The sequence below is a fragment of the Pseudomonas sp. JL3 genome, from assembly GCF_031570575.1.
GTDB lineage: Bacteria > Pseudomonadota > Gammaproteobacteria > Pseudomonadales > Pseudomonadaceae > Aquipseudomonas > Aquipseudomonas cucumis.
Genome location: NZ_JAKWJK010000004.1, coordinates 1 through 57484, shown reverse-complemented (window position 1 = coordinate 57484; position 57484 = coordinate 1). Strand labels below are relative to the sequence as shown.

Below are 57484 nucleotides of genomic sequence, written 5' to 3'. Positions count from 1 at the left end.
GAACAGATCACGCGCTTCCCGCTGCTGCTCGACGAACTGCTCAACGAAGGCCGGCTGTTCAAGCCACCGCTGGCGCCGGAACTGGCGGCCGAGTTGCGCGAGCGTCTGACGCGGATTCCCGAAGACGATCTCGAACAACAAATGGAAGCCCTGCGGCATTTCAAACTGGCGCACCGCTTGCGCGTCGCCGCCTCGGAAATCGCCGGCAGCCTGCCCTTGATGAAGGTCAGTGATTACCTGACCTGGCTTGCCGAAGCGATCCTCGAACAAGTGTTGGCCCTGGCTTGGCGCCAGACCGTGGCCAAGTACGGTACACCGCTGCGCACTGATGGAACCTTATGCGACCCTGGTTTCATCATTGTCGGTTACGGGAAAGTCGGTGGCCTGGAATTGGGGCACAGTTCGGACCTGGATCTGGTGTTCATCCACGACGGCGATCCACAGGCCGAAACCGACGGGCCGAAGCCTATCGACGGCGCACAGTTTTTTACCCGGCTCGGGCAGCGCATCATTCATTTGCTGACGGCGCAGACCAACTCCGGCCAGCTGTATGAAGTGGACATGCGTCTGCGGCCCTCCGGTGCCTCCGGTTTGCTGGTGAGTTCTTTGGGGGCGTTTGCCCGGTATCAGGAAAACGAAGCCTGGACCTGGGAACACCAGGCACTGGTGCGGGCGCGGGTGCTGGTGGGCAGTCAGGATGTCGGCCAAGCGTTCGAGAAGGTTCGCGCGGCGGTATTGGCCAAGCGGCGGGACCTGCCGACCTTGCGCCAGGAGGTCAGCGAGATGCGCGCCAAGATGCGCGATAACCTCGGCAGCAAGAGCACGGCGGCGGGCACGGCGGCAAATGCCTTCGAGGCCACGGCGCCATTCGATCTCAAGCAGGATGCCGGAGGTATCGTCGATATTGAATTTATGGTGCAATACGCGGCTCTGGCATGGTCTGAGGCGCATCCGTCATTGCTGCGCTACACCGACAATATCCGCATTCTGGAAGGGTTGGAGGAGGTCGGGCTGATGCCCGCCGAAGACGCCAGCCTGTTGCGTGAAGCCTATAAGGCCTACCGCTCCGCCGCTCACCGGGAAGCCTTGCAGAAGGACGCCGGCGTGATACCGGGCGACCAGTTTGTGGATGAACGACGGCAGGTAATGCGTATCTGGCGTGAGCTGGGGTTAAGCTGAGCAGGCTAAATTGGAACACCCAATACCCAATGTGGGAGCGGTGTTTGATAGATTGGGACAGCTAAGCTGCATCGCATGGATGTGCACAAAAACTGATCTGATGAGCTGGTACAGGCTCGTCCAAATGACCTGACGGTTCACCCCGAAGGTGCTGGATTCTCGAGGCGGGGAGGCATATGCCTCCCCGGCTCGTTTTTGGAAACCACATGAAAATTCTGATCGTTGGGCCCAGTTGGGTCGGTGACATGGTGATGGCGCAGACACTTTTTCAGTGTCTCAAGCAGCGCCACCCGCAGTGCGAAATCGACGTGCTGGCCCCCGAGTGGAGCCGGCCGATCCTCGAGCGCATGCCCGAAGTGCGCCAGGCCTTGAGCTTCCCGCTCGGCCACGGTGTGCTGGAGCTGGCGACGCGGCGGCGCATCGGTAAATCCCTGGCCGGTCAATATGACCAGGCCATCCTGCTGCCCAATTCCCTGAAGTCGGCACTGGTACCGTTTTTTGCCAGTATCCCGAAACGCACCGGCTGGCGTGGCGAATTCCGCTACGGCCTGCTCAATGACGTGCGCACGCTCGACAAAGAGCGTTATCCGCTGATGATCGAGCGCTTCATGGCCCTGGCCTTTGAGCCTGGCGCCGAGCTGCCGAAACCGTATCCACGGCCGAGCCTGCAGATCGACCCGGTGACCCGCGACGGCGCACTGGCCAAGTTCGGTCTGGCTCTCGACCGTCCGGTGTTGGCGCTGTGCCCCGGCGCCGAGTTCGGCGAGTCCAAGCGCTGGCCGTCCGAGCACTACGCCAAGGTCGCCGAAGCGAAGATTCGTGAAGGCTGGCAGGTCTGGCTGTTCGGCTCGAAAAACGATCACGCGGTGGGCGAAGACATTCGCGCGCGGCTGATTCCCGGTCTGCGTGAAGAGTCGGTGAACCTCAGTGGCGACACTTCCCTGGCCGAGGCCATCGATCTGCTGTCTTGCGCTGACGCCGTGGTCTCCAACGACTCCGGCCTGATGCACGTGGCTGCCGCGCTGAACCGCCCATTGGTGGCGGTATACGGCTCGACGTCGCCGGGTTTCACGCCACCATTGGCCGAGCACGTCGAAATCGTGCGCCTGGGCATTGAATGCAGCCCATGCTTCGATCGCACTTGCCGTTTCGGTCATTACAATTGCTTGCGCCAGCTCATGCCGAAAGCAGTGAACGAAGCCTTGCAGCGGTTGCTGGGCACTGTGGTCGAGGTCAAATAGTTTGCGGGTACTGTTGATCAAGACTTCTTCGCTGGGCGACGTGATTCATGCGTTGCCAGCGTTGACCGACGCGGCGCGGGCGATCCCCGGCATCACGTTCGACTGGGTGGTGGAAGAAGGCTTCGCCGAGATTCCGACCTGGCACCCGGCCGTGGGCAAGGTGATTCCGGTGGCGATCCGTCGCTGGCGCAAGAACATCTGGCAGACCATCAAGAGTGGCGAGTGGAAACGCTTCAAACAAAGCATTCGCGCGACCAAATATGACTTGGTGATCGATGCCCAGGGCCTGCTGAAAAGCGCGTTGCTGACCCGCTACGCCAAAGCCCCGGTGGCGGGGCTGGACAAAAACTCGGCCCGCGAACCAATCGCCGCGCGATTCTATTCCCGACGTCTGGCCGTGGCCCGTGGGCAGCACGCGGTAGAGCGAGTGCGTCAGCTGTTCGCAGTGGCCCTGGGTTACGACCTGCCCAAAGGCTTGGGCGACTATGGCCTGAACGTTGAACGGTTGGTGGAGTTGCCGCGCAAGAATCCGTACGTGGTGTTTCTCCATGGCACCACTTGGGACACCAAGCACTGGCCCGAAGCCTATTGGCGCGAGCTGGCCGAGCGGGTGGGTTATCTCGGCGTGGCGGTGAAGCTGCCGTGGGGTAATGCCGTCGAAAAGGCCCGCGCCGAGCGCATCGCCAAAGACATGAAGCACGTCGAAGTGCTGCCCAAACTGAACCTGGCGGGGGTCGGCAAAGTCCTGGCCGGAGCGCAAGCCTGCGTAGCGGTGGACACCGGGCTCGGTCACCTCGCTGCGGCGCTGGACGTACCGACCCTGTCGCTGTTCGGCCCGACTAACCCGGGCCTGACCGGCGCGTACGGCAAGTCGCAGATTCACATGGCCAGCGACTTTCCCTGCGCCCCGTGCCTGCAAAAGAAATGCACCTATCAACCGACGGCCGACGATGCCCGTCGGTTCGACCTGAAACGCGAGTGGCCCCTGTGCTTCACGCGTCTGAATCCCGAGCGTGTCGCGAGCCGACTGAGCACGTTGTTACTGGCTGAGGAGCTGCGCTGATGCAATTGGCATTTGTCCTGTACAAGTACTTTCCATTCGGGGGCTTGCAGCGCGATTTCATGCGCATCGCCCTGGAGTGTCAGCAGCGCGGCCATCAGATTCGCGTCTACACACTGATCTGGGAAGGCGATATTCCACCGGGTTTCGAAGTGCTGGTGGCACCAGTCAAGGCGTTCTTCAATCATCGACGCAACGAGAAGCTCACCGAGTGGATGGAGGCTGATCTGGCCAAGCGTCCGGTGGACCGCCTGATCGGTTTCAACAAGATGCCGGGTCTGGACGTTTACTACGCCGCCGACGGCTGCTTCGAAGACAAAGCGCAGAATCTGCGCAACTCGCTGTACCGTCGTTGGGGCCGCTACCGGCACTTCGCCGAGTACGAGCGCGCGGTGTTCGCCAAGGATGCCAAGACCGAAGTGTTGATGATTTCCGAAGTCCAGCAGCCGCTGTTCATCAAGCATTACGACACGCCGCTTGCGCGCTTCCATCTGCTGCCGCCGGGCATCTCTCAGGACCGTCGCGCGCCGGCCAATGCCGCCGAGGTCCGTGCCGGGTTTCGTCGCGAGTTCAACCTGAAAGATGATGAACTGCTGCTGGTGCAAATCGGCTCCGGGTTCAAGACCAAAGGTGTGGACCGCAGCCTCAAGGCGCTGGCCGCCTTGCCTGCCGAGCTGAAAAAACGTACCCGACTGTTTGTAATTGGCCAGGACGACCCCAAAGTATTCCAGTTGCAGAGCGCCACATTAGGGCTCGGCGACAACGTGCAGTTCCTCAAGGGCCGTAGCGATATCCCGCGTTTCCTGCTCGGTGCCGATCTGTTGATCCACCCGGCGTATAACGAAAATACCGGGACGGTGCTGCTTGAAGCCGTGGTGGCCGGCTTGCCGGTGCTGGTGAGCGCGGTGTGCGGGTACGCCCATTACATTGCCGAGGCCGACGCCGGTCTGGTGCTGGACGAACCCTTCGATCAGACGCAACTGACTCAGTACCTGACCGGCATGTTGAATGACGCAAATGCACGGGCGGCCTGGAGCCGCAATGGTCTGGCCTTCGCCGAGACGGCCGACCTCTACAGCATGCCGCAGCACGCGGCTGATGTGATTCTGGCGGAGCACGCTTAATGAAGTTGATGCTGGCTGAACCGTTCAAGAGCCTCTGGGCCGGACGGGATCCGTTCGCCGAAGTCGAGGGCCTCAAGGGCGAGGTGTACCGCGAACTTGAAGCGCGCCGGACGCTGCGTACTGAAGTAAATGGCCACGGGTTCTTTGTGAAAATCCACCGGGGCATCGGCTGGGGCGAGATCTTCAAGAACCTGCTGACCGCCAAGCTGCCGGTGCTGGGCGCGGGCCAGGAGTGGAAGGCCATTCAGCGCCTGCAAGAAGTCGGCGTGCCGACTATGACCGCCGTCGCTTACGGCGAAAAGGGCAGCAACCCGGCGGACCAGCATTCGTTCATCGTCACTGAAGAGCTGGCGCCCACCGTCAGCCTCGAAGATTTCAGCATCGACTGGGTCAAGCAGCCGCCCGAACCAAAACTCAAGCGCGCCTTGATCGCCGAAGTCGCGCGCATGACCGGCATGATGCACCGCGCCGGGGTCAACCACCGCGACTGCTACATCTGCCACTTCCTGCTGCACACCGACAAACCGGTAACAGCCGACGATTTCAAGCTGTCGGTGATCGATCTGCACCGTGCCCAGACCCGTCCGACGATTACCCAACGCTGGCGCAACAAGGACCTGGCGGCGCTGTATTTTTCGGCGCTGGACATTGGCCTGACCCGTCGCGACAAACTGCGTTTCCTCAAGGGTTACTTCCAGCAGCCGCTGCGCCAGATTCTGGCAGAAGAAGCGGGATTGCTGGCATGGCTCGAAGGCAAGGCCAACAAGCTCTACGAGCGTAAACAGCGATATGGGGATGCGCTCTGATGTCGGGTTGGACACTGGAACCTGCTTACAGCGATCTGGCAGAAGACTTCGGCAGCCTTGACGCGGTGTTCGCGCTCAAGGGCGAGCGACTGACCCGCGATCCACTGTCCGAGGTCATTCGCGTCCAGCGCAATGGCGTCAACTATTACGTCAAGCGCTACGTCGGCGCCGGCAAAGGCCTGCGCCGTTACCTGGGCAAGCCGCGAGTGAAAGCCGAATGGCAGAACCTCAAGCGTTTCGCCAAGTGGGGCATTCCCACCGCCGAAGTAGTGGCCTGGGGGCTGGAACGACGCGGCGTGGCTTACGACCGTGGGGCGATGATCACACGCGAACTGCCCCATACCGAAGACTTGTCCGTCCTGGCTGACCGGCATGATCCGAAGCTGGCGGACCGCGCCTGGGTCGACAACATCAGTCGACAGCTGGCGGGCTATACCCGGACCATGCACGACCACCGGTTTACCCATAATGATTTGAAGTGGCGCAATCTGCTGATTGACGATGAGGCGCGGCTGTTTCTGATCGACTGCCCCAACGGTGATTTCTGGCGCGGCTTCTGGCTCAAGTACCGGATCACCAAGGACCTGGCTTGTCTGGACAAAGTTGCCAAATATCACCTGTCGGCCACCCAGCGCCTGCGCTTCTACCTGCAGTACCGCCAACGCAATCGGCTCGATGCCGCGGACAAGAAACGGATTCGACACGTGGTGAGATTTTTCGAGGGGCGCGAATGACTGATTTTCTGGCTGCTGAAGACCGTGCGCTGCTTGAGCGTCATGGCCTCGGTACCTTCGATGCACTTTGGGCCAAACAGCTCGAAGCCGTGGATGAACCCAACACCGGTCGGGGTGGCTGGAGCAGTGTGTTTCGGTTGGAGCTGGAAGGTCATGGCTACTACCTCAAGCGCCAGAGCAACTACCTGATGCATACATGGCATTCGCCCTTTGGCGAGCCAAGTTTTGCCCGTGAGTTTCGCAACATCACTCGTTATCGGAAACTGGGTGTTCCGGCGCTGCAGGCGGCGTTCTTCGGTGAGCGCAAGGTCGACGGCGAAGTCCGGGCGATTCTGCTGACCCGCGCGCTGGACGGTTGGGATGATCTGGATTCACTGTTGCAGCGCTGGTCCGACCTGAGCGCGGCGCAGCACTCGGCAATTCTGAAAGCTTGTGGGCAGCTCGCGCGACGCCTGCACGAGGTGCGTCAACTGCACGGTTGCTTCTATCCCAAGCATATTTTTCTCCAGGCCACTGGTGACGGTTATCAGGCTCAGTTGATCGATCTGGAAAAAACCCGCCCACTGTTGTTCGGCCAGCGCGATCGGGTCAAGGACCTGGAGCCGTTGCTGCGTCGGGCGCCAGAATGGAGCGCAAGTCAGCTGCGCGAGTTGTTGGCGGTTTATCTGGATCAGCCATTGAACAGCTCGCTGGTGGACAGTTGGGTATCGCGCCTGAGTGCGCGGCGCAGTCACAAGGAGGCGCGCTGATGCGTTTGTCCGAGCTGAAAAACGCGGGCCGCAGCCCGAGCCTGCCTCTAAGCATTCCACTGGCCGATGCCGCGGGGGCTGCAGAGTTGCAATTGCTGAGCCTGTTGCGGGTATTGCCGGGGCAACGTTATGTGGGCGCCGGCGTCTGGCGCGGTCGGCCGGTGCTGGCCAAGCTGCTGGTCGGCAGTAAAGCGGCGCGGCATTTTCAGCGTGAGCTGGACGGCGTGCGTTTGCTTGCCGCTCAGGGGCTGACCACACCGTTGCTATTGGCTGATGGCCTGAAGGACGGCGAGGGCGGCTGGCTGATGTTCGATTTCCTCGAGGGGGCCGAGAGCCTGGGGGATGCCTGGCAACAGGTCGAGCACTTGCCGGTGTTGGCGGATGAACAATCAGCGGTGCTGGCCGAGGCCTTGGGCGCGATCGGCCATCTGCATAGCAAGGGCCTGTGGCAGGAAGACCTGCACCTGGACAACCTGCTGCGCCATGGCGGTCAGTTGTATTTGATCGATGGCGCCGGGATCTGTGCCGAGACGGCTGGCAAGCCACTGTCACAGCAGAAAGTCCTGGAAAACCTCGGAGTGTTTTTCGCCCAGTTGCCCAAATCCCTGGAACCCTTCACCGAAGAATTACTGGTGTATTACCTGCTGGAAAACGGCGAGCATGCCTTGCCCATGGAAGCGTTGCAGAAGCAGATCGACAAGGTCCGTCGCTGGCGTTTGAAGGATTTCCTGATCAAGGTCGGCCGCGAATGCACGTTGTTCAGCGTCCAGCGCGGCGCATTCGGCTTGCGGGCGATTCGCCGTGAGGAAGAGGCGGCGATGTTGCCGGTGCTGGAGCAGGCCGATGCCTTGCTCGATCAAGGCCATCTGTACAAGACCGGCGGCGCGGCGAGCGTCGGCAAGGTCGAGGTGGCGGGTCGCACATTGGTGGTCAAGCGCTACAACATCAAAGGCTTTGCCCATTGGCTCAAACGTTTCTGGCGCCCGAGCCGCGCCTGGCACTCATGGCGTGAAGGTAATCGCCTGGCGTTCCTGGGCATCGCCACACCCAAGCCGTTGGCGTTACTGGAGAAGCGTTTTCTCTGGCTGCGCAGCCGGGCGTACCTGGTGACCGAGTATTTGCCGGGACCGGACATTATCGAGCGGTTTGCGCCGTACGTTGAAAGTGGCGAGGCACCGGAAGCCGAATTGCAGGCTCTGGATCACCTGTTCGCCGAGCTGATTCGCGAGCGGATCAGCCATGGAGATTTCAAGGGTCATAACCTGTTTTGGCAGCAGGATGGTTGGGCGCTGATCGATCTGGATTCGATGTGTCAGCATGGCTCGCTCAGCAGCTTTGCCCCGGCCTATGCGCGGGATCGGGCGCGGTTCATGCGCAACTGGCCCGAGAGCAGTGCGCTGTACCAAGTGATTGATCAGCGTCTGCCCAAAGATATCTCTGGCGCTGCCTGAATCGGGTCTTCGTCCCTATCGCGGGCAAGACCGCTCCCACATAACTGACTGGCATGAGGGTCATTCCCGCGACGTTTACGCTATAATCCCGCCCTTTAGCTGTCTCTCGCCCCTTGCGAGGGCACATTAATTTTTGAGGCGCGTTGCGCCTGCATGCAGACTAAAGAGGCTAGACCCCTGTGGCATTGACGATTCTTGGCCTGTCCGGCGCCCTTAGCCATGATCCTTCCGCAGCCCTGTATATCGACGGCAAGCTGGTCGCGGCGGCTGAAGAAGAGCGCTTCGTGCGCGATAAACATGCAAAGAACCGCATGCCTTACGAATCCGCGAAGTTCTGCCTCGAGCAGGCGGGCATCAAGCCGTCCGACGTTGATGTGGTAGCGATTCCGTTCGCGCCGATCAGCCTGTTCGGCAAGGCTCGCTGGCACTACGCCAAGCGTTACTGGTATGCCCCGGACCGCGCCCTCGACGCGATCCTGATGGGCAACCGTCGCTACAAGCGCTATCGCAACAAGATTGTCTGGTGCCTCGAGCAACTGGGCTTCGATCCGAAGAAAATCAAGATCGAGCCGGTCGAGCACCACCTGGCCCACGCCTCCAGTGCTTATCACTGCTCTGGTTTCAAAGAGAAAACCGCGATCCTGGGGATCGACGGCAAGGGCGAGTACGCCACGACCTTCTTCGGTTATGGCGAAAACGGCAAGATCCACAAGATCAAGGAATTCTTCGATCCGGACTCCCTCGGCGGTCTGTACGGCGCAATCACCGAGTTCCTCGGTTTCGAGATGCTCGACGGTGAATTCAAGGTCATGGGCATGGCGCCGTACGGCGACGCCAGCAAATACGATTTCTCGCGCCTGGCCTCGTTCGAGAACGGCGAGCTGGTGATCAACACCGACTACGCCAACGTCATCGGCCTGCGTCGCTATAAAGAGAAGGGCAAAGGTTTCTACTTCTCGCCGAAGCTGATCGAGTGGCTGGGGCCAAAGCGTGAAGGCGACATCGCCGACGAGCCGTACATTCATTACGCCGCGAGCATGCAAGCGCTGTTCGAGAAACTGGCGTTGCAGATGATCGACCATTACCTGGGCGATGTGCTCAAGGAAACCGGCAAACTGGCCTTCGCCGGTGGCTGTGCGTTGAACGTCAAGCTGAACCAGAAAATCATCGCCCGCGACGACATCAAAGAGCTGTTCGTTCAGCCTGCGTCCGGCGATGCCGGAACCGCGGTTGGCGCTGCGGCTTACGTGTCCCACGCCCGTGGTGTACCGGTCGAGAAGATGGAACACGTCTACCTCGGCCCGTCCTACAGCAACGAAGACGTGATCGCAGCCTGCGCCCGTCACGCCGACAAGCCAAAGTGGCGCAAGCTCGACAACATGCCGGAGCAAATCGCCAAAATCATGGTCGATGGCAACCCGGTGGCCTGGTTCCAGGGCCGCATGGAATTCGGTCCGCGCGCCTTGGGCGGTCGCTCGATCATTGGCTGCCCGAGCGTGGCCGGTGTGGCGGATCGCATCAATCATCAAATCAAGTTCCGCGAGCGCTGGAGGCCTTTCTGCCCGTCGATGCTCGACACCGTTGCACCGCAGATGATCAAGATCGATCACCCGGCACCGTTCATGACTTTCACCTTCGAAGTGGCTGAAGAGTGGAAAACCCGCGTGCCGGAAGTTGTCCATGAAGACGGCACGTCCCGGGCCCAGGTGCTCAAGCGCGAATACAACCCGCGCTACTACGACATGATGAAGGCGCTGGAAGTGCTGACCGGTAACGGCGTGTCGCTGAACACCTCGCTCAACCGTCGTGGCGAGCCGATGATCTGCTCGCCGACCGACGCCTTGAATATGTTCTTCGGCTCCGACCTGCAGTATCTGATCATGGAAGACATTCTGGTGGTCAAAGAAGGTGCGGACGCTTATGACACGCTCGGCTGAACGCCATGTGCTGCAGTTCTGTCACGGCTATGACGGGCCGTTTCTGGACTGCGCGCGGCAGTACGCCAGTCTGTTCGCGGGGACAGGTTATCGAGTGACCACGGTGTTTCTGACCGGGGTCGCCGATGCCGAAGTCGCCGCGAGCTGCGCTTCCGATGAAGTGCTGTTCATGGAATATAGCTCCAAGGCCATTCGTGGCTTGAAGCTGGGCGCCATCGGCGATCTGCGCAAGATCGCCGCCTCGCGTAATTTCAGTTTCTGCATTGCTCACCGTTTCAAACCGATCTACATCGCCTTGCTCGGCACTTCGTTGCCGGTCATTGGCGTGCATCACGCATTTGGCGATTACCAGCGCGCCACCCGCAAACTGTTCGCGCATATTTTCCGCAAGCGTCTTAGCCTGCTCGGAGTCTCCGATGCGGTGCGTGACGACATGCGCCGTTGTTTGCCGAAATGGCCGGTCGAGCGGATTCAGACGCTTTATAACCGTATTGATGTGCAGGCCTTGCAGACCAGTCAGGTATCGGTTCGCGAGGCCCGGGAAACCCTCGGTCTGTCGATGGATGCCTGGATCGTCGGCAACGTCGGGCGCCTGCATCCGGACAAGGATCAGGTCACGCTGCTACACGGTTTTGCCGCGGCATTGCCGGGGTTGCCGGCCAACAGTCAGTTGGTGATCCTTGGCAGCGGTCGGCTGGAACAGGACCTCAAGGCCCTGGCGCGCGAACTGGGTATCGGCGATCGCGTGCTGTTCCTCGGCCAGGTGCCCGAGGCGCGTCGTTACTTCCGCGCTTTCGATGTGTTTGCCCTGAGTTCCGATCACGAACCGTTCGGCATGGTATTGCTGGAGGCCATGGCCGCCGGCGTGCCGTTGCTCGCGACCGCGTGCGGTGGGGCCAGGGAAGTGGTCGAAGGCGTGGGTATTCTGTTTCCATTGGGCGATGCCGAGCATCTGGCTCAAGGGTTGCAACATCTGGCCGCGATGGACGAACAGCAACGTCGCCAGTGTGCCGAACTGATGTTCGACCGCTTGCGTGAGCGCTTCTCCGATCGCGCGGTACGCGATGCTTTCTGGCATTTGCCGCATGTCACCGAACTGGCACCGAGGGGCTGATGCTCAACCGATTTCAAGGCTGGCGCGAACGTGGCTGGGCGCAGGTCGACGCCTCGACTTATGCACAAGCCTGGCAACGTTTTGGCGGTAGCGTCGCGACTCATCCTCTAGTGGTCGAGCGTCTGGCACAGTTGGCGGACATTCCGGTGCGCTATCTGGCCTGGGAACAGAACGGCGAAGTGAAAGCCGCCATCCCGACCTGGGGGCGCGACCTGGCGCTGTCCAAGGACGTGCTCAAGCGCAGTGGTAAAAAGGGTCTGTTCGACCTCGGCAACGCCGAGTTGATCCTGCCGGCCGCCGCGGATGCCCAGGCACCATTGCGCCATCGCGGCCGTTACTTGTCGGCCTTGAATGAAGGTCGTTTCACCGGAATGAAGCTGCAGGTCGAACAGCTGGCTATGGCGCGAACGCCTGAAGAGCTGTCGAAGAAGTTTCGCTACAACCAGCGCCGTGAGTTGCGCTTGCTGGAAGAGGCGGGCGGTTTGGCGCGGCCGGTTACCGAGTTCTCCAGCCGCGAGCTGGCGGCTATCTATTGCGACCTGTTCCAGCGTCGCTGGGGTTTCCCGGCCACTGGTGCCGAGCGCATGGGCGAGGTGATCGAGCTGTTGCGCGAGCTGCTCATTGGCTCGGTGATTTTCCTCAACGACGCACCGATTGCGATTCAATTGGTGTACCGCGTCGAGGCGCCGGAGTGGATCAGCGTCGAGTACGTCAACGGCGGTGTCGATCCCCAGACCCGGGAATTCAGCCCTGGTAGCGTGCTGAGTTTTCTCAACACCCAAAGTGCCTGGGAACATGCACGCGCGCTGAATAAGCCCCTGCGGTTTTCCTTTGGTCGGACCGACCGTGAGTACAAGGATCGTTGGTGCAACTCTGTGCCGGTCTTCACCGTATGAGCCAACCCATGAGTCGCAAACAGCAACTGCTCAAGCGCCATCGGCGCAACAAACGCATTGGCCTGTTGATCGCGCTGATACTGTTGACCGCTATTGGCGTGCTGGTCGCCTGGTGGCTACCGCTGGTGCTAGCAGTGCTGGGCTGGATTGCCCATGAGGCGTGGTTCGCCGATCATCTGTTTTATTCGCCCAAAGACGATTATCAATACAGCTTCCCGCCGTACACCCCGCAGCCAAAAATTCATCTCGACGGTGAGCGACTGCGGCTGGACGAGGGTGTCATGCTGGTCGATGACGCTACGCTGGTGCTGGCGTTGCGGGTGAAAAGCACGTGGCTGGGGCGCTTTATCGATCCCGTCGTCGAGTTGGCGGGTGGCGATAATCCCGACCGACAAACCTTTGAGCGCGGTGTAAATGGCCTGCGTTATCTGAATCTCACGGGGCAGGCGCGGGTGCTGTCGCAAGGTGAGCTGCGTTTGCGCGGGCGTTTCTGCCAATTGCTCGGCGAGCCCGTGCTCTGGGCGCTCGAGCATCCGGACTACCGCCGTCAGCGGGTGATGGTGATCGCACCTCACGCCGACGATGCCGAGCTGGCTGCATTCGGGTTGTACAGCGGTGCGAGTGAAAGCTGGATCGTGACCCTGACCGCTGGTGAAATCGAGGCGGGGCACTATCGACAGATGGGGCTCGATGGCGTCGAAGCATCCCGGTTGAAAGGCTCGTTGCGTGCCTGGGACAGTATCAGCGTGCCGTTGTGGGGAGGCGTGCCTCAGGAACGCTGTATTCAGCTGGGTTATTTCTGTCTGCAGTTGCCGGCCATGCAGAGCGCACCGGCCGAGGCCGTAACGTCCCGTGAGGCACAGCTAGGCGATATCCGATATTTCCGACGGTTCAATCCGTTTGCCCTGGGCAGTGACGTCGATGGCCTGCCGTCCTGGAACAATCTGCTGGCAGATCTGCGCGAGTTGATCGAGCGTATCGAGCCCCAGGTCATTGTCTTGCCGCATCCGCGTTTCGACCCGCACCCAGACCATCTATGCTCGCAGCAGGCAGTGATGCAGGCACTGGGCGGCACAACCTGGCAGCCCGACACTTTATTGCATTACGCCAATCATTTGCACGACAACGATCGCTGGCCAATGGGCGACGCTGGCACAGGCGTGGCACTGCCGCCACAGATGGATACGCATGAACCATTGCGTCCCTGGGCGCTTTGTCTGTCGACCGAAAATCAGTGGCACAAGGCAATGTCGTTGGGCATGATGCACGACCTTCAGCCCCGGCTTCCCTTCAAGCGTTTGCTTCGCCGGGTGCTGCAGCGTTGCTTGGTGGCTCGGCGCTGGCCGGTATTCGGTGAGAACGAATTTTTCCGTAAAACGGTGCGACGTCACGAGTTGTTCTGGGTCCAAGAGCTGTCTGGAAAGAGAGAGGCCAATTGAAAGTTCTGTTTCTGGTGCAGAAAGAGCAACGAGCGATCCTCGATCGCCTGTATGACGGTATCGCCGAGCAATGCGATTGCGACAAGCGTGAATTGACCAGTGCGGAGCAGGACGACTTGCGTGGGTATTTTCGCAAGCACGTCGATGTGACCCTCTATGACCGGATCGTATTGTTCCTGCGCTTCAAAAAAGAAATCAGACAGGTGAGGTTCATACAGACCCTGCCCAACCTGGTTATTCTCGAACACGACGCGTATCAAAACTATATCCCGTGCAAATACACCGGCAAGTTCAGCGCCCATTACCGCAAGCTGCCCTGGGCACGTGTGATCAGTTCGGGTTTCATGGTCAGTGAGCGCTTGCGTGATGAAGGTTTTGACGCGCATTTCGTACCCAAGGGCTACGACCAGGCGCTGTTGCAAAACTGCCAGCGCGAACGGGATATCGAGTTGGGGTTCGTCGGCAGTCTCAACAGTGTGGCGTATGCCGGTCGCAAGGCCATGCTCGAGTCGGTGGCCGAGGTCGAAAACCTGTTGATCACGCGCACCAAGTCGGGTGAGGAATACTGCGAGACGTTGAGCCGGATCCGTTATTTCGTGAGTGCCGATGTCGGCATGGGCGAATACATGATCAAGAATTTCGAGGCCATGGCCTGTGGTTGCGTGCTGTTTGCTTACGATCAAGGGGAAGCAGAGAATCGCGCGCTGGGTTTTGTCGATATGCAAAATATTGTGCTCTATCGAACGCGCGATGAACTCAAAGAGAAACTCGCCGTGTTGCGCGCGTCCCCGCAGCTGACCGAGGCCATTTCGTTGGCCGGGCAGGCTCTGGTAGAGCAGCGCTACACCTTCCGGGCGGTGGGGCATGCAATTGTCGATGCCATGCGGGCACCGCTACGCAGGCATGTCCCGCTGAGCTGGAAAGAAAAACTACGCTTGTCGCTGGGGCTGTAAAGCCGGGCGATTAAACAATCAATGGTGCGGTGCAAATAAATGCTGTTCAGTGAGACTAGCGACATTTCGATCGTCATCACCAGTTGCGGTCGCTTCGATTTGTTGAAGCGGACTCTGGAGACACTTGACCGGTTCAACACGGCCCCCATCCGTAAAGTGTTCATTACCGAGGACTCCGGCGACAGTGCCGTAGAGGCCTGTATTCCGGAACACTGGAGGGCACACACCCAGTTCTTCATCAACAATCCGCGTCTGGGTCAGTTGCGATCCATCGATGCCGCCTACGCTCAGGTGCAGACGTCGTGGATTTTCCATTGCGAAGACGACTGGGATTTCTATCGCGAAGGGTTTATCGAAGAATCCCAACGCCTGTTGGAGGAAGATCCGCAGGCGCTTCAGGTATGGTTGCGTAGCTTCAATCATGACCTGATGGTTCACAGTCCTTATGTGTTCCTGGGCGAACGAAAAGTCAGCCATGGCATTCCTTTCTACGTGCTGGGCTCGCACAAAGCCGACTGGCAGGGTTTTTCCTTTAACCCGGGGCTACGCCGTCGCGCGGATTACCTGTTGCATGCACCGTATTCCGGGTTTTCCGGAGAGAAAGACCTGTCGCGTCTATATGCCGGGGAAAACCGCTACGCGTTGATTCTGGAAAACGACGCGGTATTGCATACCGGTTTCGGTGAGCATGTGGTGGTTCCACAGGAGCGTGTGAACAAGTTGAAGCGCAAACGTCTCGATCGGCTCAAGCTGATAGCGGTCCTTATTATCGGCTTGGCAACGGGTTGGGTGCTTCATGGAATCTAACGGTATGAAACCTGGAAAGATCACCATTGCGTCGTATTTTGGAGCGGCACTCTGCCTGTTTCTTCTGAGTTTTGTGGTCGGTTGGTCGTCCAAGTGGACTAACAATCTGTTTTACAGCCTGATGGTATTGCCGGGCCTGGTGTTCCTGATCAAGCAACGAGGCTCTGGCCTGTTCAAGCAGCCGTTGGTATGGGCCTGGACGGCGTTCATTCTGTGGTTTCTGGTGCCTGCGACGATTGCCGGGCAGTTTCAGTTCTTCAAACACGTCTTCTATGTGTGGATGTTCGTCATGGTGATCGGCGCATTCACCGATCCGCAGTTTTTCCGCAGCCCTGCGTTTGTTCGTGGGCAATTCTGGATTCTGGCGTTGTACATTTTCGGCTGCGCACTCTACAGCTGGGTAACGGGTGAATACGCTGTCGGCAGCCGTGTAGCCCTGCTTCCGGCACGTTTGCAGAATGTTATCTACGCCGGCATCTGGCTGCTTTGTGCGCTAGCGTTGGCGTTGCCAACCTGGCTCAGGGAGCGAAAGTGGATCGAAGGGGCGCTGGCCGTCGTCTTCTCGATATTTGCGGTGGTCTTCATCCTCCAGGCGCGCACAGCGTTGGTGGGGGTTGTATTCCTGTTGGGCGTCTGGTTGCTTTACGGCCTTTACCACAAGCCGCGGTTGGTGGGGAGTGTCGTGGCGCTGGGGGTTGTGGTCCTGGGTCTGCTGTTTCTGATGGTGCACAACGAAGCGTGGTATCAGTCGCTCTGGTCTCGAGGCGATTCATACCGTATCGAAATCTTTAATATCATGGTCGGCGAATGGCGAAACTGCGGCTGGATGTTGGGCTGTGGCATCAACTTTCACACCCCCCGGCTGCTTGATGGCTGGATGCCGATTCAGCATCCGCACAACATCTACGTGGCGCTTGGGCTGTACAGTGGCGCGGTGGCGCTGGCGTTGTTTGTCGTGTTGATGGCGAGCACTATTTGGCAGGCTTGGCGTTTGCGTGATGTGTGGGGCGTCTATCTGGCGTGTGCGCTGGTGATGCTGAACTTCGATGGCAGCCTGTTGATCGGCAACCCGGACGAGTTGTGGCCGCTGGTCCTGTTGCCGGCGGCGATGATCCTCGGGCGAGCGTTGCAAGCGCAGCGCCAGGCGCTGGCGTAATACCGGATCTTCGTCCCCGCGCCGGGGGACGAAGGTGTCTGGATCATTTTTTCAGGGCGATGCTCAGTTCCTCCGGGGAACAGATGCTCTGGGTCTGACTGTAATTGTTTATGAAGACTTCGCCGCGACCGTCGAGCAACCATTGGCGGTCTTGCGGATAGCGCACCATATGTTTGAAGTTGCGCAGCCGCAGGGTCTTGCGCAGCGGACGGCGATAAACCCGCATGTCCGCAATGTCGATCAGCCCCAGCTGATGCTCAGGCGTGAGCACGATATTGCCCAGGTGCGCAGAGCGGAAGTAGATCCCGCGCTCATGCAAAGTGGCCATGAAGGCCCCAAGCTGACCGCGCAATGGATCGGCATCGTCTTGGGTATCCAGCAGTTGGCGCAGAGTCTGGCCCGGTAACGGGTCGTAATGCACAGCATCGCGCTCGATACTCGGGATGCGGTAGACCTGGCGAATCGACGGGCAGGGAATCTGCCGTTCACGCAACGCATCGCAGTTGTCGGCAAAGCGTTTGGCGTATGGATACCAGGCAGCCGATGTAAGCAGGCGCTTGCGGCGAAACAGCTTGAGGATCGAGCCGTCCGTCAATCGCAGAACCTTATCCCCCGAACCATCCGCTTCAAGGACTTGTGCATCCTCGCGCAGGGCGAGATATCGGGTATGGTCAAGCGCTTGCATCAATACTCCAGTGGTCGACGCTGTGAGGCATGGATAGCCGGCCATGTTACCGCAGCTCAGTGACTAAAATGGCCTGTGTTACACTCGCGGGCTCTTTTCTCATACAACGGGTTCTCATGACTAGCCCTGATTCGCCTGCGCCGTCGAGCTTGAAGATTTACCTGCGCCTGCTGTCGTATGTGCGCCCGTACATGGGCATGTTCGCCATCAGTATCGTCGGCTTCGTGATTTTTGCTTCGACGCAGCCTATGTTGGCCGGGATTCTCAAATATTTCGTCGATGGCCTGAGCAACCCGGAAGCGGTGCTCTTTCCCAATGTGCCTTATCTGAAAGACTTGCAGCTATTAATGGCTGTGCCAATGCTGATCATTCTGATCGCCGCATGGCAAGGTCTGGGGTCGTTTCTTGGCAACTACTACCTGGCGAAGGTTTCGCTGGGGCTGGTGCACGACCTGCGTGTGGAGCTGTTCAACAAGTTGCTGGTACTGCCCAACCGTTATTTCGACACCCATAACTCCGGGCACCTGATTTCACGCATCACCTTCAACGTGACCATGGTCACCGGCGCCGCCACCGACGCCATCAAGGTAGTGATCCGCGAAGGCCTGACTGTGGTGTTCCTGTTTGCCTACCTGTTGTGGATGAACTGGAAACTGACCTTGGTAATGCTGGCGATCCTGCCGCTCATCGCGATCATGGTAAGCAGCACCAGCAAAAAATTCCGCAAGCAGAGCAAGAAGATTCAGGTGGCCATGGGCGACGTGACCCACGTCGCGTCCGAGACTATCCAGGGTTATCGTGTTGTGCGCAGTTTCGGTGGCGAGAGCTATGAAGAGCGCCGCTTTGCCGAAGCCAGCCAGGGCAACACCGACAAGCAGTTGCGCATGACGAAGACCGGTGCTGTCTACACACCCATGCTGCAATTGGTGATCTACAGCGCAATGGCCGTGCTGATGTTCCTGGTACTGTTCCTGCGCGGCGATGCAACTGCCGGTGACCTGGTGGCATACATTACCGCGGCGGGTCTGTTGCCCAAGCCGATTCGGCAGCTATCGGAAGTCAGTTCGACGATCCAGAAAGGTGTTGCCGGAGCCGAAAGCATTTTCGAACAACTGGATGTCGAGCCCGAGGTGGACAAGGGTACGGTCGCGAAAGATCGTGTCAATGGTCACCTGGAGGTGCATAACCTGAGCTTCACGTATCCGGGAACCGAGCGTGAAGTGCTGAAAAACATCAGTTTCACCGCGGCTCCGGGGCAAATGATTGCACTGGTGGGCCGTTCCGGCAGTGGCAAGTCGACTCTCGCCAGCCTGATTCCTCGCTTCTATCACCACGAAATCGGCGAGATCCTGCTCGATGGTGTGGAAATCGAAGACTATCGTCTGCGCAACCTGCGTCGTCATGTTGCCCAGGTAACGCAACACGTCACGCTGTTCAATGACACGGTGGCCAACAACATCGCCTACGGTGATCTGGCCGGCGCACCGCGTGCCGATATCGAGAAAGCTGCCGAAGACGCTTATGCCATGGATTTCATCGCCCAGCTACCGCAAGGGCTGGACACCGATGTCGGCGAGAACGGTGTGCTGCTCTCTGGCGGTCAGCGTCAGCGACTGGCAATCGCCCGTGCCTTGCTGAAAAACGCGCCGCTGCTGATTCTCGATGAAGCGACGTCGGCACTGGATACGGAGTCCGAGCGGCACATTCAGGCCGCGCTGGATAAAGTCATGAAAGGTCGCACGACACTGGTCATCGCTCACCGGCTGTCGACGATCGAGAAGGCTGACCTGATTCTGGTCATGGATCACGGCGAAATCGTCGAGCGTGGCACCCACGCTCAACTGCTGGCTCAGAATGGCTACTACTCGCGCCTGCATGCGATGGGCCTCGACGCCCCGGCTGAAGACATCGCCTGACCCCGATGCGAGGGTGAGTCTGACTCACCTTCGCATTCACCTGCGTGCAATGCGTCCGGTGGTTCGTATCTACTGACAGCGAAATCAACACTTGGGCGCTGCAAATGGTGGGCACCTGTCGTCGGTTATCGGTATCTCTGTTCAATTAATGAGCAAAAACTCCTGCCGATTCATCCGGTTGCAGCCGTCACACAAGCCATCGCCAACCCTGTGCTAATATCGCGCCCCTGTTCATTTTGTATGTGGGTTGCTCCATGAAGTTGTCCATGCCGCGATTCGATCAAGCCCCTGTCTTGGTGGTCGGCGATGTCATGCTCGACCGTTACTGGCATGGTGGTACCTCACGGATTTCCCCTGAGGCGCCGGTACCGGTAGTCAAGGTCGAGCAAATCGAGGACCGCCCGGGCGGTGCCGCCAACGTTGCCCTGAACATTGCCGCGCTCGGTGCGCCGGCTTCGCTGGTCGGGGTGACCGGCGATGACGAAGCGGCCGACAGCCTGGTCAATAGCCTCAAGGGTGCCGGCGTGCGGGCGTTGTTCCAGCGCATTGCGCACCAGCCGACCATCGTCAAGCTGCGGGTGATGAGCCGCCACCAGCAATTGCTGCGTATCGACTTCGAAGAACCTTTCTCCACCGACGCCCTGGCGCTGGGCGAGCAAGTCGACGAATTGCTCGAAGGCATCAAGGTGTTGGTGCTGTCCGACTACGGCAAAGGCGCGCTGAAAAACCATCAGGTACTGATCCAGGCCGCCCGTGCCCGTGGGATTCCGGTTCTGGCCGACCCCAAGGGCAAAGATTTCTCGATCTACCGCGGCGCGAGCCTGATCACTCCGAACCTCAGCGAGTTTGAAACCATCGTCGGCGGTTGCGCCGATGAGCACGAACTGGTGAGCAAGGGCGCGCAACTGATGCACGACCTGGATCTCGGCGCCTTGCTGGTGACCCGTGGCGAGCATGGCATGACCTTGCTGCGACCGGATCACCCGGCGCTGCACCTGCCGGCCCGTGCCCGCGAAGTGTTCGACGTGACCGGTGCCGGTGATACGGTGATTTCTACCCTGGCTGCGGCAATTGCCGCTGGCGAAGAACTGCCCCACGCGGTGGCCCTGGCCAACCTGGCGGCGGGCATCGTGGTCGGCAAGCTCGGTACGGCGGCCATCAGTGCCCCGGAATTGCGTCGTGCTATCCAGCGTGAAGAAGGTTCCGAGCGTGGTGTGTTGGGGCTGGAGCAGCTGTTGCTGGCGGTCGACGACGCACGTGCGCACAACGAGAAGATTGTATTCACCAACGGCTGTTTCGACATCCTGCATGCCGGGCATGTTACCTACCTCGAGCAGGCGCGAGCCCAAGGCGATCGTCTGATCGTGGCGGTCAATGACGATGCATCGGTGAGCCGCTTGAAAGGGCCGGGTCGTCCGATCAACAGCGTCGACCGTCGCATGGCGGTACTGGCCGGTCTGGGCGCTGTGGACTGGGTAATCAGCTTCGCTGAAGGCACCCCGGAAAACCTGCTGCGCGAGGTCAAGCCGGATGTGTTGGTCAAGGGCGGCGATTACGGGATCGACCAGGTGGTTGGCGCGGACATCGTCACTGCTTACGGCGGGACCGTGAAAGTGCTGGGGCTGGTGGAAAACAGCTCGACCACGGCGATTGTCGAGAAGATCCGCAATCACTGATAGCCGTGAGAGTGCTTGATCATTCCCGCGCTCTGCGTGGGAATGCCTCTTTGGACGCTCTGAGTCCGCTTTGAGACGCGGAGCGTCTCGGGCTGCATTCCCACGCAGAGCGTGGAATGATCAGGGGCGTGCGGCCTTGCGGGGCACGATTCTTTTCAGCAGTTGCTTTGCTTTTCCATGCAAACGGGCCAAACCGGAATCCTTCCCCGGCGGGCTCAAACCCTGTTGCCGCACCCAGTCCTTCCAGCGAATCCGCTCATCCTTCACCAGCCACCCTTCCTGCCGGGCAAAACTCTCCGCCAGATATAGCCCGCGGGTACTCGCCGGGTACAGCTGATCCTTTTTCAGGGTATAGAGCTCGGCCAGCGGCTGGCCGTCCTGCAGTGGCATCAGATACAAATCGGGACGTTTGCGATCAAGCCGGGCCACCAGTTGATCGCCCTCCAGCCGTTCGTCAACATGGAAAAGGCTCAAGGACTTGGCTTCCTTGGGCACGTCCAGGCGCAAATCATAGATCAATTGCAACGACGCAGTCGGCAGATGCACATAAGCCCGCGGGCGCTCGAGCAGCGGCATGTTGGCGCAACGCACCGGCCGCGCCGAGCCGGACAACGGCGTCAGGCGAAACGGCAGGGCTTCGCGGTAATGCAAGGCGGCCGAGTAGGGCGCCGGTAGCCAGGTGTCATTGAAACGCCCGCTGAGCCAACCTTCCGGGGTTTCCAACAGGCACTCTTCGGCAATTTCCTGGGTCGCCGTGTGCAGCGGCAGGTTCAGCTCATGGGCCGGCACATAACCGGAGATCAGCTTCAGCACCACATCGCCGCGGTCCTGCCGACGCTGACGCACCAATACCCAGTAATCGCGATTCTGCCAATGCAGGGTCAGGCGCACCGAAACCCCAAGATTCGCCAGCTCCAGGGCAAAGCGCTCGCTGTCGGGTACCGTCACCGGGCGGCGACGTTGCAGGGTCTGGGAGAAATTCAGCGGCATCCCGACGCTCTGGTAACTCAGGCCTTCGGGCGTCGCTTCGACGAATAACGGCAGGGTCTTGAAGTTGCTCGGGTTCTTTCTGATCAACGTACGCGGCATGTCGACTCCTGCTTAAGGCCGCGTGGGCGGCATCAATGGCTACGAAGGACCTGGGCAACGGTCGCGACGTTGTGGGCGAGGTGCAGCGGATTAATGGTCCCGACAATAGCACTGGCCACACCCGGGTGTTCAAACAACAACTCGAAGCTGGCGCGCACCGGGTCCACGCCCGGGCTCAAGCAGACGTGGCCGCTGGCCAGGGCTTTTTTGACCAGGATCGCTTTGCCGTGAGCAGCAGCATAGTCAATGACCGGCTTCTCGTTCTGTTCGTTCAGATTGTAGGTGACCATCGCGCAATCACCTTGTTCCAGAGCCTTCAAGCCGCCTTCGACGGTTTTGCCGGAAAAACCGAAACCGCGAATCTTGCCTTCGCGCTTGAGCTCGGCGAGGGTCGCATAGACCTCGCTGTCATTGAGGATCGCCAGGTCATTGCCGTCGGAATGCACCAGCACCAGATCGATAACATCCGTCTCCAGACGTTGCAGGCTGCGTTCCACCGACAGGCGAGTATGGGTGGCGCTGAAGTCGTGACGTGACTGGCCGTCGGTAAACTCTTCGCCGACCTTGCTGACGATCACCCAGTCTTGACGCTGACCACGCAGCAATGGGCCAAGACGTTCTTCGCTGCGGCCATAGGCCGGCGCGGTGTCGATCAGGTTGATGCCCAGGTCGCGCGCGAGTTTGAGCAGCATGCGCGCTTCGTCATCGCCGGGGATCTGGAAACCATTGGGGTATTTCACCCCTTGATCGCGGCCAAGTTTCACCGTGCCCAGGCCTAGTGGTGATACCAGCAGGCCGGTGCTGCCCAAAGGGCGATGCAGATCGTGCAGGGTGGGTTGGCTCATGGCAGCAGTTGTTCCCAGGCAGGGACGCCCATTGGTGGTTTCGGCAGTTCCGGCAGCGGCGCCGGATGGCTCGGCTGAATGCCGTCGCGTTGCAGTGCGGCGAGGACGCGGTCAGCGAAGTCCGGTGCCAAGGCCAGTTTGGTCGGCCACCCCACCAGCAGGCGATCCTGCTCGGCGAGGAAGGCGTTGTCCGGACGAGTCAGGCCCGATTGCAGCGGCTCCGCGCGTTCGACCCGCAAGGTCGCCCACTGTGCGGTGCTCAAGTCGATCCACGGCAGCAGGTTGCCGAGTTCCTTTTGCGTGCTGGCGATCTGCGCCGCAGGCTCGCGCGCCACGCCCTCGGCTTCGGCGATGTCGCCTCCCACATACCAGACCCACTGGCCATCGGCGGCCGGGTGAGTGGTCACGGTGACGCGCGGCTTTGGCCCGCCGCCCAGGCAATGGGCGTAAAGCGGTTTGAGGCCCGGGCCTTTGACGATGATCATGTGCAGGGGACGACGCTGCATGGCCGGTTGGCTCAGGCCCAGCGCAGTGAGCAGGTCGGCGGTACCGGCACCGGCGCTGAGAACGATGCGCTGGGCGCGGATCTCGCGTTCGTCGACTTTCAAGCCGACCAGTTCGCCGTTTTCCAGCAGCGGTTCGATGTGCTGACCGGCCAGCAGGCCGTCGCCAGCCAGATCGGCCAGACGCTGGATCAGGCTCGGCACGTCGACCACCAGTTCTGTCAGGCGATAGACCTTGCCCTTGAAGCGCTTGTCTTGCAGCGCCGGCGGCAATTGATCGCCTTTAACCTGATCGACCCGCCCGCGCACGGCTTTGCTGGCGAAAAAACTGGTGAGGTTGCCGGCAAGGGTGCCGGGGGACCAGAGGTAATGGGCGTCGGACAACACGCGCACGCCGGACAGGTCCAGTTCGCCGTCGCCGGCCAGCGCTTCACGCCAGCGACGCGGCATGTCGGCGATGGCTTCCGAGGCGCCGGTCAGGGCCCCGTGCAACGCGTACTTGGCGCCGCCGTGGATGATGCCCTGGGACTTCAGGCTCTGCCCGCCACCGAGGCTGGTGCTTTCCACCAGCACGGTTGAAAAACCCTGGCGGCGCAGGCGCGCATTCAGCCAGAGGCCGGCGACACCAGCGCCGACAATCAGAACGTCGGTGGAAATAACAGATGGCATGCAGCGACCTCAGTGTTCAAGACGAGGGCGCAGTATACAGATTCATGCCGGACGCAATCCTTGTAGCAGTTGCCCAAGGCTGCGTTCGAGGACGAAGTCCTCGGCCTTCGATCTGTCTCGGGAGCGGTGTTGTCAGGTTTTACGACTGCTTCGCCGCCGAATGCAGCCTTCGGCAACTGCTACAGAGAACCGTGCAACACGATTTACCTGCGAGCTGCCGAAGGCTGTGATCTTTTCTTTCAATGCCCGGCAGTTTTCGAGAACAGCTGGATAACCACCACACCCAGCACAATCAGCGCCATCCCCAGCATCGCCGGTACATCCAGCTTCTGCCCGTAGATAAACAGCGCCGCGATGCTGACCATCACGATCCCCATGCCGGCCCATACCGCGTAAGCCACGCCCACCGGAACGCTGCGCACAACCAGGGTCAACATCCAGAACGCAATGCCGTAACCGACGATGACCAGCAGCAGCGGCAGTGGCGTGCTGAAACCCTTGACCGCTTTCATCGAAACAGTAGCGATCACTTCGGCGCAGATGGCGATGGCCAGGTAGTAGTAAGCGGTCATGGGTCAATCCTCGTATGAAGTGTTGCTTTCTGAGGTCGGCATTCTAGAGATTCGCCAGATGCGGTAAAGTCATTACCTATCTGTTCTGAAGATGGGTTGAGCCATGAACATGCAATGGAATCTGGAACAGCTGCGCTTGTTTGTCAGCGTCGCGGAACAACGTTCGTTTTCCGCGGTGGCGCGGGATCAGCGCAAGGCACAGTCGGCGGTCAGCAGTTCGATTGCGCTGCTGGAAGAGGACCTGGGCGTCAGCCTGTTCGATCGCAGCAGTGGTCGCCAGCCGAAACTCACCGAGGCCGGCACCGCTCTGCTTGAAGAGGCGCGGGAAGTACTGCGCCAATGTGAGCGCCTCAATGGCCGGGCACTGGCGATGATGCGTGGCCAGGAAGCGAGCCTGCGGGTGGCTCAGGACGAGGCGATGCCCTATCAAGCGGTGGTTGAAAGCTTCGAGGCGCTGGCGGAAAAGTTTCCCAGCCTTGAAGTGCAGCTGACCAGCGCTGCCCAAGGTGATGTCGCGCGCAAATTGGTGGAGCGCCGGGCCGACCTGGGCTTGCTGTTTTATCACGACCAGATTCCCGAGGCCCTTGAACGGCGAGTGCTGGGCAGCGTCGAAATGGTCACGGTGTGCGGCGCGGGGCATCCCTTGGCGCAGCAGACGCAGGTCGACTGCCAGCAATTGGCGCAGCATCGACAGTTGCTGATGTCCACGCAGTCCAGCGTCTATCCCGGCAGTGAGCCGGCCAGCCCGCAGGTCTGGCGCGCCGACAGTTTCTACGTGATGGCCGAATGGGTGATGCGTGGTCTCGGCTGGGCCTGGTTGCCGCGACATGTGGTGCAATACCCGGCATATCAGGACCAGATGGTCGAACTGGCCAGCGAATGGACTCCGCCGGCATTGATTGTGGAGCTGGTCTGGCGTCGCGATGAGCCCCTCGGCCCGGCGGCTCGTTGGCTGGCGGAACGTTTTGCCGTGCACTTGCAGGCGATCGGCTAAAAAACCGATAAACTCCGCCGCCATGAATAGAACTCTCTACACCGCGCTGTTTTATCTGGGGCTGCCATTGGTAGCGATTCGGCTTTGGCTGCGGGCGCGCAAGGCGCCGGCGTACGCCAAGCGCATTGGCGAACGTTTCTCCCTCGGGTTGCCGGCGATGAAAACGGGCGGTATCTGGGTGCACGCGGTGTCGGTGGGTGAAAGCATTGCCGCAGCGCCGATGATTCGCGCCTTGTTGCAACGTTATCCACAGTTGCCCATTACCGTCACCTGCATGACCCCGACCGGGTCCGAGCGCATCCAGGCACTGTTCGCCAACGAGCCGCGCATCCAGCACTGCTATTTGCCTTATGACTTGCCCTGCGCCGCGGCGCGATTCCTTGACCGGGCCCGGCCGAAACTGGCGGTGATCATGGAAACCGAACTCTGGCCCAACCATATCCACCAATGCGCCAAACGCGGAATTCCCGTGGCCTTGGCCAATGCGCGACTGTCCGAACGCTCAGCCAGGGGCTATGGCCGTTTCAGTAAGCTGACCCAGCCGATGCTTGCCGAGATGAACCTGTTCGCGGTGCAGACCGAAGCCGAGGCACAGCGCTTCCGGGATTTGGGCGCACGCCCGGAAACCGTCGAAGTGACCGGTTCGATCAAGTTCGACCTGACCATCGACCCGCAACTGCTGCAGCGTGCCGGCGAATTGCGTGCACAGTGGCAGGCGCAGGATCGCCCGGTATGGATCGCGGCGAGTACCCATGAAGGTGAAGACGAAGTGGTGCTGGCTGCCCATCGTCGGCTGCTGGCCAATCATCCCGATGCCTTGCTGATTCTGGTGCCCCGCCATCCGGAACGCTTCAACCCGGTGTTCGAATTGTGCCGACAACAGGGTTTCGCCACGGTGCGGCGTTCGACGGGCGAGCCGGTTACCGCAAGCACTTCGGTGCTGCTGGGCGACACCATGGGCGAGTTGTTGTTTCTCTACGCCTTGGCCGACAGCGCTTTTGTCGGTGGCAGCCTGGTGCCCAACGGCGGCCATAACCTGCTGGAGCCGGCGGCCCTGGCCAAACCGGTGCTCAGCGGGCCGCACCTGTTCAACTTCCTCGAGATCGCCGCGCAGTTGCGCAGCGCCGGTGCGTTGGCCGAGGTCGATGATGCCGAAGGTCTGGCGCTGGCGGTGCAGCGGCTGTTCGAATTGCCGAGCGATGCGCAGCGGATGGCAGACGCGGGGCTGAAGGTGATGCGCACCAATCAGGGCGCGTTGCAGCGGTTGCTGGATGGGTTGGGGCGGTTGATCGAGCGTTAGGCCGAGTTGCCTGAATGAAAAGATCGCAGCCTGCGGCAGCTCCTACATTGGGATTGATGTACACCCTGTAGGAGCTGCCGAAGGCTGCGATCTTTTGATCTTTTGCTTTTATTGAGCAGGATTAGCCCGTAATTGCTCCGCCGCAGCCTTGGCCAGGTCCGGCGGCAGGAAGTCTTTATCCGGGTTGTAGTCGGGTTTGAGGTAACGCGTCAGGTCCTGCAAATCCCCCGGGTTCAAAGTGCCGGCGGCCTGCTTCAAGCGCAGGTTGTCGAGGATGTAGTCGTAGCGGGTGTTGTTGTAGTTGCGCACCGAGGTGTACAGCTGACGCTGGGCATCGAGTACGTCGACGATGTTGCGCGTCCCCACCTGATAACCGATTTCGGTCGCTTCCACCGCGCTCTGGTTGGAGATGATCGACTGTCGGCGGGCCTGCACCTGCTCGACGTCGGTGTTCACGGCGCGGTGCAGGTTGCGGGTGTTTTCCACGACCTGACGACGCAGGGCTTCGCGTTGCTGCTCGGACTGAGTCAGCCGCGAGTAGGACTCACGCACTTGCGAGCTGGTCAGGCCGCCACTGTAGAGCGGGATGCTCAGTTGCAGGCCAACCGTGCGCTGCTCGACATCGCCGCCGTAACGCACGCCGTTCGGATTCGGGTTGGTAAAGCCGAGGGCGTCGTTGTCACCTTTCTGGTATTGCGCGACCGCATCCAGGGTGGGCGCGTGTCCGGCCTTGCGCTGCTTGAGAGTCTCCTCGGCGGCGCTCACCGCGTAGTTGCTGGCCAGCAAATTCAGGTTCTGTTTGGCGGCGATGTCGACCCAGGCTTTGGCATCGTTCGGTGCCGGCGGCAGGATTGGCAAGGTGTGGACGATGCCCTGAATCGAGTTGTACTGGCGGTTGGTCAGAGTGATCAGCGCTTCGAACGCATCATCTACCTGACGCTGAGCGAGAATCCGGTTGGCCCGCGCCGTGTCGTAACTGGCTTGGGATTGCAACACGTCGGTCTTGTCCGACAGGCCAACGTCGAAGCGCTCGTTGGACTGATCGAGTTGACGCTTGAACGCCGCTTCTTCGGCCTTGGTCGAGGCCAGGGTGTCCTGGCTGCGCAGCACGTTGAAGTAGCTTTCGGCGCTTTGCAGAATCAGGTTCTGTTCGGTGGCCGAGAGTTGCAAGGCAGCCTGTTCGTTGACGTCTTTGGCGGCCTGCAACTGGAACCAGCGATCGGCACGGAAAATCGGTTGCGAGAGGGTCGCCTGATACACCGTGCCACTGCGGGTCGAGGTCAGCGATGGCTGATCGAGCGAGGTGCGGGTGTTGTTCAGATCGGCACCGGCGGACAGGTTGGGCAACAGTCCGGCGCGAGCCTGGGGCACGACTTCCTTCTGGGCACCGTATTGGGCGCGGGCGGCGGCGATGTCGGCGTTGTTGTCCACCGCTTCCTGATAGACGCTGACCAGGTCAGTCTTGGTCGATAAGGGCGCTTCAGCTGCCCAGGCCATTCCATTGGACGCACAAGACACGGCAAGGGCCAGTGAGAGTTTGCGCAGCATGAGGCCATCCCTAAAAAATTATGCTGATAATTTGAGCGCCAAGGCTACGGCGCGGCGCCCTGCAGCGTCAAGGCGCGGCATGGCGTAGCGAGTGTAGTTGCACGCAGGCACGGCAACAATCCTGCAATTGCGCCATTCATCATGGTGTTTGCTGCGGAGTTGGCGTTCTTTGCCGGTTGTGTCTAGACTGGCCGGGTTCTTGTCGGGGTGCCTTGCTATGAGGCTGAGATCGAATAATTTCGGATCCCGTTGAACCTGATCAGGTTAGCGCCTGCGTAGGGAACAAGATTTCTCGTCACCCGGCGAGTCCTCTTGTGCTTCGTCCGGGATGTTGTTCGACAATCGAACACCCCTCGAGCACCGAGCACAGCACGGCTGGTTTTCCCAGCGCCCGTGCGTCCATTCGTTTACAGGTTCGCTCCGACAAAAATCCACTGCCTGGATGTGTGTCTGGAGAGCCCGTGATGACTACAAAATCAAAAATCGAAACCAATCTGAGTGACTCGGCCAAGGTCGATCAGCAATCGGTTCAGCCGTTTACCCGCTCGCAAAAAATCTATGTCCAGGGCACTCGCCCGGACATCCTCGTGCCAATGCGCGAAATCAGCCTTGATGTGACCCCGACCGATTTCGGCGGCGAAATCAACGCGCCAGTGGTGGTGTATGACACCTCGGGCCCGTACACCGACCCCAATGTCATCATCGACGTGCGCAAAGGCCTGGCCGACGTGCGTTCACCGTGGATCGAGTCCCGTGGCGACACCGAGCGCCTGTCCGGCCTGAGCTCCAACTTCGGCCAGGAACGTCTCGCCGACCCGGAACTGACCAAGCTGCGTTTCGCCCACGTCAACAACCCGCGTCGCGCCAAGCCGGGTGCCAACGTCAGCCAGATGCACTACGCCCGCAAAGGCATCATCACCGCCGAGATGGAATACGTCGCCATCCGCGAAAACATGAAGCTCGAAGTGGCCCGTGCCGCGGGCTTGCTGGACCAGCAGCACGCCGGCTACAGCTTCGGCGCCAGCGTGCCGAAAATCATCACGCCGGAATTTGTCCGTGAAGAGATCGCCCGCGGTCGCGCGATCATTCCGGCCAACATCAACCACACCGAACTGGAACCGATGATCATCGGCCGTAACTTCCTGGTGAAGATCAACGGCAACATCGGCAACAGTGCACTGGGTTCGTCCATTGAAGAGGAAGTGGCGAAACTGACCTGGGGCATTCGCTGGGGTTCGGACACGGTCATGGACTTGTCCACCGGCAAGCACATTCACGAAACCCGCGAATGGATCATCCGTAACTCGCCGGTGCCGATCGGTACCGTGCCGATCTATCAGGCCCTGGAAAAAGTCGGCGGCGCCGCTGAAGACCTGACCTGGGAGCTGTTCCGCGACACGCTGATCGAGCAGGCCGAGCAGGGCGTCGACTACTTCACCATCCACGCCGGTGTGTTGCTGCGCTACGTGCCGTTGACCGCCAAGCGCGTGACCGGCATCGTCTCCCGTGGCGGTTCGATCATGGCCAAGTGGTGTCTGGCGCATCACAAGGAAAACTTCCTCTACACCCATTTCGAAGACATCTGCGAAATCATGAAGGCCTACGACGTCAGCTTCTCGCTGGGCGATGGCCTGCGTCCGGGCTCGATTGCCGACGCCAACGACGCCGCACAATTCGGTGAGCTGGAAACCCTCGGCGAACTGACCAAGATCGCCTGGAAGCACGACGTACAATGCATGATCGAAGGCCCGGGCCACGTGCCGATGCAGTTGATCAAAGAGAACATGGACAAGCAACTCGAGTGCTGCGACGAGGCGCCGTTCTACACCCTCGGCCCACTGACCACCGACATCGCTCCAGGCTACGACCACATCACCTCCGGTATCGGTGCGGCGATGATCGGCTGGTTCGGTTGCGCCATGCTCTGCTACGTCACACCGAAGGAACACCTCGGCCTGCCGAACAAGGATGACGTGAAGACCGGGATCATCACCTACAAGATCGCCGCTCACGCTGCCGACCTTGCGAAGGGGCATCCGGGCGCACAGATTCGCGACAATGCCTTGAGCAAGGCGCGTTTCGAATTCCGTTGGGAAGACCAGTTCAACCTCGGTCTGGACCCGGACACCGCGCGCTCGTACCACGACGAAACCCTGCCGAAGGATTCGGCCAAGGTCGCGCACTTCTGCTCCATGTGCGGGCCGAAATTCTGCTCGATGAAGATCACCCAGGAAGTCCGCGAATACGCGGCCAACCAGCGGATCGAAACGGTCGATGCGGAAGTTGCGCAGGGATTGGCGGAACAGGCTGAGCGGTTCAAGCAGGAAGGTAGTCAGTTGTATAAGAAAGTTTGATCTGACCTGTGATTACCGATCGTTCCCACGCAGAGCGTGGGAACGATCACAACGATCACAACACCTGCCTCTCTGAGATAACCCCCCTTGAGCATCCAACCCAGCACTTATTCCCCGGATTGCGCGGTGCCGACCGACAAGCGTGTCTTCGGCGGCCGTGATCTGTGTTCCCTGTGGTTCTCCCTCGGCATCGGCCTGATGGTGTTGCAGACCGGCGCGCTGCTCGCACCCGGTCTGGGTCTGTCCGGCTCGTTGCTGGCGATTTTTCTCGGCACGCTGGTCGGCGTCCTGCTCCTGGCCGCCGTCGGCGTGATCGGTAGCGATACCGGTCTGTCGTCGATGACGGCACTCAAGCTCAGCCTCGGCAAACACGGCGCGAGCCTTCCGGCGGTGTTGAACCTGCTGCAACTGATCGGTTGGGGGTCATTCGAAATCATTGTGATGCGCGACGCTGCCAGCCTGCTTGGCGCCCGTGCCTTTAGCGAAGGTAGCCTGCTGTCGAGTCCTCTGTTGTGGACGCTGTTCTTCGGTGCATTGGCAACTCTGCTCGCTGTCAGTGGCCCATTGACCTTTGTGCGCAAAATCCTGCGCAAGTGGGGCATCTGGCTGTTGCTGGCCGCGTGCATTTGGCTGACCTGGAACCTGTTCGCCAAGGCCGATCTGGCGGCGTTGTGGGCACAGGCCGGTGATGGTTCGATGCCGTTTGCCGTGGGCTTCGACATTGCGATTGCCATGCCGCTGTCCTGGCTGCCGCTGATTGCCGACTACTCGCGGTTCGGCAAGCGCGCGAAGAATGTCTTCGGCGGTACGGCGCTGGGCTTCTTTATCGGTAACTTTTGGTTGATGAGTCTGGGCGTGGCCTACACCCTGGCGTTCGCGTCGAGCGGTGAAGTGAATGCCTTGCTGCTGGCGTTGGCCGGTGCAGGTTTGGGGATTCCGTTGTTGCTGATTCTGCTGGACGAGTCGGAAAATGCCTTTGCCGATATTCACTCGGCGGCGGTGTCCAGCGGGATTCTGTTTCGCTTGAAAGTCGAGCATCTGGCCTTGGCGATCGGCGTGATCTGCACACTGATAGCTTGTCTGGCGCCATTGGCCCAGTACCAGAACTTCCTGCTGTTGATCGGCTCGGTGTTTGCGCCGCTGTTCGGCGTGGTGCTGGTGGATCACTTCATCCTGCGCAAGCGCAGCGCTCACGTAGCGTCAGCCGCATTGCGCTGGCCGGCGTTGCTCGCCTGGTTGGGCGGTGTGAGCACCTATCATTTGCTGGCCAATCTTTATCCGGACATCGGCGCAACCCTGCCGTCGCTGGTACTGGCAGGGCTGCTGCAATTGCTGCTCGGTCGAGCCTTCAGCTACGGCCGGGAAACAGCTCGGGCTTGAGAATGCCGTTCAGGCGCGGGTAGGGGATCTTCAGTTCGACGTGGCCCAATGCGTAAGGCGCGATGGTGCTCACTTCGTACTTGAGGATCACCCCGCCGTAGGTCAACGCCACGTTTTGGGTTTTCACGAAAGGCCAGCTCTTCACGAACTCCGGTTCCTGATCGAGCTTGGTGCTGATCAGCCAGCTGTTGTGCGCCACTTGGGCCGCTTTCCAGAACGCCTCTTCCTGCCCCGGGATCAACATGTCCGAGAGGGTCAGCGCCTTATGCTGTTGACGTGAGTAGTTGATGAAGCCGCGGCCCGGCGTGCCATGGGCGCCGCCAGTATCCAGATAGCTGGACAATTCAACGATCACCAAGCCGTCATGCTGCTCACGTACCTTGGCTTGCAAGTAGCTGCTGTAGCGCGGGCCGGCACTGCTCAAAAACTGCTCGCGATAGGCCGCCAGCGTCGGCGCTACGGGGGCTTCGGGTGAGGTGCGGGTCATTTGCAGCAGGCGTTTTTCGATGAGGCTGTCAAGCGCAGGCTCGTCCGGGAAGCGCAGGGTATCGATGTTCACCAACGGGCAGTCAGGGGTTGTGCAGCCTGGTTTCAACTGTTCCGATGCGTCGCGGGTAGTTTCCAGCGGCGTCCGGTAGTTGGGCTGGAACAAACTCTGGCAGGCGCCCAGGGTCAGGGCGATTGCGGCCACGGAGGCGATTTTAAAAAGCGACATGGGCGTCCTTCATAAAACAGGGAAAGGCGAAAAGTTACCCGCTTCGACTCTCAACGAAGCAGTCAGTTCGCCACTAAGCTAATTAGAGTTGGTTTCGCCCTCACCGTCTATCCCGCTGACTGGAAAGGGGCTGCATCAAACATCGCGGGCGCGTTAGGATGGCGCGAAGTCGAGGTTGCAAGTAACGAGTTGCAAGTAAAAAAAAGGAACCTCATAACGGATTTGCAGTAAAGAGGATTGTCATGACTGATTTTGCCAACGCCATTCCGACCGCCGTTGATATTGTTCGGCGCGAAAAGTGCTACGAGGGCTTCTACAAGCTCGACCGCGTGCACTTGCGCCACGAATTGTTCGCCGGTGGCATGAGTCGCGAGATCAATCGTGAACTGTTCGTGCGCCATGATGCGGTGTGCGTGCTGCCTTACGATCCGCAGCGCGATGAAGTGGTGCTGATCGAGCAGTTTCGCGTTGGCGCCATGGGCAAGACCGACAACCCGTGGCTGATCGAACTGGTCGCCGGTCTGATCGACAAAGATGAAGTACCGGAAGAAGTTGCTCACCGCGAAGCGCAGGAGGAAGCTGGGCTTGTATTCGGGGCGCTCTGGCCGATGACCAAATATTTTCCATCGCCGGGCGGCAGTAATGAATTCGTGCACTTGTACCTGGGGCGTTGCGAGACAACCGGGGTTGGCGGCCTGCATGGGCTGGAGGAAGAGGCAGAAGATATTCGCGTCACGGTCTGGGCGTTCGAAGATGCCCTGCAAGCCGTACGCGACGGACGTATTGCCAACGCGCCAAGCATCATCGCCTTGCAATGGCTGGCTTTGAACCGCGTTGAAGTGAGGGGGTTATGGTCGTAAACAAGCTGCGCGATCGCTACCGGATCGATCTCGTGGGGCTACAAGCCTCCTGCGAGGCCAACTACGCGCGCCTGATGCGACTGTTGCCGGATATGCGTAGCGAGCCGCAGGCTCGGCGCATTGCCGTGACCCACGGCGACCAGATGCTTGGCGTACTGGCCCTCGAAGTGCTGCAGGTCTGTCCGTACACCACAACCCTGCAAGTGCGCCAGGAGCACAGCCTGCCGTGGCTGCCGGTGCCGCAACTGGAAGTTCAGGTGTATCACGACGCATGCATGGCCGAAGTGGTCAGCGCTGAGCATGCACGACGCTTCCGGGGCATCTATCCTTACCCGAACGCCGCGATGCATCAGCCGGATGAAAAGGCTCAGCTCAATCTTTTCCTGGGGGAATGGCTGAGTCACTGTCTGGCATGTGGGCACGAGTACGCAGTCGTTCGGTAGTTGTGAACTGCGTCCGGTTCACAGGTTTCCTCTTTTGATCGTCCCCCAGCATAATTGCGGCACTTACCCATCCCGTGATCACGCCCTGGGAGAACGCCTTGCCGAGCGTATCCACATTGACCACCGCCGATCCGGCGTTGCTGGTGCAACTCTCTGACAGCCATCTGTTTGCCGAGACGGATGGGACATTGCTGGGTATGAATACCCGCGACAGCCTGCAAAAGGTCATTGAGCTGGTAAAGCTTCAGCTGCCGCAGATCGATCTGATCATTGCCAGTGGTGATCTTTCCCAAGACGGAACGCTGGAGTCGTATCAGCTGTTTCGCGACCTGACCCGGCAGATCGATGCGCCGGCACGCTGGATTCCCGGTAATCATGACGAGCCGCGGATCATGGCTGAGGCGGCGGTGCACAGTGCATTGCTGGAGCCGGTGGTGGACATCGGCAACTGGCGGGTGACGTTGCTCGATTCGGCGGTGCCGGGTTCGGTGCCGGGGTATTTGCAGGATGAGCAGTTGCAGTTGCTCGTGCGCTCGTTGAGCGAGGCGCCGCAGCGGCATCATCTGGTGTGTTTCCATCATCATCCGGTGTCGATCGGGTGTGCGTGGATGGAGCCTATTGGATTGCGCAATCCAGAAGCGTTGTTCGCGGTGCTGGATCGCTTTCCTCAGGTGCGTGCGGTGTTGTGGGGGCATGTGCATCAGGAAATTGACCAAGAGCGCAACGGTGTACGCCTGATCGCATCGCCATCGACCTGTATTCAATTCGAGCCGGGCAGTGATGATTTCAAAGTGAGCGAGCAGGCGCCGGGGTATCGGTGGTTGCGGCTTTTGCCAGATGGTCGGCTGGAAACGGGCGTTGAGCGCGTCACCGGTTTCGATTTTCAGATCGATTACGGCTCCAACGGTTACTGATTTATTTGTCATTTCCAAAGATCGAGGCGCAGCCATCGCGGGCAAGCCCGCTCCCACAGGGTTTTGTGAGCGCCTCAAATCCTTGTGGGAGCGGGCTTGCCCGCGATGGCGTTCGCTCAGGCGACATGATTTCCACGCCTATCCCCGATTCCCCCGACACCCTGTAAACTGCGCCTCTTTACCCGACGCACAGGGAGCTCAAATGTCCGGTTCGATCCTTTATATCCACGGTTTCAACAGCGCGCCGGCGTCGAAAAAGGCCTGTCAGTTGATTAATGTGATGGAACGGCTGGGCTTGAGCGATCAGCTGCGTGTGCCGGCCTTGCATCACCATCCTCGCGAGGCTATCGGTCAGCTGGAGCAGGCGATTGCCGAGCTGGGGCGGCCACTGCTGGTCGGCAGCTCACTCGGCGGCTACTATGCGACTCACTTGGCCGAGCACCATGGCTTGAAAGCCCTGTTGATCAATCCTGCGGTCAGCCCGCACCGGATGTTCGACGGGTTCCTGGGGACGCAGAAAAATCTGTATACCGATGAGACTTGGGAATTGACCCACGACCATGTGACGGCCCTGGCCGAGCTGGAAGTGCCGGCGCCCCAGGATCCGCAGCGGTTTCAAGTGTGGTTGCAGACCGGCGATGAAACGCTGGATTATCGCCTCGCCCAGCAGTATTACCGGGCCTGTGCCTTGCGCATTCAGGCGGGCGGCGACCATAGTTTCCAGGGTTTTGCCGAGCAATTGCCGGCAATGCTGAGTTTTGCCGGCATCGGCGCAGATTTGTATCAGGCGATTGACTTCACTGCACTGTGATCTGTCGCCTCTTTTTCACAGAACACTTTTTACAGGCGGACGACGAGACCCCATGGCCACTCCCAGCGCTAGCTCTTATAACGCAGACGCCATCGAAGTCCTCTCGGGCCTCGACCCGGTGCGCAAACGCCCCGGCATGTACACCGACACCAGTCGGCCGAACCACCTCGCCCAGGAAGTCATCGACAACAGCGTCGACGAAGCCTTGGCCGGCCATGCAACGTCGGTGCAGGTCATCCTGCACGCCGATCACTCCCTGGAAGTCAGCGATGACGGCCGTGGCATGCCAGTGGACATTCACCCGGAAGAGGGTGTGTCGGGTGTCGAGCTGATCCTCACCAAGCTTCATGCTGGCGGCAAGTTTTCCAACAAGAACTACCAGTTCTCCGGCGGTTTGCACGGGGTGGGTATTTCTGTGGTCAACGCCTTGTCGACCGAAGTCCGGGTGCGTGTAAAACGCGACGGCAACGAATACCAGATGACTTTCGCTGACGGTTACAAGAAAACCGACCTGGAAGTGATCGGTACCGTCGGCAAGCGCAACACCGGCACCAGCGTGTTTTTCGCGCCGGACCCGAAGTATTTCGATTCGCCGAAATTCTCCATCAGTCGCCTCAAGCATGTGCTCAAGGCCAAGGCCGTTCTGTGCCCGGGGCTGCTGGTCAGTTTTGAAGACAAGGCCACCGGCGAGAAAGTCGAATGGCATTACGAAGACGGTCTGCGCTCCTACTTGGTGGACGCGGTCAGCGAATTCGAACGCCTGCCGAACGAGCCATTCTGCGGCAGCCTGGCTGGCAATAAAGAAGCGGTCGATTGGGCGCTGCTGTGGTTGCCCGAGGGCGGCGACAGCGTCCAGGAAAGCTACGTCAACCTGATCCCGACCGCCCAGGGCGGTACGCACGTCAACGGTCTGCGTCAGGGTTTGCTCGATGCGATGCGCGAGTTCTGTGAGTTCCGCAGCCTGTTGCCGCGCGGTGTGAAGCTGGCGCCGGAAGACGTCTGGGAACGCATCGCGTTCGTCCTGTCGATGAAGATGCAGGAACCGCAATTCTCCGGTCAGACCAAGGAACGCCTGTCATCCCGTGAAGCGGCTGCTTTCGTTTCCGGTGTGGTCAAGGACGCTTTCAGCTTGTGGCTCAACGCTCACCCTGAGACCGGCATGCTGCTGGCGGAACTGGCGATCAACAACGCCGGCCGTCGACTGAAGGCCAGCAAAAAGGTCGAGCGTAAACGCATTACCCAAGGGCCGGCGTTGCCGGGCAAACTCGCCGACTGCGCTGGGCAGGACCCGATGCGTTCCGAGCTGTTCCTGGTGGAAGGTGATTCCGCCGGCGGTTCGGCCAAACAGGCGCGGGACAAGGAATTTCAGGCGATCCTGCCGTTGCGCGGCAAGATTCTGAACACCTGGGAAGTCGACGGCAGCGAAGTGCTGGCCAGTCAGGAAGTGCACAACATCGCCGTGGCCATCGGTGTGGATCCGGGCTCGGCGGACATCGCCCAGCTGCGTTACGGCAAGATCTGCATCCTCGCCGACGCCGACTCCGACGGTCTGCACATCGCCACGTTGCTCTGCGCTTTGTTCGTCCAGCATTTCCGTCCGCTGGTGGATGCCGGTCACGTCTACGTCGCCATGCCGCCGCTGTACCGTATCGATCTGGGTAAAGAAATTTACTATGCCCTGGACGAGGCCGAGCGCGATGGCATTCTCGATCGTCTGGTGGCCGAGAAGAAACGCGGCAAACCACAGGTCACGCGATTCAAAGGTCTGGGTGAAATGAACCCGCCGCAACTGCGCGAAACCACCATGGACCCGAACACTCGGCGTCTGGTGCAGTTGACGCTGGAAGATTTCGACGCGACCTCGGAAATGATGGACATGCTGCTGGCGAAAAAACGCGCCGGCGATCGCAAGTCCTGGCTGGAGTCCAAGGGCAACCTGGCCGAGGTTCTGGGCTGATGCGATTTGGCTGGGCCCTGGCGTGTGCGTTGCTGCTGACCTCGGTAACGGTGTCGGCGGAGCCTGCCCCCGAGCTGCGCCTGTTATCCGAGCATGCCGTCGAAGGCATGCGCGGCGGCAATCTGTCGGGGCTGGCCCAGTGCGGCAAGGATCTGTGGACCGTCTCGGATCGTGACGATGATCAAATCTATCGCCTCGACACCCGCAACACGACCTGGCAAGCCGAAACCGTGCGCATCGACGTACCCCTGGTGCCCGACAGCGGTTTGCCCTGGGGTTTGCGTTCGCGGACCTGGGCGGCGTCGTTCGTGCGGGGTGGGAACCTGGATTTCGAAGGTATCACCTGTGACAGCGCTGGCAATCGTTACATCGTCAGCGAAGCGCACGCCGCTGTGCTGCAAGTTCCGCCAATCGGGCCGGCGTCCTGGCTGAAAATCTCGCCGATGCTGGTACGCGAAGCACGGGCCAGCGGTATGTTGCTGCACTTCAATTCGTTGTTCGAAGGTTTGGCGATCAATCCAGCCGGTGACACGCTGTGGCTGGCCGCCGAACGTGAGCGCCGCGGTTTGCTGCTGATCAAGCGCCAGCAAACGGTCTGGGACTGCAAGGGTAGTTGTGTGCTGCTGAGTGAGGCGGGGGTGGAGATGCAGCCAGCACAATTTCCCAAGGCCAGAGCGCGCTCCCGGGATTTTGCCGATCTGTCATTGTTTGACGGCAAATTGTTTACCCTTGAGCGCAATGCCTTTCAGGTTTGCCGTCGCGATGCGATGACGGCCAAGGTCGAGCGCTGCTGGTCGTTTGCCGTCGAGGCCCTGCAGGAAAACCGTCGTTATCCACAGCCCTTTGGGCTGGCGGAAGCGTTGATCGTGGACGCCGACGGTGCCTGGATCGGTATCGACAACAATAATGGTGCGCGCGTCGATGGCGAGAAACGCCCGATTGTCTGGCGCTTTGCCGCGCCTGAAGGTGGCTGGAGTGCCAAGTCATGAGTCAGCAACCGCCAGGCAAACGCGCCGGTCGGGTGTTGATGGTGTTGGCCTGGTGTGCCGCGCTGTTTCTGGCAACGCGGTTTTTCGCGTCGTGGGAGGCGCGTCAGCACAATCCCAACACCGTCGTCAGCTCCGAGCAGGGCGAAGGTTTTATCGAAGTGAAGCTGATCAGCAACAGCCAGGGGCATTTTATCGCCACTGGCCAGATCAACGGCCAACCGGTGGATTTCATGCTCGACACCGGCGCAACCGATGTGGCGATCCCGGCCGAAGTGGCCGAACGGCTGAAACTGGAAAAAGGCTTCGGGGTGACCCTGAGCACGGCCAATGGCTTGAGCGAGGGCTATCGAACTCGCCTCGACCGGCTGCAATTGGGCGACATCGTGCTGCGTGACGTTCGCGCGCTGGTGGCTCCCGGTTTGCACGGCAATCAGGTGCTGCTCGGTATGAGCGCGCTGAACAAACTTGAATTTACCCAGCGCGGTGGCACCATGCTGCTGCGCCAGACAACGAACCGATGAGGCCCGCATGAGCGACTCCCTTGATCTCAGCCTGGACGGTGTAGAACGCCGGTCACTGGCTGACTTCACCGAAAATGCCTACCTCAACTACTCCATGTACGTGATCATGGACCGTGCCTTGCCGCATATCGGCGACGGCCTGAAACCGGTACAGCGGCGCATCATCTACGCGATGAGCGAGTTGGGGCTGGACGCCGACTCCAAGCACAAGAAATCGGCGCGTACCGTCGGTGACGTGCTCGGTAAGTTCCACCCGCACGGCGACTCGGCGTGCTACGAAGCCATGGTCCTGATGGCCCAACCATTCAGCTACCGCTACACGCTGGTCGACGGCCAGGGTAACTGGGGTGCGCCGGACGATCCGAAGTCCTTCGCCGCCATGCGGTACACCGAAGCGCGGCTGTCGCGTTATTCCGAAGTTTTGCTCAGCGAGCTGGGGCAGGGCACCGCGGACTGGGGCCCGAACTTCGACGGCACGCTGGAAGAGCCTTTGGTGTTGCCGGCCCGTTTGCCGAACATCCTGCTCAACGGCACCACCGGTATCGCCGTGGGCATGGCCACCGACGTACCGCCGCATAACCTGCGCGAAGTCGCGACCGCTTGCGTGCGCTTGTTGGACGAGCCGAAAGCCACGGTCGAGCAGCTCTGCGAGCACATCCAGGGCCCGGATTACCCGACCGAAGCGGAAATCATCACGCCGCGCGCCGATCTGCTGAAAATCTACGAAACCGGCAAGGGCTCGGTGCGCATGCGCGCCGTGTACCACATTGAAGACGGCGACATCATCGTCACCGCTCTGCCGCATCAGGTGTCCGGTGCCAAGGTGCTGGAACAGATCGCCGCGATGATGCAGGCCAAACCGTCCAAAGCCCCGCAGATCGCTGACCTGCGCGACGAATCCGACCACGAGAACCCGTGCCGGATCGTAATTATTCCAGGTGCACGCAAAAACTTTGACCACGATGCGCTGATGCAACACCTGTTCGCCAGCACAGAGCTGGAGTCGAGCTACCGGGTCAACATCAACATCATCGGTCTGGACGGCAAGCCGCAGCTGAAAAACCTGCGGGCATTGCTGGTCGAGTGGCTGGAGTTCCGGGTTCAGACCGTGCGTCGTCGTCTGCAATTCCGCCTGGACAAGGTCGAGCGTCGCTTGCACCTGTTGGACGGTTTGTTGATCGCTTACCTCAATCTGGATGAAGTGATTCACATCATCCGCACCGAGGAGCACCCGAAAGCCGCACTGATCGAGCGTTTTGCCCTGAGCGAAATCCAGGCCGACTACATTCTCGACACCCGTTTGCGTCAGTTGGCGCGACTGGAAGAAATGAAGCTGCGTGCCGAGCAGGATGAACTGCTCAAGGAGCAGGCCAAGCTGCAAGCCCTGCTGGGCAGCGAAGCCAAGCTGAAAAAACTGGTACGCACCGAGCTGATCAAGGACGCTGAAACCTACGGCGACGACCGTCGCTCGCCAATCGTCGAGCGCGCCGAGGCCAAGGCCCTGACCGAACACGATCTGCTGCCGAACGAGAAAGTGACGGTCGTGCTGTCGGAAAAAGGCTGGGTTCGTTCCGCCAAGGGCCACGAGATCGACGCTACCGGGCTTTCCTACAAGGCCGGGGATGGTTTCAAGGCGTTGGCGCCGGGTCGCTCCAACCAGTTTGCGGTGTTTATCGACTCCACTGGTCGCAGCTATTCGGTGGCTGCACACACGCTGCCATCGGCCCGTGGCCAGGGCGAACCACTGACCGGCCGCCTGACGCCGCCGCCAGGGGCGAGTTTCGAATGCGTGCTGATGCCTGAAGACGATTCTCTGTACGTGATCGCGTCTGACGCCGGTTACGGTTTCGTGGTCAAGGGTGAAGACCTGCAAGCCAAGAACAAGGCGGGCAAGGCCCTGTTGAGTTTGCCGAACAACGCCAAAGTGATTCTGCCGCGCCCGGTGGCCGATCGTGAGCACAACTGGCTGGCCTCGGTGACCACCGAAGGTCGCCTGCTGATCTTCAAAATCAGCGATCTGCCACAATTAGGTAAAGGTAAAGGGAATAAGATCATCGGGATTTCCGGTGAACGTGTTGCCAGTCGCGAAGAATATGTCACGGACATTGCCGTTTTGCCGGAGGGTGCCACCTTGGTGCTACAGGCGGGAAAACGTACCTTGTCACTGAAGGCGGACGACCTCGAACACTACAAAGGTGAGCGCGGGCGTCGTGGTAACAAACTGCCACGTGGCTTTCAGAGGGTGGATGCGCTGTTCGTCGAAAACCTCAATTAAGCGTCCTAGAGCGCTCGATCTACGATTTAAAGCGTAGATCGACGCTTTGCCGCTGGAGTCGGAACGCATATTCACGGATGATATGGCCTTTCAAGCGCCGGCGTAGCCGAGTGTTCTTCATATTTTTTGAGTATTTTCACTGTGGTTAGCCTTGTGGCAGCCACCTGGATGGGACGATGACTGCTCTGCGCCTTCCTTTTATTTTGATGCTCGCCGGCGTACTTGGCCTGGCGGGTTGCAGCGTTCACCAACCGGTGTCGCTGTATCAACTGGACAGCGGAAGTCCGGCTCAGCCTGCGCAAAGCGCGGGCATGGCGGTATTGCTGGGCCCGGTAACGGTTGCTGACTACCTGCAACGCGAAACTTTGTTGCAGCGTCAGCCCGATGGCAGCCTGCAAGCTTCGGTTGATGGTCGTTGGGCGGGTAGCCTGTCGTCGGACATCGATCAGCTGTTGCTGCGTCAGGTCGCCGGCCATCTGGACAGCCAGCGCGTTGTCCTGGCACCGGCGACATTAGGCTTCACGCCGGATGTTCAGGTTCTGCTGACGATCACGCGTCTGGACTCGGGGAAGTCACAGCCGGCGATTCTTGATGCGCAATGGCGTCTGATCGATCGTCGTGGTCAGGTGCGCGATAACCGCATCATTCATCTGCAAGAGCAGCACTCCGGCGGCACGGCGGCTCAGGTTCAGGCTCAGGGTGTGTTGCTGCAGCGTCTGGCCGAGCAACTGTCGACAGCGCTCAAGCCACTGGCCAACCAGCCGCCGATCGCCGAAGCACCTCGCAAACCAGCTGCCAAACCTGTGGCACCGGCAGCAGAGCCAGAGAAACAACAGAAGATCCCGATGGCTTCGCCGATTCGTACGGACATGGAAGTGTTCAGGTTCTGAGCCTGGATTGATCCAAAGCAAAGCCCGCCTTGTGCGGGCTTTGTTGTTTGTGGCGCGTACTGATCGTTCCGCTCTGCGTAGGAACGCAGCCCGTGACGCTCTGCGTCACATCGGTGCCAGGTTCTGGGTAATGAGGTGGGGCTGGAACGCGGAGCGTCCCTGGAGGCATTCCCATGCGGAGCATGGGAATGATCAGCCCGCAGACGATCACTCATCTGCGGGCTTCTTTATAACGGGGACTGGGGTTTACGCCCGGCGTTCGTGCATCCGCGCCAGTTGCCGTTCCAGCATCGATGGATAAGGCTCCATCAAGCGCTCTACACAGCACGCACCCTCTGGGCTGGCGATCGGGCGGATCCGCGCACGCTGGCGAATCAGCGCGTCATCACTGATCTTGCGCTCCACCAGCAGCAGGTTGCGGCTGTGTTGCGACAGGGCCAGGGCATCTTGAGCGGTTTCAGTTAGCAGCAAGTCGATCTGACTCAAACCGAACAACTCGTCACCCAGCGTCAGGCCTAGCTGCAATTGCAGGGTGATGCCGCTGTCGGCGACTTCGATCTGCAACTGATGACCCAAGGCGCGCAGCAACTCACCGCAGCAGATGGCGTTGGTCAGATAGTCATCGCCGCTGTCTTCGGTGTGGAACAGCATCAGCGTGCTGCCATCGTTCAGGGTGTGCAGTTCGCTCTGGTAAAGCGACGCGGCCTGATCGAGGCAATCGCGATAGCGTTTGAGCAGCTCTTCCAGGCGTGCGCGGGGCAGGCGACGCAACTGATCTTGCGCGCCCAGTTGCACGGCCAATACTGCGCTGTGCTGCGGCAGATTCGATACCTGCGGCTTTACGACTGGTTTCGGTGCGCTGGCTGTCGAGTCGTCACGCAGATCGGCAAACGGATCTTCGTCGTCCTCATCATCTTCGACGGTACTGACAGTGCGCCGCGGCGCAGGCTTGAGGCCGGCGACAGGCTTGGTTTCGTCGAAACCTGGATCGCGCAGGTTGCGCACTTCGAAGGTCGGTTCGTTATCGTCGGCGTCTTCGTAATCGCTGTCGTCGTATTCAGGCTCCGGCGCAGGTTCTGGCTCGGCCGGTTCTGGCGCAAAATTGGCGTGCAGCTGACGAGCGAGGTCGCCGACTTCATCCTGGCGCTCGGTGGCCGGGGTGTATTCGTCGATATTGCGCAGCCACACCCGCAGTTGCATCAGCGGCGTGGAGATATTGCGCCCCAGGCGCAGGCTCAACGCCAGGGACAACGCCAGCAGAATCGCACTCAGAATGCCCATGCTTTGCAAGCTGATGGTCATCGGCTGCTGGAACTGGTCCATGTCCAGGCTGATGCGCAGTTGCCCGGCGGTCACGTCCTGGAAGGTGATCTTGCTCTGGTACATGCCTTCGGCTTCGCCCAGCAGGCTATGCTTGGGACGCTGACCGGCTTCGGCGAGGATGCGGTTATCCACGCTGTAGATGGCGGCGTGGGCCACCAGTTTGTTCTTGGTCAGGTTGTTGAGCAGCACGTTCAGGCTGAGGATGTCATTGGACACCAACAGTTCCGTGGCCGAGGTCGCGGTCTGGGTGGTCAGGCTTTCGCCCAGGGCATCCGCCTGCTCGTGCATGGCTTGCTTGAACTGCAAACCCATCACGCAGGCATAGATCACCAGGGCCAGAGCGACCAGGATCACGTTATGGCTGGCAATGCGCAATGCGATCGGTACACGGCGATGACGCAGTGCCCGGAAGATCAGCAGAAAGAAGTTATCGGTTTTTACTGGCGTGGGCCGGTTCACTTGAGCTCGGCTCTTTGTCCGTGAAGTTGACGCGCAGTATAGCGACAGGCCCTAGACCGTCAAAGCGCTCGCGGTGCCCGATGGTCACTGAAAATGGGTAGAATGCGGTTTTTTTCCACCTGCGGGGGTGCGCCTTGCGCGAAATCGTCCTGATAAACATCACGGGAGTCGACCGTCCGGGTCTGACTGCGGCCATTACCGGCGTACTGGCCCAGGGTGGTGTGAACATTCTCGACATCGGTCAGGCGGTGATCCACGACACTCTGTCGTTCGGCATCCTGGTTGAAATTCCCGATACCGAACAAGGTAATTCGGTGCTCAAAGACATCCTGTTCAAAGGCTATGAGCTTGAGCAGCAGGTACGTTTCACGCCGGTGTCCGAAGAGGATTACCAGCTATGGGTCGGCAACCAGGGCAAGAAACGCCACATCGTCACCCTGCTGACCCGCAAAGTGACCGCCGAGCAATTGCAGCGCGTGAGTTCGATCACCGCCAAATATGGGCTGAACATCGATCATATCGATCGCCTGTCCGGGCGCATGCCGCTCGACACCCCGGCCGACAAGGGCAAGGGTTGCATCGAGTTTTCCGTGCGCGGCGAGGCGGCGGATCCGCAAGCGCTGCGAGCCGAATTCCTCAGCGTTGCTCAAGAGTTGAACGTCGACATCGCCTTCCAGGAAGATTCGCTGTTCCGCCGTAACCGCCGTCTGGCGGTGTTCGACATGGACTCGACACTGATCGAAGCCGAAGTCATCGACGAACTGGCCAAGGCCGCCGGTGTGGGCGACCAGGTGTCTGCGATTACCGAGCGGGCGATGGCCGGTGAGCTGGATTTTCGCGCCAGCTTCAAGGAGCGCCTGGCCTTGTTGCAAGGTCTGGACGTCAGCGTGCTGGACTCCATCGGCGCCTCCCTGCGCTTGACCGAAGGCGCCGAAACCTTGTTCGCCGAACTCAAGCGTCTGGGCTACAAGACGGCGATTCTGTCAGGCGGTTTCACTTACTTCGCCAAGCAATTGCAGGCCAAGCTGGGCATCGACTACGTGTTCGCCAACGAACTGGCTGTAGTCGACGGGAAGGTCACTGGTGTGGCGGTCGAGCCGATTGTCGATGCACAGCGCAAGGCGGATCTGCTGCGTGAGCTGGCGCATAAGGAAGGTTTGCGTCTGGAGCAGACGATTGCCGTCGGTGACGGTGCCAACGATTTGCCTATGCTGGCGATTGCCGGTCTGGGTGTGGCGTTCCGTGCCAAGCCGCTGGTCAAGCAATCGGCGAAGCAGGCGATTTCCACCCTTGGGCTGGATGGCGTGTTGTATTTGCTGGGCTTCCGGGATCGCGACGGGCAGCTCTGATTTGTATTGATTGACAGGGCCTCTTCGCGGGCAAGCCCGCTCCCACAAGGACAGCGCAGACCCTGTGGGAGCGGGCTTGCCCGCGATTGGGCGCGCCGCGGTTTCGTGGATTCACTTTCACAGTGACTTCCACAACGAATCAAATTCTTCCGCTATCCCGACCACGCCGCTCCCCGCGGCGTTTTCGTTTCTGGGGGTCTCAAGCGAACGATAGGCAAACTGATTGAAACTGTTGGTGCTCGCCACCCGACGCTCCAGCCCGGCCCGGCGTTCCTCGCCGTTGGTATTGATCAACACCTTATTGCCTTCCTGGAACGGCAGGCGCGGAGTGAGCAAGGTGGCCGGCAGGTCGATGGCGCTGATGGCGGGCAACAACAGCCCGCGCAAGTACTGGCTGTGCTCGTCGTGGGAGCGCATCAGTTGCAGGCCGCAGGGTTCGGCGCAAGGGGCGACTTGCTCGATACCCATCTGCGTGCCGCCGCCCCGCACCTGGCGGATCCAGCGCACCACTGCAATGCTCCAGCCTTGACCGGCAATATCTTCGATACCGACCATTTCGCCAGCCTGTAGCTCGGCGGGCACCGCGCCGGGCCAGGCCAGGCAATAACCGCCAGGGCTGTGATTGATCACCGGCAGCACATAGGTCGGGAAATGCTGCTGTCGGTCGGATGCCTCGTGGCTGTCATCGTTCTGAAGGTGCGGGTATTCGATCTCTTCGTAGGGCAGCAGCGTGTCTGCCGTGCCATGGGGGGCGGCGTCGAAGGCATGTTTCCATTGGTCTTTGGCGCGACCTGTCGGGTCGGTGGCCGAGAACTGTGCGGGGCGGGCGCCGGGTTTTTTCAGGATGTCGTTGAACGAGCGTTGCCCGCCGAGATAAAAGTGCAATGCGCTCATGCCCACGCACAGGGTCAACGTGCCGTGGCCGACGGTGCGCTGGAAACTGCGCTCGGCGGCCTGACCCCAGGCGGCATGCAGGTGTTGCAACGTATCCAGATTCAGCCCCGCCGGAACAGGCAGCGGCGATACCTTGTCGGCCGACTGTTGCAGATGGGTTTCGATGGCCGCGACCAGAGGTTGCGGGTCGATCCCCAGTAAGCCTTCCTGTTGTTCGGCGAGGAATTTGGAGCGGTAACGCGGCCCGGTGTCGAGATCCGGGGCGATGGCAAACAGCCCGTTGTCCGGTTTGGCCGGTTGCAGCTTGATCCACTGGCTCCAGGGTTCGAGCACATCGGCGAGCCGGGCGATCTGGTTCTGGCGCAGTTGATTGCAGCGTGAGGCACCCAGCAGGAGGGCGACCACGTAGGTTTGCTCGATGCTCAGGCTTTGTGTCTGGCTGGCCAGTTCATCGCGCACGCTCAACTGTTGCAGTTGGAACTGACAGCCGATCCGATACAGCTGATGCAGTTCCAGCCACAGACCTTCGGGCACCGGGCAATAGAGCTCAGTGGCGCGGATCAGCGCGCCGTTCAGGCAATGGATTGCCCGTTGCAAAGCCTGGGTCAGCAGCGGCGCACGGTCCTTGCTGAAGCGCGGTGCGGTGGGGATGACGATTTGCTTGTAGCCGATCGCCAAGTGGCTCTGCAGCGCCTGGCAAAGGTTGGCGATCTTGCGCGAGCGCTCGTCGAGCACAATCGCCTGATGGAGGAAATGCCGCTCCAGATGCTTGCAGACGTAATACACCTCGGGCCGCAGCAGTTCGAGTAATTGCAGACGATTGTCGCTGGGTGTGAGCAATTGGTTGAGTTCGCTCAAGCCTTGATACAACTGGCGAGCGGTTTCGCCGATGTTGGCTTTGGGCAGGTTGGCGATCCAGCGCTTTAGATCGCGTGGGGTGGTTTCACAGAACGACAGACGCAACTGCGTCGGGATGGGCGCGCGTAGCAGGAGGTGGGGACTGGTCTCATTCATGCCGAGGACAAACTCCAACCGTTAAATGGGCAGTGAATGATCTGACTGTAGCAGCTATGGATTTTACCGTTTGTCTGTCAGTCGAGTGCCAACCGGGTGTGCTACTAATCTGACACTCGTGCGACCGGATACATAGTCGTATGGCCTGCTGCCTACGCAGGGCAGGTCTCTTTGTAACTTCAAGGAGATGAAGTTTATGTCTAGATATGTAGTGGCAAATCAATGGGGCGGTAGTTCGGCACCCTGGCATCCGGGCGGAGACTGGACGCTAGGCGCGCGGGACAACCAGAACGTTGTCGCAATCGAGATCAAATCGGGCGATGGCGGGAAGAGTTTCACCGGCACCATGACGTATGCGGGTGAAGGTCCCATTGGCTTCAGGGCTCAGCGCACGGGCCAGAACCAGTACAACGTTGAAAATCAGTGGGGCGGCAACGATGCCCCGTGGCATCCGGGTGGCAAATGGGTCATCGGAGGTCGGGATAATCAGAACGTTGTGGCGTTGAGCGTGACCTCCAGCGATGGAGGGAAAAACCTCAGTGGCACCAATACCTACGCCGACGAAGGGCCGATCGGCTTCCGTGGACAGATGGAGTAACGGCACCACCGAAATGTCCGACCCCGCGAAGACGTTCGTGGGGTCGGATCAGGGGGTCAGACTGTTGGCAAGCCGATGCCCTGGCCCATTTGCACTGGCGAAAGGGCGCCCAGCCCTTCAGCCCATTTCACTTGATCCGGCCCGAACAGCACGACAGCCGTGGAGCCGAGTTTGAAGCGACCCAGTTCCGCGCCTTTCTCCAGATGGATCGGCGCACGGGCGGCTTCATCGTAACGGAAGGTTTTCAGCTCGCGTTTTGGCGGCGTGATCAACCCGGCCCAGACCGTTTCGATCGACGCCACAATCATCGCGCCCACCAGAACCACGGCCATCGGGCCACGTTCGGTGTCGAAAATGCACGCTACACGCTCGTTGCGCGCGAACAGTTCCGGTACATTTTCAGCGGTGGTCTGGTTGACCGAGAAGATGCGGCCGGGGATGTAGACCATCTCGCGCAGGGTGCCGGCCAGCGGCATGTGCACGCGGTGGTAATCCTTGGGCGACAGGTAAATGGTGGCGAAATCACCGCCCATGAATGGCGCTGCGTTGGCTGCGTCACCACCCAGCAGTTCCAGCACGCTGAAGCTGTGGCCCTTGGCCTGGAAAACGCGACCGTGTTCGATCGGGCCGAGCTGGCTGACGGCACCGTCGGCCGGGCTGAGGATCGCGCCTGGGGTTTGGTCCAGCGGGCGAGCGCCGTCTTTCAAGGCACGAGTGAAGAATGCATTGAAGTGCTCGTAAGCCGTCAGGTCTTCGACCAGCGCCTGGGACATGTCCACTTGATAACGCTTGGCGAACCAGGCGGTCAAGGCGTTCTTGAACCAGCGCACGCGGCATTCGGCAATGCAGCCCGCCAGTCGCGAGAGCAAGTGGTGGGGCAGCAGGTATTGGCTGAGGATAAACAAACGCTTATTCATTAACTGTCCTTAAAAACCTTAGATTTCTACGGGCGTGTCGGGGTGGTTGCCCCATTCGCCCCAAGAGCCGGCGTAGCCTTTGACTCGTGGATAACCGAGCGACTTGGCTACTAGATACGTGAAGCCAGAACGATGGTGAGTCTGGCAGTGAGTAATGACTTCTTTGTCTTTGGTAATGCCAAGTTGTTCCAGGATTTTCGGCATATCGGTGCGGATGCGCAGGTTGCGCGCCTGATCCATGCCGGCGGTCCATTCGAAATTGACCGCGCCGGGAATGTGCCCGCCCTTGGCCGCCAGCACTTTCTCGCCGGAGTACTCCAGCGGCCCGCGTGCATCCCAGATCGCCAGGTCAGCGGCTCCGAGGCGGCTTTGCAGGTACTCGCGGGTGGCGGTGGGTTCATCGTGCAGGGTCAACGCAACCGGGCCACCGACTGGGGCCGGGATCTGGATCGACATGGGCGAGCCTTCTGCCAGCCAGGCCGGCAGGCCGCCGTCGAGGTAGTGGTATTTGGTGTGGCCGATGACATCCAGCAGCCAGATAAAGCGCCCGGCCCAACCACCGCCTTCGTCGTCATAGACGACGTAGACCGCATCGGGGTTGTGTCCCAGTTCGCCGAACAATGCTTCAAGCGCGGCTTGGGTTGGCAGCAGGCCTGGCGCAGGCGCCTGACCCAGTTGAGTGCGTTTTGGATCGACAAAGCGTGCCCCGGGGATATGCCCTGCGGCATAGCGGGCGCTGCTGGTCAGGTCCACCAGAATCAGTTCGCGGGAGTCGAGACGCGGGAGCAGGTCGCTCGGCTCGATCACCAACGCCAAGCCAGAGAAGTCAGACATGTGAGGTCTCCAGAGCACAAAGGGGGAGGATTGTAGCGCAGCGTCATGAGGGCCTGTTATCAGTTATTTCGGCACAGGAAGTAACTGGAAACAGGCCCTAGCGGTGGCTAAAGCTGTGCAGGGCTTTTTCGATGCACTGCGCGGTTTTGCCGAACGCTTGCACGGTGATTTCCGAGAACGGCCCGCCGCCCTGATCCGCCACCACGATCATGATCACCCGACCGTTGTTGACCAGTGAGCGCAGCAGCAGGTGTTCACCACCGAACTGTGAGCGCAGGCTGGCCGGCAACAGGGCCGAGAATTGTGCGTTGTTGGCCGGCGTCAGGCGCACCTGGGCCTGTTGCGCGAGCAGGCGTTGCAGCACGATGCTTTGGCTGACCACCAGGTTCAGGCCGGCCACTTCTTTGGGCAACCCGGCAGTCTGGTGCACGCGCAGATTGGCATGCGTGCGGTCGGCCATCAGGATCATCACCCGCCGCATGCCACACGCCACCAAGGCGTCTCGAGCCGATGTGGTCAAGTGCATGGCATTGGTAAAACGGCTCGGCTCCACCAGCAATTCGGCACATTGCTTGCGCCACTTCGCCAGTTCTTCGGCAGTGGGCGCCGGGGCCGGTAGCAAACCGGCGTGAACGCGGTTCATGCCCCACGGCCAGATCAGCGATTCGGCCGGGTGCCAGAGGTCCGGCATGGCATGTTGGCGGGCGCTGTTGGCGGCTTGCTGGTGCAATTGTTGCTGCACCTCATCCATCGGCATTTGCAGGTAAAGGCTGGTGAGGTATTGCCAGCGTTCACAGTGGGGACTGTCCCAGGCCTGTTGTGCTGACAACGCCAGACCATTGGCCAGCAGCACGGTATTGGCGGGCTGATTGAGCCAGCGTCGCAGCGTCGGATCGTCATCGAGGCGGTTCTGTTGGCGCAGCGGGTGATCGCTGTCGCGAGCGATGCGCAGGACTTTCACCAGTTCGCGTTGTTCGCTCCGCAGCAGTCGATAACCCTGCTGGACCCAGATCGGCAAATGCCAGACATCCACCAGTGCCAGACAGATTTCCAGCAGACGCACGCCGAACAATTGCTTTTCGACTTTGCGCGCCGACTCACCTTTATGGATGACCCGCAGTTCCCATTCTTCAAGCAACTGCGGATGGGTCAACGCCATGGGCCACAGTGGCGAAAGAAACAGCAGGCTGCCCCAGTGGATGTCCTGCCACAACCGCGCCAGGCGGCTGGCAAAAAAACCGTTGGCCTGTTGAGTGGCGTGCTGGCTGATCAGTTGAAGCTGGCGCAGGGCGACGGGGATCTGCGATTGGGGTTCGGCGGGCAAGCGCTCGAGTAATTCTTCGGTGCGTTTCAAACCGAGGCGATTGATCGCCACCTCAAGGTTTTCAGCCGGCGTGGCCATGCTGCCATGGGTGTGGCGATTGGCTTCGCGAATCACGCTCAAGGCCAGGGCCGGGCTGTCCTGCATCAATTCGGCAATGTCGCGCAGCGAGCTGCGGTTATCGCGGATGGCTTTGCAGACCCGGTCGTGACTGGCTTGCGGAACCGGTAGGCGCACACCATCGAGAAGCTTGACCCAGCCTTCGAGCGTGGTCGGTTTTGGCATTGGGACGTTCGTTTCGTTAGCCATGTCTGGACGCGATCATCGTCTGCTTTACCTATGCCCGGAGGGGGTCAAATTAGCTTTTCGCCTGAACTGGCTATAGTCTGGCGCAGTTTTGCCGATAAGTAGAAGAAGAGATTTTTTAACTTCCGAATATGACCTTGAACCCGACTCAGTAAGTGCTCTCCTACCTATGGCTAAAATTATCGGCATCATCGTCGTATTCGCGAGCGTGCTCGGCGGATACGTGCTTTCCCACGGCAAGATTGCCGCCCTCATCCAGCCTTTCGAGGTGATGATTATCGGTGGCGCGGCCCTTGGTGCATTCCTGCAGGCCAACCCCGGTCATATGACGATGCACGTGCTCAAGAAGTCCTTGGGCATGTTCAGTTCGCGTTTCAACCACACCTTCTACCTGGAAGTGCTGGGGCTGATTTACGAGATCCTCAACAAGAGCCGTCGCGAAGGCATGATGGCCATCGAAGGCGACATTGAAGATGCCGCTGCGAGCCCGATCTTCGCCAAATACCCGGCAGTCCTGAAAGATGACCGCATGACCGCGTACATCTGCGATTACCTGCGCATCATGTCCTCCGGCAACATGGCTCCCCATGAGCTTGAAGGCTTGTTCGACATGGAGCTGACCAGCCTCAAGGAAGACCTGGACCATCCCTCCCACGCCGTCAACGGCATTGCCGATGCCATGCCGGGTTTCGGTATCGTCGCGGCGGTATTGGGTATCGTGGTGACCATGGCATCCCTGGGTGAAAGCGACCAGAAAATGATCGGCTTGCACGTGGGTGCGGCTCTGGTAGGTACCTTCTTCGGTATTCTCGCGGCCTACGGTTTCTTTGGCCCGCTGGCACACGCCCTGGGCCACGACGCCAAGGAAGAACTGAACGTCTACGAAGCCATCAAGGCCTCGCTGGTGGCTTCGGCTTCCGGCATGCCGCCATCGCTGGCAGTGGAATTCGGTCGCAAGGTTCTGTACCCGGCGCACCGTCCTAGCTTCGCTGAGTTGGAACAAGCGGTTCGCGGTCGCTAAGTCATGGAAAATAACCAGCCGATAATCATCAAGCGCGTCAAAAAGTACGCGGGCGGGCATCACGGCGGCTCCTGGAAAATCGCCTTCGCGGACTTCGCGACGGCGATGATGGCGTTCTTCCTGGTGTTGTGGCTGTTGTCCACGGCAACACCGGAACAGAAGATCGCCATCGCCGGTTACTTCAAGGACCCGGTCGGATTTTCCGAAAGCGGCACGCCGTACATCATCGATCTGGGCGGCTCGCCGACCCTGGCGCCGGAGAACACCCTCAACCCCGAGGTGAAATCCCAGCCTCAGCCGGACAAGGTGACCATCGACTCCGAACAGGTCGAAGGCATGGCCGAGCAGGTCGAGAAGGAGCGTCTGGAATTGCTGCTGCAAGAGTTGCAGAACAAGGTCGAAGAAAACCCGCAGCTACAGAAATTCAAGGACCAGATCCTCTTCGAGATCACCCAGGACGGTTTGCGTATCCAGATCGTGGACGCCGAAAACCGCCCGATGTTCGACTCCGGCAGTGCGCGTCTGAAGCCGTATTTCGAAGACATCCTGCTGGCCATGGCCGACACCATCAAAGCGGTGCCGAACAAGATCAGCATCAGCGGTCACACCGATGCCAAGCCATACTCGGGCACCGGCGATTTCGGCAACTGGGAACTCTCGGCCAACCGCGCCAACGCGGCTCGCCGTGCGTTGGTCGCCGGCAGCTATCCGGACTCGCAGGTGGCGCGAGTTGTGGGCTACGCCTCGTCGGCGCTGTTCGACCGGGAGAACCCGTTCAACCCGGTCAACCGCCGGATCGACATCGTCGTGCTGACCAAGAAAGCCCAGCGTGCCATCGAAGGTTCGCAAGGTGCCGAACCTGCACCAGCGCCGACGCAAGGGCAGGGCGGGCCGGGCGAAGTGCCCGCGCCGCCAGCCGATCCGAATGCCTTGCCGGCGGATAAGGAGCCGCTGCCCGCCCATGAGCTTCGTGAGCGGTTGAATCTGTTTGATGATCCTGCGCCGAAGCCGGCAGAACCGCCCAAGCAGTGAGAGACGAAGAAGCCGCGAATGATCGCGGCTTTTTTGCGCCTGTCAGAAACCGCGTCGGATGCGGTGCTTGAGCTGGTCGTGGAACAGTTCGGCATTGCGCTTGTAGGTGCCATAAAGAGATTCATTGATCGAACCCAGCGTCATGGAGCGCTTGGTCGCCACTTCTTCACGATAGGCATCAATGAAAAACTCCATATCCTTGTCGGTGCTGAGCTTTGGCCATTTATCGAGGTACAGTGGCAGTTCCGCCGGGCCGGTCTTGAATGAACAAATCCGTCGGTTGCTGATGGTCGCTTCACCGATTTCGAACGGCACCCACCATGAATGTGCGGTCCTCTCAGAAACGACTGCCAGCAAGTGCGTGCATTCTGTGATGTTGCGGGTGATCACTCCAGTGATGTCGTCGGTTGTCTGGGACTCCGGATCCAGCACATCCAGATAAGTTTTGATGTTTGCCTGCTTCAGGCGGGTGTTGATGGCGATGGCTAGAGGCCGATCGCTATGGCGGTAGCTGATAAACACAGGCATCAGAAATGTCCCTTGATCGCGAGTTCGCGGTAATAGGCGCCGAGGGCGGTGAGGCGGCAACCGGTGGAATGGAGGGCGGCGTAGTACATGTGTTCGGCGTCTACCGGTTCGATCAGGCTGTGGCGGTTGCACTTTTGCAGTTGGGAGAAGACTTCGCCGTGCTCCGGGTCGAACGTCGCTTCCGTGGGCTCGTAGCTGGGGTCGAGGGGGAACACGGATTCTGCTTCGCCGAACCAGTCGGGCAGTTTGCGCAGGATTTCCTTGGGGATCAGTGGCGACACTTCGCGCAGGGAAATGAACTGCGACACGTTGGTCTTGAACACCGGCCGCTGCTCCCAGGCGTCGAGGGCGTTGTCGACAAACGAATAGAGGCTGCCGGGGGTGATCTTGCCGAGGATGTTCGCCGCGCCGCCGTGCAGGGCCTGGAGCAATAACCCGGTGAATACGCCGTGTTGCGCACCCTCCATGGCCGGCTCTTCCTTTTTGCAGGCGGTCAGAATCGTCATGCCCTCGCCAACCACGCTGCTTTCGCTGCGCAAGGCACGAACCTCGCCAGCCGAGCCGCTCTGGCAACAATCGAGAATGATCACTTTGTTTTTGATCTTGGTGGCTTTGGTCGCCCAGTTGAGGATGTCGCTGATACGAATTCCGTCCTTGGCGTTTTTGTAGTCCTGCGGGATCAGCATGCCTTCGTCGGTACCGGCGTCAAAGCCGCCATGCCCGGCGAAGTACAACAGCGCGACATTGCAGTCGCCGGAAAACAATTCGCGGATCTGGTCTTCGAGTTTTGCCCGGCTCAGGTAATCCTCGGCAGAGGTCAGCACGATGTTCTTGAAGTTCGGATCGCCGTTGGCGTCGGTTTTCAACACGGACGCCATGGCCATGGCGTCATTGCTGCAACCACTCAAGCGTGAAACGTGGGTGTAATCATTGATGCCGATAAACAGTCCCTTGCGCATGATCACACCGCCGTATGCAGGCGAATCGCACTGACAATGCTGTTGGTGTTCCACGCGCATTCGACGTGTGCGGCTTCGCGCACAACGTTGGAGATCCGTTCGGCGCCGAAGGGTTTGATCGCGATAATCACCTTGCCCATGCGCTTGGCGATCTCGATTTCCTTGTTGATCCATTTGCTGTACGTGGAATACATGCCCGCCATGATCAGCACCGCCGAACAAGGGCGTATTTTGTTTTCGATGGCTTCGATGAGTTCCTTATCGGTTTGCGCACCGATAATCGGGTTGTGGGGTGGTACCGAAAAATTCTTGAATGAGAAATCCGGGTGCGCAGTGAGCAGTTTCACCAATTTGTCGTGAGCATCGGAGTAATTCCACGAATGGCTGATGAACAAATGAAAGGTTTGCATGAATGTCCCTCGGTATCGCCAATGTGCGAAGAGGGCTTGAATGTATGCAGTTGAATGGCTGAAACAAGGCCTTCACGGTTAAAGAGAAATGCCCTTCAAGCAGGCGTGCGAATGCCCTACAGAAATGTCTGACGTTTAAAACGGTGGGTTGTTTTGTAGGCTGATACAAGCGACCAGCCGCCCCATCAATGTCGGGGCGGCTGGCACGTCTGTTTAATAGCTGCTTTCAGGCAAGCTGGCGATGATCGAGCGATAGCTGTTCATCCGCTGTTGCTGCACGCGGCCCTCTTCCAGGGCCTTGAGCAGGGCGCAACCTGGTTCGCGGTCGTGCTTGCAGTCGCGGAAGCGACAGGTGCCGATCAGGTCGTTGAATTCAATGAAACCAGCTTCGACATCGGCACGGCTCACGTGACCCAGGCCGAATTCGCGGATACCCGGGGAGTCGATCAACTCACCACCACCGGGGAAGTGGAACAGCCGCGCGGTGGTGGTGGTGTGGGTGCCCTGGCCCGACAGCTCGGACAGCGGGCCGACGCGGGTGTCGACTTCCGGCAGCAGGCTGTTGACCAGCGACGACTTGCCGACACCAGACTGGCCGACGAATACGCTGATGTGCCCGTCCAGCTGCTTCTGCAGTTGTTCCATGCCGTCGCCGTGGTGCGCCGACACTTCCAGCACCGGGTAGCCCAGCGTGCGGTAAACCGCCAGCAAGGCATTTAGCGCCGGGGCGTTCTGCTCGTCGATCAGGTCGAATTTGTTAAGCAGCAGTAACGGCCGAATACCCGCGTGTTCCGCGGCGACCAGATAACGGTCGATCAGGTTGGCGTGAGGCTCGGGCAGCGGCGCGAAGACGATAACGATCAAGTCGACGTTGGCCGCCACCGGCTTGAGCTGGCCACGGCTGTCGGGACGGCAGAGCTCGGTCTTGCGCGGCAGCTGCGCCACGATCACGCCGATGCCCTGGTTGCCGGCACGCCACACGACCTGATCGCCGGTCACCAGCGCCGGCAGGTTGGCGCGCAAGTGGCAGCGGAATACCTGGCCGGCCAATTCGCCATCGAGGGCCTCGACTTCGACCTGCACACCGAAGTGCGCGATCACCAGGCCTGTCTGTTCCGGACCCAGGTCGCCGCCTTCGAGTGCCTCGACAGCCGAGGACTCGCGTTTGGCGGCGCGGGCAGCGCGCTCGCCCTGAATCTTTTCGATGCGCCAGTTTTGACGACGATTGAGTTGGCGTTTGGCCATGGGTGTTCCGTATCGAGAATGCAGCGATTAGGTAAAACGGCCGCGAGTTTAGCACGCCCGGACACCGGCCTAGGCTAAACTGCGCACCTACGCCGAGGAGCCGACTCATGCAAAACCCGCTGAACCTGATCTGGATCGACCTGGAAATGACCGGTCTGAACCCTGATACCGACGTCATCATCGAGATGGCCACTATCGTCACCGACAGTAATTTGAACACCTTGGCCGAAGGTCCGGTGATCGCCATCCATCACAGCGACGAGATCCTCGCCGGCATGGATGAGTGGAATACCCGTCAGCACGGCGGCTCCGGGCTGACCCAACGGGTACGCGACAGCCGTATCAGCATGGCTGAAGCCGAAGCCCAGACCATCGCCTTCCTGGAAAAATGGGTGCCGAAGGGCAAGTCGCCGATCTGTGGCAACAGCATCTGCCAGGACCGTCGCTTCCTTTATACCCACATGAAATCCCTGGAAAGCTACTTCCACTACCGCAACCTCGACGTGTCGACCCTAAAAGAACTGGCCGCGCGCTGGGCACCGGACGTACGCGACAGCTTCAAAAAGGGCAGCACCCACCTGGCCCTGGACGACATCCGCGAATCGATCGCCGAACTGCAGCACTACCGCAAGAATTTCATCAAGTTCTGATTCAGCGGGGCCTGCACTGGCCTCATCGCGGGCAAGCCCGCTTGTGTCTTGCGCAGGAATTAGACTGGGGGT

51 protein-coding genes and 1 riboswitch (1 of these 52 cut by a window edge) are annotated in these 57484 nt (G+C 60.0%); of the genes, 35 read left to right on the top strand and 16 right to left on the bottom strand.

All coding sequences use genetic code 11. From position 1 onward, the window contains the following. From glnE to MMG91_RS09475, 15 genes are all read left to right on the top strand, one after another. Positions 1–1179, top strand: partial view of a bifunctional [glutamate--ammonia ligase]-adenylyl-L-tyrosine phosphorylase/[glutamate--ammonia-ligase] adenylyltransferase gene (gene glnE / locus MMG91_RS09545; protein ID WP_310659439.1) — the 3' end only. It extends 1761 nt beyond the left edge of the window; only the last 1179 of its 2940 coding nucleotides appear in the window; its start codon lies off the left edge, out of view; its stop codon occupies positions 1177–1179. 206 nt (positions 1180–1385) lie between these two features. Then, positions 1386–2420, top strand: a complete 1035-nt coding sequence (waaF, locus tag MMG91_RS09540) for a lipopolysaccharide heptosyltransferase II (protein WP_305504199.1) — start codon at positions 1386–1388, stop codon at positions 2418–2420. A gap of 1 nt (position 2421) precedes the next feature. Continuing rightward, on the top strand, positions 2422–3483 hold the full coding sequence (gene waaC, locus MMG91_RS09535; protein WP_310659438.1) for a lipopolysaccharide heptosyltransferase I: 1062 nt from the start codon (positions 2422–2424) through the stop codon (positions 3481–3483). Next, complete coding sequence (locus MMG91_RS09530; protein ID WP_310659437.1) at positions 3483–4604, top strand: glycosyltransferase family 4 protein; 1122 nt, start codon at positions 3483–3485, stop codon at positions 4602–4604. Before waaC ends, MMG91_RS09530 begins: the two co-directional genes overlap by 1 nt. Beyond that, on the top strand, positions 4604–5410 hold the full coding sequence (gene rfaP / locus MMG91_RS09525) for a lipopolysaccharide core heptose(I) kinase RfaP (protein ID WP_310659436.1): 807 nt from the start codon (positions 4604–4606) through the stop codon (positions 5408–5410). The genes MMG91_RS09530 and rfaP overlap by 1 nt, the downstream gene beginning before the upstream one ends. Continuing rightward, complete coding sequence (locus MMG91_RS09520; RefSeq protein WP_305504200.1) at positions 5410–6144, top strand: lipopolysaccharide kinase InaA family protein; 735 nt, start codon at positions 5410–5412, stop codon at positions 6142–6144. The genes rfaP and MMG91_RS09520 overlap by 1 nt, the downstream gene beginning before the upstream one ends. Continuing rightward, complete coding sequence (locus tag MMG91_RS09515) at positions 6141–6893, top strand: lipopolysaccharide kinase InaA family protein (protein ID WP_310659435.1); 753 nt, start codon at positions 6141–6143, stop codon at positions 6891–6893. The genes MMG91_RS09520 and MMG91_RS09515 overlap by 4 nt, the downstream gene beginning before the upstream one ends. Next, the gene (locus MMG91_RS09510; RefSeq protein WP_310659434.1) at positions 6893–8344 is read left to right on the top strand and encodes a lipopolysaccharide kinase InaA family protein; all 1452 of its coding nucleotides are present in this window, start codon (positions 6893–6895) and stop codon (positions 8342–8344) included. The genes MMG91_RS09515 and MMG91_RS09510 overlap by 1 nt, the downstream gene beginning before the upstream one ends. Positions 8345–8523: 179 nt before the next feature. After that, complete coding sequence (locus tag MMG91_RS09505) at positions 8524–10281, top strand: carbamoyltransferase (RefSeq protein ID WP_105340523.1); 1758 nt, start codon at positions 8524–8526, stop codon at positions 10279–10281. Next, positions 10265–11395, top strand: a complete 1131-nt coding sequence (locus MMG91_RS09500) for a glycosyltransferase (protein WP_305504203.1) — start codon at positions 10265–10267, stop codon at positions 11393–11395. The genes MMG91_RS09505 and MMG91_RS09500 overlap by 17 nt, the downstream gene beginning before the upstream one ends. Beyond that, positions 11395–12291, top strand: a complete 897-nt coding sequence (locus MMG91_RS09495) for an antimicrobial resistance protein Mig-14 (RefSeq protein WP_305504204.1) — start codon at positions 11395–11397, stop codon at positions 12289–12291. The genes MMG91_RS09500 and MMG91_RS09495 overlap by 1 nt, the downstream gene beginning before the upstream one ends. Positions 12292–12299: 8 nt before the next feature. Next, positions 12300–13730, top strand: a complete 1431-nt coding sequence (locus MMG91_RS09490) for a PIG-L family deacetylase (RefSeq protein ID WP_310659433.1) — start codon at positions 12300–12302, stop codon at positions 13728–13730. After that, positions 13727–14683 (top strand): glycosyltransferase, encoded by a 957-nt coding sequence (locus MMG91_RS09485; protein ID WP_305504206.1) that lies wholly within the window; start codon positions 13727–13729, stop codon positions 14681–14683. The genes MMG91_RS09490 and MMG91_RS09485 overlap by 4 nt, the downstream gene beginning before the upstream one ends. A gap of 39 nt (positions 14684–14722) precedes the next feature. Next, on the top strand, positions 14723–15490 hold the full coding sequence (locus MMG91_RS09480) for a glycosyltransferase family A protein (RefSeq protein WP_052965132.1): 768 nt from the start codon (positions 14723–14725) through the stop codon (positions 15488–15490). A 4-nt stretch (positions 15491–15494) separates the two neighbouring features. Then, entirely contained in the window at positions 15495–16646 is a 1152-nt protein-coding gene (locus MMG91_RS09475) for an O-antigen ligase domain-containing protein (protein ID WP_310659432.1), read from the top strand. A gap of 43 nt (positions 16647–16689) precedes the next feature. On the opposite strand, the gene MMG91_RS09470 is transcribed toward MMG91_RS09475, so the two are convergent. Further along, a complete protein-coding gene (locus MMG91_RS09470; protein ID WP_310659431.1) occupies positions 16690–17331 on the bottom strand; it encodes a toluene tolerance protein in 642 nt (213 codons plus the stop codon). A gap of 116 nt (positions 17332–17447) precedes the next feature. On the opposite strand from MMG91_RS09470, the gene msbA reads away from it, so the two are divergent. Both msbA and hldE read left to right on the top strand, forming a co-directional pair. After that, positions 17448–19247: a lipid A export permease/ATP-binding protein MsbA gene (gene msbA, locus MMG91_RS09465; protein WP_305504209.1), complete on the top strand. Its 1800-nt coding sequence runs from the start codon at positions 17448–17450 to the stop codon at positions 19245–19247. Positions 19248–19501: 254 nt separating this feature from the next. Then, positions 19502–20923, top strand: coding sequence for a bifunctional D-glycero-beta-D-manno-heptose-7-phosphate kinase/D-glycero-beta-D-manno-heptose 1-phosphate adenylyltransferase HldE (hldE, locus tag MMG91_RS09460; protein ID WP_030130457.1), 1422 nt, complete (start codon positions 19502–19504; stop codon positions 20921–20923). Positions 20924–21043: 120 nt separating this feature from the next. Here hldE and MMG91_RS09455 read toward each other — a convergent pair whose 3' ends face one another. The 4 genes from MMG91_RS09455 to MMG91_RS09440 all read right to left on the bottom strand — a co-directional run bounded on the left by MMG91_RS09455 (position 21044) and on the right by MMG91_RS09440 (position 24601). Further along, positions 21044–22012, bottom strand: a complete 969-nt coding sequence (locus MMG91_RS09455; RefSeq protein ID WP_310659430.1) for a metal ABC transporter ATPase — start codon at positions 22010–22012, stop codon at positions 21044–21046. A gap of 32 nt (positions 22013–22044) precedes the next feature. Next, a complete protein-coding gene (locus MMG91_RS09450; protein ID WP_310659429.1) occupies positions 22045–22857 on the bottom strand; it encodes an aldo/keto reductase in 813 nt (270 codons plus the stop codon). Then, the gene (locus MMG91_RS09445) at positions 22854–24029 is read right to left on the bottom strand and encodes an FAD-dependent oxidoreductase (RefSeq protein WP_310659428.1); all 1176 of its coding nucleotides are present in this window, start codon (positions 24027–24029) and stop codon (positions 22854–22856) included. The genes MMG91_RS09450 and MMG91_RS09445 overlap by 4 nt, the downstream gene beginning before the upstream one ends. Positions 24030–24268: 239 nt before the next feature. Beyond that, positions 24269–24601, bottom strand: a complete 333-nt coding sequence (locus MMG91_RS09440) for a multidrug efflux SMR transporter (RefSeq protein WP_305447938.1) — start codon at positions 24599–24601, stop codon at positions 24269–24271. A gap of 103 nt (positions 24602–24704) precedes the next feature. Here MMG91_RS09440 and MMG91_RS09435 point away from each other — a divergent pair, with 103 nt between their 5' ends. Both MMG91_RS09435 and waaA read left to right on the top strand, forming a co-directional pair. Beyond that, complete coding sequence (locus MMG91_RS09435; RefSeq protein ID WP_305447939.1) at positions 24705–25595, top strand: LysR family transcriptional regulator; 891 nt, start codon at positions 24705–24707, stop codon at positions 25593–25595. Between the two features lie 22 nt (positions 25596–25617). Further along, positions 25618–26895 (top strand): lipid IV(A) 3-deoxy-D-manno-octulosonic acid transferase, encoded by a 1278-nt coding sequence (gene waaA, locus MMG91_RS09430; protein WP_310659427.1) that lies wholly within the window; start codon positions 25618–25620, stop codon positions 26893–26895. A 108-nt stretch (positions 26896–27003) separates the two neighbouring features. On the opposite strand, the gene MMG91_RS09425 is transcribed toward waaA, so the two are convergent. Then, positions 27004–28443 (bottom strand): TolC family outer membrane protein, encoded by a 1440-nt coding sequence (locus MMG91_RS09425; protein WP_310659426.1) that lies wholly within the window; start codon positions 28441–28443, stop codon positions 27004–27006. A gap of 193 nt (positions 28444–28636) precedes the next feature. After that, positions 28637–28742: riboswitch (TPP riboswitch) on the top strand. 165 nt (positions 28743–28907) lie between these two features. Between MMG91_RS09425 and thiC the strand changes: the two genes are divergently transcribed. Together thiC and cytX are read left to right on the top strand one after the other, a co-directional pair. Then, positions 28908–30797 carry a phosphomethylpyrimidine synthase ThiC gene (gene thiC / locus MMG91_RS09420; RefSeq protein WP_310659425.1) on the top strand — a complete coding sequence of 630 codons (1890 nt, stop codon included), beginning with the start codon at positions 28908–28910 and terminating at the stop codon, positions 30795–30797. An 87-nt stretch (positions 30798–30884) separates the two neighbouring features. After that, on the top strand, positions 30885–32177 hold the full coding sequence (gene cytX, locus MMG91_RS09415) for a putative hydroxymethylpyrimidine transporter CytX (protein WP_310659424.1): 1293 nt from the start codon (positions 30885–30887) through the stop codon (positions 32175–32177). Here cytX and MMG91_RS09410 read toward each other — a convergent pair. Continuing rightward, positions 32146–32892 carry an RsiV family protein gene (locus tag MMG91_RS09410; protein WP_310659423.1) on the bottom strand — a complete coding sequence of 249 codons (747 nt, stop codon included), beginning with the start codon at positions 32890–32892 and terminating at the stop codon, positions 32146–32148. The genes cytX and MMG91_RS09410 overlap by 32 nt on opposite strands. Positions 32893–33134: 242 nt before the next feature. On the opposite strand from MMG91_RS09410, the gene MMG91_RS09405 reads away from it, so the two are divergent. The 9 genes from MMG91_RS09405 (at position 33135) to MMG91_RS09365 (ending at position 42552) form a co-directional block, all read left to right on the top strand. Further along, positions 33135–33752, top strand: a complete 618-nt coding sequence (locus MMG91_RS09405; RefSeq protein ID WP_305447945.1) for an NUDIX domain-containing protein — start codon at positions 33135–33137, stop codon at positions 33750–33752. Further along, positions 33743–34195, top strand: coding sequence for a DUF1249 domain-containing protein (locus MMG91_RS09400; protein WP_007902592.1), 453 nt, complete (start codon positions 33743–33745; stop codon positions 34193–34195). The genes MMG91_RS09405 and MMG91_RS09400 overlap by 10 nt, the downstream gene beginning before the upstream one ends. A gap of 98 nt (positions 34196–34293) precedes the next feature. Then, positions 34294–35109, top strand: coding sequence for a 3',5'-cyclic-AMP phosphodiesterase (cpdA, locus tag MMG91_RS09395; RefSeq protein ID WP_310659422.1), 816 nt, complete (start codon positions 34294–34296; stop codon positions 35107–35109). Between the two features lie 202 nt (positions 35110–35311). Beyond that, positions 35312–35920: a YqiA/YcfP family alpha/beta fold hydrolase gene (locus MMG91_RS09390; RefSeq protein WP_310659421.1), complete on the top strand. Its 609-nt coding sequence runs from the start codon at positions 35312–35314 to the stop codon at positions 35918–35920. A 52-nt stretch (positions 35921–35972) separates the two neighbouring features. Further along, complete coding sequence (gene parE / locus MMG91_RS09385) at positions 35973–37877, top strand: DNA topoisomerase IV subunit B (RefSeq protein WP_305447948.1); 1905 nt, start codon at positions 35973–35975, stop codon at positions 37875–37877. Next, on the top strand, positions 37877–38866 hold the full coding sequence (locus tag MMG91_RS09380) for an esterase-like activity of phytase family protein (protein ID WP_310659420.1): 990 nt from the start codon (positions 37877–37879) through the stop codon (positions 38864–38866). The genes parE and MMG91_RS09380 overlap by 1 nt, the downstream gene beginning before the upstream one ends. Further along, positions 38863–39387, top strand: a complete 525-nt coding sequence (locus tag MMG91_RS09375) for a TIGR02281 family clan AA aspartic protease (protein ID WP_305447950.1) — start codon at positions 38863–38865, stop codon at positions 39385–39387. Before MMG91_RS09380 ends, MMG91_RS09375 begins: the two co-directional genes overlap by 4 nt. Before the next feature lie 7 nt (positions 39388–39394). Next, positions 39395–41662 (top strand): DNA topoisomerase IV subunit A, encoded by a 2268-nt coding sequence (gene parC, locus MMG91_RS09370; RefSeq protein WP_008074670.1) that lies wholly within the window; start codon positions 39395–39397, stop codon positions 41660–41662. Positions 41663–41838: 176 nt separating this feature from the next. Next, on the top strand, positions 41839–42552 hold the full coding sequence (locus tag MMG91_RS09365; RefSeq protein WP_310659419.1) for an ABC-type transport auxiliary lipoprotein family protein: 714 nt from the start codon (positions 41839–41841) through the stop codon (positions 42550–42552). 246 nt (positions 42553–42798) lie between these two features. On the opposite strand, the gene MMG91_RS09360 is transcribed toward MMG91_RS09365, so the two are convergent. Next, positions 42799–44334, bottom strand: a complete 1536-nt coding sequence (locus MMG91_RS09360; RefSeq protein WP_305504219.1) for an AhpA/YtjB family protein — start codon at positions 44332–44334, stop codon at positions 42799–42801. 134 nt (positions 44335–44468) lie between these two features. Between MMG91_RS09360 and serB the strand changes: the two genes are divergently transcribed. Next, a complete protein-coding gene (serB, locus tag MMG91_RS09355; RefSeq protein WP_052965968.1) occupies positions 44469–45683 on the top strand; it encodes a phosphoserine phosphatase SerB in 1215 nt (404 codons plus the stop codon). Positions 45684–45800: 117 nt separating this feature from the next. On the opposite strand, the gene MMG91_RS09350 is transcribed toward serB, so the two are convergent. Continuing rightward, a complete protein-coding gene (locus MMG91_RS09350; RefSeq protein ID WP_310659418.1) occupies positions 45801–47591 on the bottom strand; it encodes a molecular chaperone in 1791 nt (596 codons plus the stop codon). A gap of 196 nt (positions 47592–47787) precedes the next feature. Between MMG91_RS09350 and MMG91_RS09345 the strand changes: the two genes are divergently transcribed. Beyond that, on the top strand, positions 47788–48189 hold the full coding sequence (locus MMG91_RS09345) for a lectin OAA (protein ID WP_310659417.1): 402 nt from the start codon (positions 47788–47790) through the stop codon (positions 48187–48189). Positions 48190–48245: 56 nt separating this feature from the next. On the opposite strand, the gene asd is transcribed toward MMG91_RS09345, so the two are convergent. The 3 genes from asd to MMG91_RS09330 form a co-directional block, all read right to left on the bottom strand. Next, complete coding sequence (asd, locus tag MMG91_RS09340) at positions 48246–49106, bottom strand: archaetidylserine decarboxylase (RefSeq protein WP_310659416.1); 861 nt, start codon at positions 49104–49106, stop codon at positions 48246–48248. Between the two features lie 18 nt (positions 49107–49124). Next, positions 49125–49940 (bottom strand): thiosulfate sulfurtransferase, encoded by an 816-nt coding sequence (gene rhdA / locus MMG91_RS09335; protein WP_305504221.1) that lies wholly within the window; start codon positions 49938–49940, stop codon positions 49125–49127. A 97-nt stretch (positions 49941–50037) separates the two neighbouring features. Beyond that, positions 50038–51570: an HDOD domain-containing protein gene (locus tag MMG91_RS09330; protein WP_310659415.1), complete on the bottom strand. Its 1533-nt coding sequence runs from the start codon at positions 51568–51570 to the stop codon at positions 50038–50040. 166 nt (positions 51571–51736) lie between these two features. On the opposite strand from MMG91_RS09330, the gene motA reads away from it, so the two are divergent. Together motA and motB are read left to right on the top strand one after the other, a co-directional pair. Then, positions 51737–52588 (top strand): flagellar motor stator protein MotA, encoded by an 852-nt coding sequence (motA, locus tag MMG91_RS09325; RefSeq protein ID WP_008009851.1) that lies wholly within the window; start codon positions 51737–51739, stop codon positions 52586–52588. A gap of 3 nt (positions 52589–52591) precedes the next feature. Then, entirely contained in the window at positions 52592–53620 is a 1029-nt protein-coding gene (gene motB / locus MMG91_RS09320) for a flagellar motor protein MotB (protein ID WP_310659414.1), read from the top strand. 42 nt (positions 53621–53662) lie between these two features. Here the strand turns inward: motB and MMG91_RS09315 are convergent, their stop codons facing one another. The 4 genes from MMG91_RS09315 to rsgA form a co-directional block, all read right to left on the bottom strand. Beyond that, entirely contained in the window at positions 53663–54148 is a 486-nt protein-coding gene (locus MMG91_RS09315) for a toll/interleukin-1 receptor domain-containing protein (RefSeq protein ID WP_305447957.1), read from the bottom strand. Continuing rightward, a complete protein-coding gene (locus MMG91_RS09310; protein WP_305447958.1) occupies positions 54148–55107 on the bottom strand; it encodes a caspase family protein in 960 nt (319 codons plus the stop codon). Before MMG91_RS09310 ends, MMG91_RS09315 begins: the two co-directional genes overlap by 1 nt. A 2-nt stretch (positions 55108–55109) precedes the next feature. Further along, positions 55110–55517, bottom strand: a complete 408-nt coding sequence (locus MMG91_RS09305; RefSeq protein ID WP_310659413.1) for a TIR domain-containing protein — start codon at positions 55515–55517, stop codon at positions 55110–55112. 213 nt (positions 55518–55730) lie between these two features. Beyond that, complete coding sequence (rsgA, locus tag MMG91_RS09300; RefSeq protein WP_123358691.1) at positions 55731–56762, bottom strand: small ribosomal subunit biogenesis GTPase RsgA; 1032 nt, start codon at positions 56760–56762, stop codon at positions 55731–55733. Positions 56763–56869: 107 nt separating this feature from the next. Between rsgA and orn the strand changes: the two genes are divergently transcribed. Continuing rightward, positions 56870–57412, top strand: coding sequence for an oligoribonuclease (gene orn / locus MMG91_RS09295; protein ID WP_310659412.1), 543 nt, complete (start codon positions 56870–56872; stop codon positions 57410–57412). The last annotated feature ends 72 nt before the right edge of the window (positions 57413–57484 follow it).

Coding starts and splice junctions, on each gene's coding strand:
- motA (WP_008009851.1), top strand. CDS start 51,737: ATGGCTAAAATTATCGGCATCATCGTCGTATTCGCGAGCGTGCTCGGC.
- MMG91_RS09445 (WP_310659428.1), bottom strand. CDS start 24,029: ATGCCATCTGTTATTTCCACCGACGTTCTGATTGTCGGCGCTGGTGTC.
- MMG91_RS09345 (WP_310659417.1), top strand. CDS start 47,788: ATGTCTAGATATGTAGTGGCAAATCAATGGGGCGGTAGTTCGGCACCC.
- orn (WP_310659412.1), top strand. CDS start 56,870: ATGCAAAACCCGCTGAACCTGATCTGGATCGACCTGGAAATGACCGGT.
- parE (WP_305447948.1), top strand. CDS start 35,973: ATGGCCACTCCCAGCGCTAGCTCTTATAACGCAGACGCCATCGAAGTC.
- MMG91_RS09495 (WP_305504204.1), top strand. CDS start 11,395: ATGCTCAACCGATTTCAAGGCTGGCGCGAACGTGGCTGGGCGCAGGTC.
- msbA (WP_305504209.1), top strand. CDS start 17,448: ATGACTAGCCCTGATTCGCCTGCGCCGTCGAGCTTGAAGATTTACCTG.
- MMG91_RS09350 (WP_310659418.1), bottom strand. CDS start 47,591: ATGAATGAGACCAGTCCCCACCTCCTGCTACGCGCGCCCATCCCGACG.
- thiC (WP_310659425.1), top strand. CDS start 28,908: ATGACTACAAAATCAAAAATCGAAACCAATCTGAGTGACTCGGCCAAG.
- MMG91_RS09330 (WP_310659415.1), bottom strand. CDS start 51,570: ATGGCTAACGAAACGAACGTCCCAATGCCAAAACCGACCACGCTCGAA.
- waaA (WP_310659427.1), top strand. CDS start 25,618: ATGAATAGAACTCTCTACACCGCGCTGTTTTATCTGGGGCTGCCATTG.
- MMG91_RS09315 (WP_305447957.1), bottom strand. CDS start 54,148: ATGCCTGTGTTTATCAGCTACCGCCATAGCGATCGGCCTCTAGCCATC.
- MMG91_RS09520 (WP_305504200.1), top strand. CDS start 5,410: ATGTCGGGTTGGACACTGGAACCTGCTTACAGCGATCTGGCAGAAGAC.
- MMG91_RS09530 (WP_310659437.1), top strand. CDS start 3,483: ATGCAATTGGCATTTGTCCTGTACAAGTACTTTCCATTCGGGGGCTTG.
- MMG91_RS09405 (WP_305447945.1), top strand. CDS start 33,135: ATGACTGATTTTGCCAACGCCATTCCGACCGCCGTTGATATTGTTCGG.
- MMG91_RS09365 (WP_310659419.1), top strand. CDS start 41,839: ATGACTGCTCTGCGCCTTCCTTTTATTTTGATGCTCGCCGGCGTACTT.
- MMG91_RS09515 (WP_310659435.1), top strand. CDS start 6,141: ATGACTGATTTTCTGGCTGCTGAAGACCGTGCGCTGCTTGAGCGTCAT.
- rsgA (WP_123358691.1), bottom strand. CDS start 56,762: ATGGCCAAACGCCAACTCAATCGTCGTCAAAACTGGCGCATCGAAAAG.
- waaF (WP_305504199.1), top strand. CDS start 1,386: ATGAAAATTCTGATCGTTGGGCCCAGTTGGGTCGGTGACATGGTGATG.
- MMG91_RS09455 (WP_310659430.1), bottom strand. CDS start 22,012: ATGCCGCGTACGTTGATCAGAAAGAACCCGAGCAACTTCAAGACCCTG.
- MMG91_RS09375 (WP_305447950.1), top strand. CDS start 38,863: ATGAGTCAGCAACCGCCAGGCAAACGCGCCGGTCGGGTGTTGATGGTG.
- parC (WP_008074670.1), top strand. CDS start 39,395: ATGAGCGACTCCCTTGATCTCAGCCTGGACGGTGTAGAACGCCGGTCA.
- motB (WP_310659414.1), top strand. CDS start 52,592: ATGGAAAATAACCAGCCGATAATCATCAAGCGCGTCAAAAAGTACGCG.
- MMG91_RS09380 (WP_310659420.1), top strand. CDS start 37,877: ATGCGATTTGGCTGGGCCCTGGCGTGTGCGTTGCTGCTGACCTCGGTA.
- MMG91_RS09480 (WP_052965132.1), top strand. CDS start 14,723: ATGCTGTTCAGTGAGACTAGCGACATTTCGATCGTCATCACCAGTTGC.
- MMG91_RS09490 (WP_310659433.1), top strand. CDS start 12,300: ATGAGTCGCAAACAGCAACTGCTCAAGCGCCATCGGCGCAACAAACGC.
- hldE (WP_030130457.1), top strand. CDS start 19,502: ATGAAGTTGTCCATGCCGCGATTCGATCAAGCCCCTGTCTTGGTGGTC.
- MMG91_RS09470 (WP_310659431.1), bottom strand. CDS start 17,331: ATGCAAGCGCTTGACCATACCCGATATCTCGCCCTGCGCGAGGATGCA.
- asd (WP_310659416.1), bottom strand. CDS start 49,106: ATGAATAAGCGTTTGTTTATCCTCAGCCAATACCTGCTGCCCCACCAC.
- MMG91_RS09440 (WP_305447938.1), bottom strand. CDS start 24,601: ATGACCGCTTACTACTACCTGGCCATCGCCATCTGCGCCGAAGTGATC.
- MMG91_RS09305 (WP_310659413.1), bottom strand. CDS start 55,517: ATGCAAACCTTTCATTTGTTCATCAGCCATTCGTGGAATTACTCCGAT.
- MMG91_RS09435 (WP_305447939.1), top strand. CDS start 24,705: ATGAACATGCAATGGAATCTGGAACAGCTGCGCTTGTTTGTCAGCGTC.
- MMG91_RS09310 (WP_305447958.1), bottom strand. CDS start 55,107: ATGCGCAAGGGACTGTTTATCGGCATCAATGATTACACCCACGTTTCA.
- MMG91_RS09475 (WP_310659432.1), top strand. CDS start 15,495: ATGAAACCTGGAAAGATCACCATTGCGTCGTATTTTGGAGCGGCACTC.
- MMG91_RS09425 (WP_310659426.1), bottom strand. CDS start 28,443: ATGCTGCGCAAACTCTCACTGGCCCTTGCCGTGTCTTGTGCGTCCAAT.
- MMG91_RS09500 (WP_305504203.1), top strand. CDS start 10,265: ATGACACGCTCGGCTGAACGCCATGTGCTGCAGTTCTGTCACGGCTAT.
- MMG91_RS09510 (WP_310659434.1), top strand. CDS start 6,893: ATGCGTTTGTCCGAGCTGAAAAACGCGGGCCGCAGCCCGAGCCTGCCT.
- MMG91_RS09390 (WP_310659421.1), top strand. CDS start 35,312: ATGTCCGGTTCGATCCTTTATATCCACGGTTTCAACAGCGCGCCGGCG.
- MMG91_RS09450 (WP_310659429.1), bottom strand. CDS start 22,857: ATGAGCCAACCCACCCTGCACGATCTGCATCGCCCTTTGGGCAGCACC.
- rhdA (WP_305504221.1), bottom strand. CDS start 49,940: ATGTCTGACTTCTCTGGCTTGGCGTTGGTGATCGAGCCGAGCGACCTG.
- MMG91_RS09400 (WP_007902592.1), top strand. CDS start 33,743: ATGGTCGTAAACAAGCTGCGCGATCGCTACCGGATCGATCTCGTGGGG.
- rfaP (WP_310659436.1), top strand. CDS start 4,604: ATGAAGTTGATGCTGGCTGAACCGTTCAAGAGCCTCTGGGCCGGACGG.
- MMG91_RS09410 (WP_310659423.1), bottom strand. CDS start 32,892: ATGTCGCTTTTTAAAATCGCCTCCGTGGCCGCAATCGCCCTGACCCTG.